The following is a 56,873-nucleotide window of genomic DNA, read 5'->3' as shown; positions in this document are numbered from 1 at the left end:
TCAAGCAGCTGGGGGTCGATGCCGTCTGGCTCTCCCCCTTCTATCCCTCAGCCCTGGCCGACGGCGGCTACGATGTCGATGACTTCCGCGATGTTGACCCGAAAATTGGTACCTTGGCTGACTTCGATGAGATGGCCAGCGCCCTGCACGCAGCGGGCCTGAAGCTCATCGTTGATGTGGTGCCCAACCATACCTCCAACCTGCATATCTGGTTCCAGGAGGCCCTGGCGTCCGCACCGGGGTCGGCGGCCCGTGACCGCTATATCTTCCGTGATGGCTTGGGCGAGAAGGGCGAGCTGCCCCCGGCTGATTGGACCTCTATCTTCGGTGGCCCTGCCTGGGAGCCGGTGGGCGACGGCCAGTGGTACCTGCACAACTTCGCGGTAGAGCAGCCCGACCTCAACTGGGATAATCCCGAGGTCCATGAAGACTTCAAAGAAACTTTCCGTTTCTGGGCTGACCGCGGTGTCGATGGCTTCCGCATTGACGTGGCCCACGGTATCGCCAAGGACCTACCCGAGGTACTGCCCAGCCAGGCAGAACTCGACGCCCTTCCCAAGGACGGCACCCACCCCATGTGGGACCGCGACGACGTACACGAGATTTATAAGGAATGGCGGGCCGTTTTCAATGAATACACCCCGCCCCGTACCGCCGTGGCAGAAGCCTGGGTGGAGCGCGACCGCCGCCCGGCCTACGCGTCCGCCCAGGGCCTGGGCCAGGCCTTCAACTTTGACCTGCTCACCGCCCGTTTCGAGGCGGGTGAGTTCCGCAAGATTGTGGCTGAGAACCTGGAACTCTCAGCCGAATCCGGCTCGTCGAGCACCTGGGTGCTGTCCAACCACGACGTGGTGCGCCACCCCACCCGCTACGGCCTGCCCTTCGTGGAGGGTAAGACCAACGAGAAGGTAGGCCATGAGTGGTTGCTCGCAGGTGGACCGGCCGAGGAACTTGACCGGGAATTGGGTTCAGCCCGTGCCCGCGCCGCTACCCTCTTCGAGCTAGCCCTGCCCGGTTCGGCCTACCTCTACCAGGGTGAAGAGCTGGGCCTGCACGAGGTCGCCGAGATTCCCGACGAAGACCGCCAGGACCCCACCTTCTTCAACTCCCCCGGCGTCAACGTCGGGCGCGACGGCTGCCGGGTGCCCCTGCCCTGGGAGGCGGACGGCCCCTCCTTCGGTTTTGGCCCGGCAGCACCGCATCTGCCCCAGCCGGCCTGGTTCGCCGACTACGCTGTAGCCGTTGAGGACCAGCAGGAAGACTCTACCCTCAACCTCTACCGGTCAGCCCTGGCAGCCCGCCGTCAGCTCCAGGGGGCCGAGGAACTGACCTGGCTCACCACTGATTCGGCTAACCTGCTGGCCTTTGAGCGCCCCGGCGGCTGGGTCAACCTGACCAACTTCAGCACCGAGCCCGCACCCCTGCCAGCTGACCTGGCTGACGCCGAGTTCATGCTGGGCTCTACCCCCGGTGCCGCGGACGCCTTCGCCACAGGTTCCGTACCCGGGTCAGCTACGCTCTGGCTCAAGAAGTAGCCCAAGAACTAGGGGTAGGGCAGGTACATCGCCCGGCGGCTGGCGCGGGGCTGGCGTGAATCATAGCGAGCGCCCCGGCGCGAGCTATGAGAGGGTCGCCGCCGGGGATGTATCTGCCCTGCCCCATAACCCGGCTACCTAGCCAACTCACGAATCCGCTCGACCGTCTCGCGGGGCGTGGTGTTTTCACCCAGACGGTTGGGTTTTCCGGTGCCGTGGTAGTCCGATGATCCGGTGACTAGAAGGTCGTGCCGGGCTGCGGTTTCCAGCAGCCAGGTGCGGCCTTCTTCCGGATTGTCGCGGTGGTAGACCTCAAAGCCGGCCAGGCCTACCTCAATCATGGCGTAGATGGTGTCGTCGCTTGCGAGTTTTCCGCGGGCGGACGCCTTGGGGTGGGCCATGACCGGAACACCCCCTGCCGCACGTACCAGTTCAACAGCCTTCACAGGGTCCACGGCGTAGTGGGGCACATAGTATTTTGAGCGGGTGGTCAGAATGGTTTCGAAGGCTTCTGACCTGTTGGCAACAGCGCCAAGGGCTACCAGGGCATCGGCGATGTGGGGGCGGCCTACGGTAGCGCCCTCGTGCACCTGGTCCTGGACGGTCTCCCAGGTAATCGGGTAGTCTTCGGCGAGTCTTTCGACCATACGCTGGGCGCGGCCTACGCGGGAGTCTCGGGCTCTGCTGATTTCGGTCAGAAGGGCAGGGTCTGCCGGGTCGTGCAGGTAGGAGAGCAGATGGATGCTCACGCCCTGAGCCGAGCAGGAGATTTCCATGCCGGGCAGGAAGTCTAGCCCCAGGCGTCCGGCTGTCTGTTCAGCTTCTGCCCAGCCAGCGGTAGTGTCGTGGTCGGTCAGGGCGAATCCGGTAAGCCCGGCGGCGGCTACGTCGGCAACCAGCTCGGCTACCGGCTGGGTGCCATCAGAAATACGGGAGTGGGTGTGCAGGTCGTACATAGCACCAGACTACCCGCGTCAGCTCGCCTGTAACAGGCAGCAACCGTTAGCCTCCCTTAAGTATCAAGGGCACTATCTTCAGCTAGACGCGCCGTTACCCGGCTCACTAGACTGGTAGGCATGACTACTAGCGAAAATACCTCAACTCCCGGTGACGATCAGCCCATCGAAGAGCGCGTCACCAACCGCTCTGCTGCCCCCAAATCCAGTGCTTTTACTGACTTTATGGCAGCCAACTGGGCACCGGCGTCCGACGAGCTCCCGGCCCGCGCCCGTGTAGCCGACTTTGCAGCTGAGCGCCGCGCCAAGATTTCTGCGCTCTTCCCCGGCGAGCGCCTGGTTCTGCCTGCTGGCCCTCTGAAGGTGCGTTCAAACGACACCGACTACCGTTTCCGCCCCCATTCAGCCTTTGCCCACCAGACCGGCCTGGGTCTAGATCATGAGCCCGATGCTGTGCTGGTCTTTGAGCCCGTTGAAGAGGGCCAGGGAGATAACGGCTCCAACCACGAGGTCACCCTCTACTTCCGCCCCCTGGCAGGGCGCGATACCGAGATGTTCTACCGCGACCCCCGTTACGGTGAATTCTGGATTGGCCCCCGACCCACCCTCGAATCGCTGGGTGCCGAGTACGGTCTGCGCACCAAGGACTTAGGTGAGCTTGAAGTAGCTATCACCAAGAACGCCGGGCCTGAAGCTCTGGGCGGTGTGCGTATCCGCCTGGTCCGCAACGTCGATTTGAACGTCGATGCTCTGGTCGATACCTCCCGCTACAACACCTCAGTTGACCTGGAAGAATCTGATAAGCTCGACGCTGCCCTGACCGAGGCCCTCTCTGAGGCCCGCCTGGTCAAGGACGCCATCGAGGTGGAGAACCTGCGCCGCTCAGTGGACCTGACCATCGACGGTTTTGCTGAGGTCGTCAAGGCCCTGCCCGCTGCTGTTGCCCACCGCCGCGGTGAACGCGTGGTCGAAACCGCCTTCTTCGCCAAGGCCCGTGTTGAAGGTAATGACCTGGGCTATGACACCATTGCCGCCTGCGGGAACAACGCCACGATTCTGCACTGGATCCGTAATAACGGCACCGTCGATGAGGGTAAGCTGCTGCTGCTCGATGCCGGTGTTGAGGACGACACCCTCTACACCGCGGACGTCACCCGCACCTTCCCTGTCAACGGCAAGTTCTCCGAGGTTCAGGCTAAGGCCTACAACATTGTGCTCGAAGCTGCCGATGCTGCCTTTAAGGTTGCGGTGCCGGGTAAGAAGTTCCACGAGGTTCACGACGCTGCCATGCAGGTTCTGGCGACCCGCCTTCACGAGTGGGGCCTGCTGCCTGTCTCCGCTGAGGTTTCCCTGTCGGCTGAGGGCGGCCAGCACCGCCGCTGGATGCCCCACGGCACCAGCCACCACCTGGGTCTGGACGTGCACGACTGCGCCCAGGCCAAGAACGAGCTCTACATGGAGGGCATCATCGAGCCCGGCATGGTCTTCACTATTGAGCCCGGTCTTTACTTCAAGGAAGAAGATCTCGCTATCCCTGAGGAGCTGCGCGGCATCGGTATCCGTATCGAGGACGACGTGCTGGTCACCGAGGACGGCAACGAGAACCTTTCTGCCGCCCTGCCCCGCACCGTTGAGGGTATCGAAGCATGGATGGCGGAGAACTCCCGCTAAGTAAGGTGCTATGGGGCTTGTTCATAGGAGTCGGTGAAGCAGGCTCGCAGCGAAGCTGCTGGCTCGGGGCTGGCGTGAATCGCTTGTGAGCGTTAGCGAACCAGCGAGAGGGTCGGCAGCGAGCGCGAGCCTGCGTAACCCCTGATGAACTAGCCTCTCAACTGCATAAGGAAACCCCGCCTGCTCTCTTCCAGAGCGGGCGGGGTTTTCGTTAAGTTTTGTCGTTTAGAGGCGGGTGATTTTCAAAGACTTGATGAACCAGTCTGAGAAGGTCCAGATGAAGGTAGCATCGAAGCGGTGGGGGCCGGTGACGTCCTGTTCGTAGGCAGTTCCTACCAGCTGTACCTGGGCGGTAGCTGAGCCGGTTTCTTCTGCGGAGGTGGTGGCGATATCTTCAAGGGTTGCCTCGTCGAGGTCGAAGAGGTCTTCGTCGAGATCGTCAATCCACTCCTGGGCAGTTTTTACCGCACCGTTGGGTAGGGTGAGCTGAAAGTCGCCGGTGAGGAATTCGATAATGAGGTGCTGGTTGTTCTCGCCGATGTAGCCAATGAGTTCTTCAAAGCGGGTGGCGAGTTTCTGGTCGGGTGTCATTGGCCGTCCTTCTGCGGTGTCTGCTCGGCTTCTGCGGTTTCGGGGGCCTTGCGGATGGTTGCCTCAAATTCTTCGGGGGACTCCACGCGCAGGCCGTAGCGCTGCTCCCCCTTTTCTGCGCGAATCGCTTCGATACGCTCGTTGGTGGCGGGGGGCTCGGGGGCCTTGCGGATCATCTGCTCGAATTCTTCGGGGGACTCCACGCGCAGACCGAACTTACCGGCGGCCTTCGAGCCGTCGCGGTTGGTTTCAGCGGGAGGGGTGAAGACGGGGGCGGACGGACGCTGCTCGGCTGCCGGTGCCTGGTCCTGCTTCTGATCCGCCGGGTTAAATCCAGGCAGGAAGGGTTCGGGGGCCTGCTCTTGCTTGGGAGAGGGGGCTGAGGGGTCAAACCATTGGGGGGCCTGCTGGTTACTCTGCGCCTGCTGACCGTTCTGTACCTGCTGGCCGCTCGGGGCGCCCTGGGGCTGCTGGGCCGCATAGCCCTGGGGGTTAGCCTGGCTCATACCGGGGTGAACGTAAGGGCTGGAAGTCTGCCCGTTCTGAGCGAAGGGGTGAGCGCCGGAACCGTGCACACCGCTGTGGGCACCGCCGTTAGGCTGCACGGTGACGCGTAGCAGGTGGCGGGCAGCCTGGGCGGTGGCCGGAATGGCCATCAGGTCAAAGCGCTGGGGTAGCATCTGGGTGCGGGTTCGGATTCCGCGTCCCTTGGTGCGAGAAGCAACGATGATTGCATAAATCATGCAGAAGGCTATTGCCAGGGGCACGATGCTGAGGAAGTTAGCCAGAATAGGGGTCTGGGTAATCACGGCGTTGAAGAGGGCGACAAGGGCACCGAGGCTTAGACCCTGGAAGACACCTGCTAGGGCAGCTCGTGGGTAGGTGGCCTGACCGGTCACATAATCAACCTGCTGCACATCGTGCCCTACCACGTACAGGGAGTGTACGGGGAACTTCTGGCTGGCCAGAAACTCGATAGCCTTATTGACCTCTTTACGGTCGGTGAAGGTGGCTACCAGCTCACCGGGAGGTAGGTGGGTGCCATCTGCCATGGCCAGGGCGGGAGGTGCTTTGAGTTGATCCATGCTCCCATTTTTTCGCAAAGTTCACTGAGTTTGCGGGGAGCACGCCGGGGTATCGCCATAGGTGAACTAAGTAGGGTTATTCTCACTCTGCTGGCAACCGGTGGCAGCTGCGGGCTGGGGCGAGTACCCTTGATAACTGTGAGTAGCGTACCGAACAAGATTTTTATCGCCCGCCTGCTGGGCCTTGACGTTTTTGACCCCCACGGTGACCGCCTGGGCCGTCTACGCGATGTGGTGGTGCTCAAAAGCGGTTTTACCCAGTTCAGTGCAGTGGGGTCTTTGGCTAAGCTCAAGGAACCGGTTGTGGTGGGTATCGTCATCGAAATCCTGGGCAAGAAGCGTATTTTTGTTCCCATGACTCGTGTGACCAGTATCGACTCCACACAGGTGATTCTGACCGGTCTGGTGAATCTGCGCCGCTTTGAGCAGCGCGGCTCTGAGGCCCTGGTAGTGGGCGAGCTCTTTGACCGTAAGGTACAGTTACGCGACGGGTCGGGCCGCGCCCAGATTGAGGACGTTGCCATGGAGCAGCGCCGCAACGGCGACTGGTTTATTTCTGAACTCTTTATCTCCCGCGGCCACGCTAGCCTGATGCGTCGCCGTAAGGAAACCCTGATTGTGGACTGGGATGAGGTTATACTCTCCACCGATTTTGAGCCCCAGGCAGCAACAGCTTTCGTAGCCAGCCACGAAGACTCCAACCCCGCTGACCTGGCAGACGCTATTCACGAGATGCCCGATAAGCGCATGGTGGAAGTGGCCCAGGAGCTCCAGGACGAGCGCCTAGCAGACGTGCTCCAGGAACTGCCCGAAGAAGACCAGGTGCAGATTCTCTCCCACCTTGAGGTAGAGCGAGCCGTTAACGTTCTGGAAGAGATGGAGCCGGACGACGCCGCCGACCTTCTGGGTGAGCTGTCAGATACCCAGCGTGAAGAGCTACTCACCCTCATGGACCCCGAAGATTCGGACGACGTCCGCCGCCTACTCGAATACGAGGAAGGAACTGCCGGTTCACTCATGAACCCGGTGCCCATCATCCTTTCCCCCGAAGCGACCGTAGCTGAGGCCCTGGCCCATATCCGCCAGGAAGAAATCTCCCCGGCCATGGCAGCGGCGGTCATGGTCACGCGTCCGCCCCTTGAAACCCCCACCGGCAAGTACCTGGGCATTGTGCACATGCAGCGCCTGCTCCGGCACTCCCCCAGCGAGCAGGTAGGCAACATCATCGACACCTCCATTGAGCCGGTCACCGACGCTGCCAGCATTGAAGAGGTCACCCGCGTGCTAGCAACCTACGACCTCACCATCATCCCGGTGGTCAACGACCACGACCGCCTGGTTGGAGCGGTCACGGTGGATGACGTGCTCGATGAAATGCTGCCCGATGACTGGCGCACCTATGACGATGGAACCCCAATTCGAAAGGTAGGCCGCCGCTTTGAGTGATGCACGTGAGCGCAACGATTCAGCGCAGACTCTCGGGACCCCGCAGCAGAAGAAGCGGCGGCCGCTCTTTCAGCTGAGCCCTAACCCCGATGCTTTCGGTCAAATGACCGAAAAAATTGCGCGTTTTATGGGTACCCCGCAGTTTTTGCTGTGGATGACGATTTTCTGTGCCCTCTGGCTGGGCTGGAATACGCTGGCGCCTGAGGAGCTTCAGTTTGACCCCCGTGCACTGAACTTTACCCTGCTCACCCTCATGCTGTCTTTGCAGGCCTCTTATGCTGCGCCCCTGCTGCTGCTGGCGCAGAACCGCCAGGACGACCGTGACCGTGTGGTTGCCCGACAGGACAGGCAGCGCGACCAGCGCAACCTGGAGGAGACCGAGTATCTGACCCGCGAGATTGCCTCCCTACGTATTACCCTGCGAGAGGTTGCCACCCGTGACTTCGTGCGCGGCGAGATGCGCGACATCATGGACGAGCTCGCTGAGGTGCAGCGGCGCCAGGAGGAACTGTTTGCCCGCGCGGAAGCCCTAGCAGCTAAGGCGAATGAGCGTGAAGAGCCCGAGACTACGAAGCCCTTCGACCCCAATGCTGCACAGCCTGTGACCAGCGCCTTTGACGTGCTGAGCGACGACCACCCCAAGATGCGCAAGAAAAAGAAAGTTAAGGATATCGACCGCTCCTTTGAGTAGGCGATGCAACCCATGCAGACATCACACCTGAATGAAGAGCTCTTAGCGGCTCTTGCGACCGTTATTGACCCTGAACTTCGCCAGCCCATCACCGAGCTGGGCATGGTAGACCGGGCGGAATTGACCGGCTCAGTTGCCAGTATCAGGGTGCTGCTCACCATCGAAGGTTGCCCCCTACGCTCGACGATTGAGGCGGACGTCCGCGCTACGGTCTCTGCCCTGGAGCAGGTGAGCGAGGTTGAGCTCGAGGTCAGCTATATGAGCCCCGACCAGCGCGCTGCCCTACGTCAGAAGTTGGGGCACACCAAGCAGAACCCCTTTACTGCCCCCGGCTCCCTGACCCGTATCTTTGCGGTAGCTTCGGGTAAGGGCGGAGTGGGCAAGTCCTCTGCGACCGCTAACCTGGCAGCGGCCTGTGCCTCCATGGGTTTGAGCGTTGGCATTATTGACGCCGATGTGCACGGGTTCTCGATTCCCGGGCTGCTGGGCATTACCGCTGGCCCTACCCGCATGGACGACATGATTATTCCACCGGTGGTTGAGGCCCCTTCAGGTGGTGGTGTCATCAAGGTCATCTCTATCGGTATGTTCGTGAAGCCCGACCAGCCGGTCGCCTGGCGCGGCCCTATGCTGCACCGGGCCCTGGAGCAGTTCCTCACCGACGTACACTTCGGCCACCTGGATGTGCTCTTCCTCGATCTGCCCCCGGGCACCGGCGATATTGCGATTTCAATGGCCCAGCTGCTGCCCCACGCCGAGATTCTTCTGGTCTCAACCCCGCAGCTGGCCGCCGTGGACGTGGCCCAGCGGGCCGGTACCCTCAGCCTACAGACCGAACAGAGGGTGATTGGGGTGCTAGAAAATATGGCCGCCATGCAGCTGCCGGACGGCACCACCCTGCCCCTCTTCGGAGAAGGGGGTGGGGCCGTCCTCACCGAGTCCCTGGGCAGGGCCCTGGGCTACGAGGTGCCCCTACTGGGGTCGGTACCGCTCGAGGTTGCCCTGCGCGAGGGCGGGGACGCCGGCACCCCGGTGGTCTGGGGTGCGCCCGAGACCGCCGCGGCGCAGGAACTGGTCAAAACCGCCCAGGCCCTGACCCACCGTCCGCGCGGGCTAGCGGGAGCCCCCCTGCCCTTCACCGTCTAGCCCGGCCCAAGGGGACCGCAAAACTTCAAAAGGACCGCATAATATGCGGTCCTTTTTTGAAAATCAGGTCCCCTTGGCGGGAGAAAGAGTTTAGGTGGCCTCAGTATCGAAGGGGGCCCAGGCGCCGCGGGGCAGGCGCACACTCACAGAGGGAGCCGGTGCAGCTGCCGCCTTTTCTTCAAGTTCCTTGCGGCGCTCTTCGTCGTCCTCAGCAAAAGCCTCGCGCACAATGACGCGGGGATCGTACTGGCGGGGGTCGTACTGGCGCCAGTTAATATCGCCCAGGTCGGGGCCGAGAGTTTCTTTGAGGTCGTCCTTAGCGTCAAAGGCCATACGGCGAACCCACTTGATAAAGTCTTTGAGCTGCTGGGCATATTCGGGCATGCGTTCTGGCCCGATGACAACAAACACCAGGATCGCTAGAACGATAAATTCGAGGCCGCTAATTCCAAACACACAAAGAGATTACCAGCTCAGCCCGAGTGTTCGCCCATAAAACGAGCGGGGTTGATTAAGATGTTTCCAGAATCATTCCCGCGCGCACTCATGTGAAGGTGAAGTACTAGGTGAATACTCAGGAACAGGCTCGAAGCTGGGTTTATGCTGAAGAGTTCCCGTTGGAGGCTCCGGCGGTGGCTTCTGCCCGGGCTGGGGCCGAGCGGTTGGACGCCGCCCCCGTCGCCCCGTCGGTAGCTTCCCTGCTTACGGTGCTCGCGGCAGCTACCAAGGCCCAACACGCTGTAGAAATCGGTTGCGGTGCCGGAGTTGCTACGGCTGCCCTGCTCACGGGTCTGGCCCCCGGTGCGGCGCTCACCGCCATCGATATCGATGCCACCCGCTGCCAGGCAACTCGCACGCTGCTGGCAGCTGCCGGTCTTGATAAGAGCCACCGGGTGCGCGTCATCACCGGCGATGCTGCCGAGGTACTCCCCCGCCTCTCAGCGGCCTCCTACGATCTGGCCTTTATAGACGCCGGTAGCCAGCTAGCTGAACAGCTGGTCTACGATACGCTGGCCCTCCTAGAACCTGGCGGGCTCCTGATTCTGCACGACCCGCTGGTGGGCGGGGCTGTTGCTAATCCCACGGCCCGTGATGCCGTAACCGTTTCGGTACGCTCTGTCTTACACGAGGTAGCGGCCTGTACCGCCGATGTTTTTGTCTCCCTTGTACACGCGGGCGAGGGTCTCTACCTGGTCTACAAACGCTAAAGCCCCCGCCCCAAACCGGTGGGGTTCGGAGCAGGGGCCGGGCTTAGAGCCGAAGCCTAGACGTTTTCAACGCACTTGCGGATCGCTTCAACTTCTTCTTCGGTGATATCAAGAACCAGGCGGCCGCCACCTTCAACGGGAATGCGCATGACGATGCTGCGCCCTTCGCGCACGATTTCGAGGGGGCCGTCGCCGGTGCGTGGTTTCTGAGCTGCCATCTTGGTTCTCCTTCAACGAGGGTTGGTCTGCGGTTTCTTGGCTTCTGTTGCCGGTCTCACCTTCTTTTAATCATAGTGCTTAGTGGCTCACTTCTGGCGTTTTTGGGTGGAAACTTACAGGTTTAGGGCGGGTAGTCTCCGCCGCCGGGTAGCTGCTTCCAGTGCCAGAGCCAGCCGACCCAGCCAAATTGCAGGGTTGCTCCGCTAAGAATCAGCAGCCAGCGGTAGGCCCGCGAAGCGGATAGGGCCACGAGGGGCAGAAGGAGCGGGAAGAGGGGCAGCAGTAGGCGGAAGGTGGAGGACTGCGGGTTGAAGAAGGCCAGCATATACACCGCGTAGGCAGCACACCAGGTGATGAGCGCCGGGTGGAGTACCCGCCGGGTCACGGGAGCCAGCAGGGCCAGCAGGTAGGCGCCCAGTAGCAGGATAAGGACGAGGGGGCCTCTCCCCTGCCCCAGGTAGAGCTGGCTCTGGGTGTACCAGGGCATAAAGGGCAGCACGTGCTCCCCGCCAGCTCTCCATGCGGCCTCGGTAGCGGTGTAGGCGTCGATTCGCCCGGTGGACGCCCATGCGATGGCCGGGTGGATAAAGGCGAAAGCACACACGGTGAGGGCAGAGGCAAGTTGCGGGGCGGTTGTTTTGAAGGCGCTCAGCAGGTTCTCAGCACGGGCCTGCTGAACCCAGCACACAAACCACCAGATGCCAACCACGGCTCCCAGGGGCACACCCACAGGGCGGGACAGGGCCGCCCCAAGGGCCGGAAGAAGCAGAAGCACATAGCGTTGCTGTACCAGCCAGTAGAGGGCCCAGGCCAGGAAGAAGAGGCCGGTTGCCTCGGCATAGCCGGTTTGCAGAATCGGCGCAACGGCGCAGAAGCTAACGGCGGCGGTTGCCCACAGGGCGGTTGTCTCTAGCTCAGTGCCCCGGTGGGCAGGAGCGCCCCCGGCAGCAGCCCCGCGTGCCTGTAGGCTGGCTTCAAAAAGCCGGTAGATAAACCAGGCTGCCCCAAAGCCGAACAGCAGGGAGACAGTAGGGGCAACCGTCTGATAGCTCAGCCCGGTCGCGCTCGTCATAGCTCCGCTGATCAGGGGGTAGAGGGGGTAAAAAGCCCACTCGTTTTGGGCAACATGACCGTTGGCGTCCACGGGGAGAACTTCGGGGTAGCCGCCAGCGGCTATCTTGGCGTACCAGTCGGCGTCCCAAATAGTAACAAACTCCAGGTAGCCCATTGAGGTATTTTTCCAGGGGCTAAAGGTCTGGTGCAGGCCCACGGTTGAGAAAATAAACCAGCCCCAGAGCCGGCTTGCGGCATAGACCAGGGCCACTCGCAGGCCGATGGGCAGGCTCGTGAAGAACAGCAGGCCCCAACTGGCGCTCACGCTCAGGGTCGCAGCAGTGCGGTCAAGCACCCCGCTGCGCTGTGGTGCGGACGGACGCCCCACTTCCCTACCCCTCCCCGCGAAGGTCGGTAGCAGCGTCCTGACCCCGAGCACCGCGCAGGGCCTCAAGCTCTGCGCGCAGGCGACTGTTCTCGGCTACCACCTTAGCGAGCACCCCATCAACCTCATCGCGGTTATAGCCCAGGGCCGAGGTAGCAAAACGAACCTGCTCCAGCTCGTCCGTGCCCGGGCGGTCCGAAAGAATCAGGGGCGGCTCAGCGGCAGGAACCAGCGCTAGGCCGTCCTTGCTTGCCGCATCGATAACCTTCCGCCCCGGAATCAAGCGGTCCGTGCCCAACACCGCGCACCCGGCCATCACCGCCGCCAGCACCACAAAGGTCACCGCAACCAGTAGATAATTCATACCGTCCTCCCGCAGGAGCCAAGCCCTCTCGCCCAGCACCACTCAACAAAACCCAACAAATATGACTGCAAAAACACGACACCCCGTGTAACAAGTTGTTTACCTTACAGGGGGTAAGGTAAGGCACATACACCATTTGGTTTGTGCCACAGCACCTCAATGCTACCGGCGCACGCACTGAATCCACCACAAGAGAGGAAGCCCAGTGACTACTGACGCACTGGTTCAGCTCACCCACGTCAACAAGCACTACGGTGAGAACCACGTCCTCAAGGACATCAACCTTTCCATCGGCAAGGGCGAGGTTGTCGTCCTCCTCGGCCCTTCGGGCTCCGGCAAGTCAACCCTCTGCCGCACCATCAACCGTCTTGAAACCATCACCGACGGCACCATCACCATCGACGGAAAAAAACTGCCCGAAGAAGGTAAGGAACTCGCCAACCTGCGCGCAGAAGTCGGCATGGTCTTCCAGTCCTTCAACCTCTTCGCCCACAAGACCATCCTCGAAAACGTCACTCTAGGCCCCCGCAAGGTACGCGGTATGGGCAAGGCCGAATCTGACGAGCTGGCCATGAGCCTGCTCAAGAAGGTTGGCGTCGATAACCAGGCCTCCAAGATGCCCGCCCAGCTCTCCGGCGGCCAGCAGCAGCGCGTCGCTATCGCCCGTGCCCTCGCCATGAAGCCCAAGGTCATGCTCTTCGACGAGCCCACCAGCGCCCTTGACCCCGAAATGGTCAACGAAGTACTCGACACCATGGTCTCCCTCGCCCGCGAAGGCATGACTATAATCGTGGTAACCCACGAAATGGGCTTCGCCCGCAAGGCAGCAGACCGTATCGTCTTCCTGGCCGACGGCGAAATCGTCGAAGAAGCCACCCCCGACCAGTTCTTCACCAACCCCCAGTCAGACCGCGCCAAGGACTTCCTGGGTAAGATCCTGGGTCACTAAGGACGGCCAGCCATGAATCTCTCCCGCGCCAAAGCAAAGGCCGCAGCCTGCGCCGCCCTGCTCGCCACCGGCGTCCTCGCACTCTCCGGTTGCTCCGCCACCGGTAGCGAAGACACCATCCGCATCGGCATCAAGTACGATCAGCCCGGCCTGGGCTACCAGGACGGACGCAACTACACCGGATTCGACACCGACGTAGCCCGCTACGTTGCAGCTGAACTCGGCTACTCCGAAGAGCAGATCGAATGGGTCGAAGCCCCCAGCGCCAACCGCGAAAACATGCTCACCAACAACCAGGTAGACATGATTTTTGCGACCTATTCCATCACCGAAAAGCGACTCAAGACCGTCGACTTCGCAGGCCCCTACTTCGTCGCTGGCCAGGACCTGCTGGTCCAGGCAGAGAACACCGACATCACCGGCCCCGAATCTCTTGCCGGGAAGAACCTGTGCTCCGTCACCGGCTCAACCAGTGCAAAGAAAATCCAGGACAAGTACTCATCAGAGGTCCAGCTGGTTCAGCAGAACTCCTACTCTGACTGCGTTGTCGCCCTCAACGCCGGCATGGTCGATGCTGTGACCACCGACGACATCATCCTGGCGGGTCTCGCCTCTACCAAGGCCAACCAGGGCGAGCTCAAGCTCGTTGGCAATACCTTCTCCACCGAAAACTACGGTGTCGGCCTGCCCAAGGGCTCCGACAAGTGCGCCGCCATCAACGCAGCCATCAACAAGATGGTCGAAACCGGCGCCTGGGAAGAAGCCATCAAAAAGAACGTAGGTGCCGCTAACTACACCTACAACGCCGAGCTGAACCCGCCCGTCCTCACCGACGCCTGTGCCACCGTTGACGCCAAATAAGGCGGCAACGCCCAGCACACCTTCACCACACCACAATCTTTCAACCATCGGAGGCTTTCATGTCGTTCTCTGAACAGCTCTCCACGCTCTTTGCCACCTACGACGTCATCGGCGCCTTCTGGACCAACATCCAGCTGACCTTCTGGGCAGCCATCGGATCTTTCGTCCTCGGCTCCCTGCTAGCACTAATGCGTATCTCGCCCGTGCCCTCCCTGCGCTGGGCGGGCACCGCCTACGTGCACCTAGTCCGCAACACTCCGCTGACCATTCTGATGACCCTGGCAATCTTGGGCGTGTGGACCCAATTCCAACTCTCACTGGCAACCAGCTTTGAGTGGAACTTCTTTATCTACGCCGTCATCGTCCTTGCCATCTACCACGCGGCCTTCGTCTGTGAGGCCATCCGCTCCGGCGTCAATACTGTGCCCGTCGGCCAGGCTGAAGCGGCCCGCGCCATTGGCCTGGGCTTCCTGCCCACCGCCCGCTACGTCATCTTCCCGCAGGCCCTGCGTGGCTCCATCACCCCGCTGGGCAACACCCTGATTGCACTAGCCAAGAACACCACCGTAGCCACCGTAGCCTCGGTCGCTGAGGCCTCGGGCATGATGAAGTCCATGATTGAGTTCAACTCAGACCTGATCTTCATGATCTTCTTCGTCTTTGCCATGGGCTTTGTGATTATTGTTGTCCCCATCGGCCTGCTAACCACCTGGGTCTCTCGTAAACTGGCGGTGAAGCGATGAGCAAGCGTATGACCTCAACCTCGGTACTCTTTGACGTACCCGGCCCCAAAGCCCGTGCCCGAACCCGCATCTTCAACATCGTGGCTCTTGTGCTCCTGGCAGCAGGCTTTGCCTACGTCATGATGGTGATGAACCGCCAGGGCCAGCTGGAAGCCGATAAGTGGACTTCCCTCTTCTCGGGTAACCTCTGGGCCAACTACATCCTGCCTGCCCTCTGGAAGACCCTCTCAGCCGCACTGATTTCTGTGGTCACTTCGGTGGCTTTCGGTCTCTTCTTCGGCCTGGCCCGCCTGTCACCCAATAAGGCCGTGCGAGCCTTCGGCACCGTGGTCGTGGAGTTCTTCCGCGCCGTTCCCGTGCTGATCATGATGATCTTCTTCTGGCTCTTTTTGGGCAAACTCAACCTCTTTGCCCCCTCACAGCTACCCTTTATAGCCGTGGTTCTGGGCCTGACCCTCTACAACGGCTCAGTCATCGCTGAGCTTCTGCGCTCCGGTGTTCAGCAGCTGCCCAAGGGCCAGGGTGAAGCCGGTCTGGCTATCGGCCTGACCCCCTGGAAGGTACTGACTCTGATTCTGGTACCCCAGGCTCTGACCGCCATGATGCCCTCGCTGCTCTCGCAGTTCGTGGTCATTCTCAAGGACACCGCCCTGGGCTACATCATCTCCTACCCCGAGCTGCTGGCTGCTGCCCGCCGCTTCGGCTCTGGCGAGGGCAATATCCTGCAGATGCTCCTGCTGGCAGCCCTCATCTTCGTGGTCATCAACTTCGCCCTGACCCTCTTCGCCGAGTGGCTCGCTAAGTACATGAGTTCCCGCTCCGACGTAGAGATCAAGCACGCCGACGGTGTGCCCGGCGAGGTGGACGAAGCCCGCCCCAAGACCGAGCTGATGTTCAAGATCCCCAAGCACTAGCGTCCGCGTTTGACGCTCCGGTTACAGACCAAGGGCCCCATCGCACGATGGGGCCCTTGGCGTTTTTCTCGATGGGGCTGTGCAGGGTTCTTAGGCTGTGAGCAGGTTTTTCTCTGCACACAGCCCAAGAAGTCTGCACATGCTGGCTGGGTTTAGGACGCCGTCAGCCAGCTTTCCAGCGCCGTATAGCAGGTACGCACCTCGGAGGCTTTAACGTGCTCGTTATCGGTATGGGCCAGCAGGGCGTCACCGGGCCCAAAATTCACGGCGGGAATACCGATCTCGCTGAAGCGAGCGACGTCCGTCCACCCGTACTTGGGCTTGGGGGCTTGGCCCACCGACTCAATCAGCGAGCGCGACATGGGCGCGTCCAGGCCCGGGCGGGCAGCTGATGAGAGGTCAACGAAGTCTAGCTCGTAGCCCTCAAAAACCTCATGCAGGTGCGCGACGGCTTCGTCCAGGGTCTTGTTGGGAGCAAAGCGGTAGTTGATGTGCACGCCGGATTCATCGGGAATCACGTTCCCGGCCACCCCGCCTGAAATTTGCACGGCATTGAGCCCCTCACGGTAGGCCAGGCCCTCAACCTCATAGGTGGCAGGCTGGTAGGCAGCAAGACGCCCCAGAACGTCCGCCATCTTGTGGATAGCGTTGACACCCTTCCAGGCGCGACCCGAATGGGCGGCGATGCCCGAGGTGCGAATCCAGAAGCGGATGGTGCCGTTGCAGCCGCCCTCAATGGTGCCGTCGGTGGGTTCCAGGAGCACGGCAAAGGCCGCGTCGGTCAGCTTCTCCCGGTGGTTGCGCATCAGGCGGGCAAGCCCTGAGAGCTCTGATGCAACCTCTTCGTTGTCATAAAAGACGTAGGTGATATCGTAGCGGGGCTCCTTCAAGCGGGCAGCTAGGGCTAGCTGCACGGCAACCCCGCCCTTCATATCCACGGACCCGCGGCCGTAGAGAACCCGTTCCCCCGCTTCCTCAGACCAAGAAGCAGGTACGGTACCTCGTGAGCCTTCGGTACGGGGCAGGGGCACCGTATCCAGGTGGCCTGCCAGCACAATGCGGGTATCCCGGCCCAGGTTAGTGCGGGCGATAATGGCGTCGCCGTCGCGGGTTATCTCTAAGCCGCCGATACCCTCAAGGGACGCCTGCACGGCGTCCGCCAGACGCACCTCGGCGCCAGAAACAGAATAAATATTGAGCAGGTCAGCAGTGAGATCTTCAACGGGCTGGGTTAGGTTCAGGACGCCGGGGCCAAGGTGCGCGAACTCGGCGGCCTGGGTGAGGGTAGGGTTCTTGGTCATGGTTCCACCATACAAGCAGATAGGGCAGCAGACCGGTTTGATTCCGTAGACTGGTAGGCATGACTGAAAATAACTCTCGTGTAGCATCTGGCCTGGGCCTGGCCACCGTCGTCGCCTCCGGCGAGAACGAAGGCACCGTACTCGATGTCTGGTACCCCGCCCCCGCCCTCACCGAAACCCCCGACGACTCCGTAGCAGCCGACCTCGAAGCCCTGGTCGAAGCAGACGAGGACCGTAACGTTGTGCGTGAGCTGGTCAACGTCACCATCAACCTCGATGAGGCCCCCGCCAACGCAGCGGACGCCTACCTGCGCCTGCACCTGCTCTCCCACACCCTGGTTGCCCCCAACACCATCAACCTCGACGGCCTCTTTGGTGCTCTCGCCAACGTCGCCTGGACCAATTTCGGCCCCGTCCTGGCCAGCGAATTCAACACCGTCTCACTGAAGCTGCGCCGCCGCGGCGCCCTGGTCGTCACCCACGTCGATAAGTTCCCCCGTATGATCGACTACGTCGTGCCCGCCGGTGTTCGTATCGGCGACGCCGACCGCGTCCGCCTGGGTGCCCACCTGGCAGCTGGCACCACCGTCATGCACGAAGGCTTCGTCAACTTCAACGCAGGCACCCTCGGCGAATCCATGGTCGAAGGCCGAATCTCCCAGGGCGTTGTCATTGGCAACGGCACCGACATCGGCGGCGGCGCCTCAACCATGGGCACCCTCTCCGGCGGCGGTACCCAGCGTGTCTCCATCGGTGAGCGCTCCCTGCTCGGCGCTGAAGCCGGCATCGGTATTGCCCTGGGCGATGACTGCGTGGTTGAAGCCGGCCTGTACGTCACCGCTGGCTCCCGCGTGACCGTCCTCAACCCCGGCGCTGAGCCCAAGATCGTCAAGGCCCTGGAACTCTCCGGCGTCAACAACCTGCTCTTCCGCCGCAACTCCGTGACCGGCGCTATCGAAGTTCTACCCCGCGCCAACAACACCGTAGAACTGAACTCAGAGCTGCACACTAACTAAAAAGTAGGTAATCATTTCGCGAGACGGGCTTATGCTCGCTGCCGATATTTACTGAAGATTAATATACTCAAGACCCGCCCTACCGGCTGACCGGTAGGGCGGGTCTTTACAATGGGAGAACACACTCACAACACATCAGAAAGCTATTTATGAAGCGTTCTCTTTCTCTGCTGGCAGGTCTTGGCCTGGTTTCTTCCAGCGTTCTCGTTCCTGCAGCTTTTGCAGCAGATGGTACTACTGACCTGGGCGATTTGACCGTGCTGGCCTCAACCGATGTTCACGGCCGCGCCCTCAACTACGATTACTTCACCGGCGCTCCGTATGGCGAAGGTGCTAAGGCTCTGGGTATGGAGCACCTGGCTACCGCCATCGCCCAGACCCGGGCAGCAAAGGGTGCAGAGTCCACCCTGGTGCTCGATAACGGTGACGCCAACCAGGGCAACCCCTTACAGACCTACTACCAGAACAACCGCACCGCAACCAGTGTTGACCCCATGGCATCGGTCTTTAACCTGTTGGGCTATGACGCCGGCGTAGTGGGCAACCACGAGTTCAACTACGGCCCCGACGCCGCTGCCCAGTACACCCAGAACCTGACCATGCCCCTGCTGGGCGCTAACGTCATCGACACCGCAACCGGCGCTCCCGCCTACGAGCCCTACACCATGATTGAAAAGACCGTGGGCGGCGAGAAGATCCAGGTAGCCGTGATCGGCGTGGTAACCCCCGGGGTTCGCGTGTGGGATAAGGCTACCGTTGAGGGCAAGCTGGAATTTAAGGACGCTGCCGCTACCGTCGCCGAATGGGCACCCAAGGTCAAGGCGGCAGGGGCCGATGTGGTCGTCGTCCTCGCCCACACCGGCCTTGACGCCGAGGGCTACACCTACGACCCGGCAGAGCTGACCGAAAACGTCGCTAAGTCTGTTGCCGAACAGTCCACCGACGTTGATGTGGTCGTGGGCGGTCACTCCCACGTCACCAACAAGGTTCAGGAATACTTCACCAACAAGAACGGTGAGCCGGTGCTCTACACCCAGCCCGGCTACTGGGCCCGTTTCCTCTCCGAGGTCACCCTGCCCCTGGTCAAGGAAGCTGACGGCGATATTGAGGTCAAGTGGACCGAGGATGAAAAACCTACCGCTCTTGCCCTCAACGCTGGTGACTACGCTGCCGACGCGTCCGTCCTCACCGCTATCGAGCCCTACCACTCAAAGACAACCGAGTGGGTGCAGACCGTCGTTGCTCAGGCAACCGCTGAAATGCCCGCCGCCACCAGCGCCTGGGAAGACACCGCTGTTCTGGACTTCATCAACATGGTACAGACCGAAGAAGTCACCCGGGCCCTAGCCGGAACCCAGTACGAGGGCCTGCCCGTCCTTGCTGAGGCCTCCCCCTTCTCCCGCACTGCTGTCTTCAAGCAGGGCGATGTGACCATTGCCGATATGGCCAGCCTCTACATCTACGACAACACTCTCTACGCCGTAGAACTCACCGGAGCCCAGCTCAAGGACTACCTGGAATGGTCAGCCCGCTACTACAAGCAGCAGGAACCCGGAGCTGAGATCACAGACTGGTCCACCGTCACTAACGCCCTCTACGAGGGTGCCACCCGCGGTATTCCCGACTACTCCTACGACGTGCTCTCGGGCGTCAACTACCACATCAATATTTCCAAGCCTGTCGGCGAGCGCATTGAGGGCCTCACTCTGCCCGACGGCACTGCTCTGGCAGATGACCAGAAGGTCATCCTGGCTCTGAACAACTACCGCTGGTCAGGTGGCTCAGGCTACCCGCACGTCACCGCAGCTCCTATCGTCTACGAAGAGCAGAAGGCCGTGCGCGACCTCATGATCGACTGGGCTATCACCAACAAGACCATCGACCCGACCACCTTCTTCGTGAAGAACTGGACGGTTGGCACCAGCTCTCTGCCCACCGAGCAGGCTCCTGAAGAGACCCCGACCCCGGCTCCCAGCGACAGCCCTACCGCTGCTCCTTCAGCTGAGCCCACGGTAGTCCCCACCGAAGAGCCGACTGCAAGCCCCAGCGCGGACGCCCCCGCCCCGGCTCCCAGCGATAGCCCGGCTTCATCGGCCTCCGCTAACACCAGCCAGAGCGCTGTGGCAGGGGCCCATGAAACTGGAAAGAGCGGCGCACTAGCCCACACCGGTGCTACTGCTCTGCCCCTCCTCGCAGGTGCTGCCCTCCTACTGGGTCTAGGCGCTACCGCCTTCTTCGCCGCCCGCCGCAAGAACAGCTAGGAGTAAGCGTCCGCGCCTTTTACCCTAGATGTGCTCAGCCCCGCCACCGCTTCTACCGGCTGGCGGGGCTGAGTGCAGGTAAGCTAGAGAAAACACCAATCGTCTACTAGGGGAAAACGTGAAGATTCTCGTTACCGGCGGCGCCGGCTACATCGGCTCCCACACCGTACTCGAACTGCTCAAGGCAGGCCACGAGGTAACCGTTATGGACAACCTCTCAAACTCCTCCATGGAGTCCCTGGCCCGCGTTGAAGAGCTGACCGGCAAGACTGTAGAGTTCCGCAAGGTTGACCTGCTGGACCTGCCCGAGATGAAGCAGCTTTTCAACCTGGTCAAGCCCGATGCCGTGATCCACTTTGCAGGTCTTAAGGCTGTGGGCGAGTCCGCCGAGAAGCCCCTGTGGTACTACCAGACCAATGTCACCGGCACCCTCAACCTGCTCTACGCCATGGAAGACGCAGGCTGCCACTCCATCGTCTTCTCATCGTCTGCAACCGTCTACGGCGAGCCCGAGTCTATGCCGCTGACCGAGAAGCTAAACATGGACGCCCAGTCCTGCTACGGCCGCACCAAGGAGCACATCGAAGATATGCTCATCGACCTAGCAGCCTCAGATTCTAAGTGGAACATTGCCCTGCTGCGCTACTTCAACCCGGTAGGTGCCCACGAGTCCGGCCGTATCGGTGAAGACCCGGCTGGCATCCCCAACAACCTGGTACCCTTCATTGCCCAGGTCGCTGTGGGCCGCCGCGAATACCTCAACGTATTCGGCAACGACTACCCCACCGTCGACGGCACCGGTGTGCGCGACTACATTCACGTCGTTGACCTGGCGGACGGCCACCTCAAGGCCCTTGACTACATCACCACCCACGGCGGCCTGCACACCTGGAACCTGGGTACCGGTAACGGCTACTCGGTGCTTGAGGTTCTGCACGCTTTCGAGAAGGCTGCGGGTAAGGAGCTACCCTACAAGATTGTGGACCGCCGCCCCGGCGATGTGGCTGTTTCCTACGCAGATCCCGCTGCTGCCCTGGCAGATCTGGGCTGGTCTGCTACTCGCGACATCGACACCATGGTGCGCGATCACTGGAACTGGCAGAAAAATAACCCCCAGGGCTACGAAGCATAACGGGTAGCCCCTAAAGCCAAGCCCCGGCGTCCTTATCTCCACAGAGGTAAGGACGCCGGGGCTTAGTGATGCGCTGCCTGGCAGCTTATCGTTCGGGGTAGTGGCGTTCAGCTTCGCCGATGTAGACCTGGCGGGGGCGACCGATCTTGCGGTCGGGGTCCTGGATACCTTCGGTCCACTGGGCAATCCAGCCGGGGAGGCGGCCCAGTGCGAAGAGGACGGTGAACATGTGCTCGGGGAAGCCCATGGCCTTGTAGATGAGACCGGTGTAGAAGTCTACGTTGGGGTAGAGCTTACGTTCGATGAAGTAGTCGTCGTTGAGGGCCTTCTCTTCGAGACGCTTGGCGATATCGAGCAGTTCGTTGTTGCCGCCAATGGATTCGAGGATTTCGTCTGCGGTCTTCTTGACGATACGAGCGCGGGGGTCGTAGTTCTTGTAGACGCGGTGGCCGAAGCCCATGAGGCGGACCCCGTCTTCTTTGTTCTTGACCTTCTCCATGAAGTCTTCGGGGCTAATGCCGTCCTTCTGAATCTGGTTGAGCATCTTGAGCACTGCCTCGTTAGCGCCGCCGTGCAGGGGGCCGTAGAGGGCGTTGATGCCGGCTGAGACGGAGGCGAACATGTTGGCGTTTGAGGAGCCGACCAGTCGCACGGTGGAGGTGGAGCAGTTCTGCTCGTGGTCTGCGTGCAGGAGCAGCAGCAGATCGAGAGCCTTGGCGTGCAGGGGGTTGACCTCGTATTCCTCGGTGGGGAAGCCGAAGCACATGCGCAGGAAGTTCTCGGTGTAGTTGAGCTCGTTCTTGGGGTAGATGGAGGGCTCGCCCTTGGACTTCTTGTAGGCGTAGGCTGCCAGGGTGGGCACCTTGGAGAGCAGGCGGTAGGTTGAGATTTCTACCTGACGGGGGTCGAAGGGGTCGAGGGAGTCAGAGTAGAAGGTCGACATGGCTGAGACGCTGGATGCGAGGACGGCCATGGGGTGGGCGTCGCGGGGGAAGCCGCGGAAAAAGAATTTGAAGTCTTCGTGCACCATGGTGTGGCGGCGAATCATCTGGTCGAAGTCTTCAAGCTGGGCGGGGGTGGGCAGTTCCCCGTAGATAAGCAGGTAGGCGGTTTCGATGAAGCTGGATTTTTCTGCCAGCTCTTCGATGGGGTAGCCGCGGTAGCGCAGGATGCCGGCGTCACCGTCGATGTAGGTGATAGCTGACTTGGCGTTTGCGGTGTTCATGAAGCCCGGGTCGTAGGCTACCTTACCGGTTTCTTTGAGCATGCCTGCAACTTCGAAGGCACCGTTACCTTCGGTTGCTTCTACTGCGGGCAGGGGCAGTTCTTTGCCGTCATAGCTCAGCAGCGCTTTGTTCTCAGTCATTGTGTTCCTCCTGTCATACGAGGCAACGTACGTGCTGTGTGATGAAGTGGGATTCTAAAAAAGGACGGTGCGGCTTTCGCGGGGTGGTGGAAGGCCGCACCGTGCACGTACGCACGTCATCTATGGTCTACATTACAGCAGAATAATGCGCGGGGTCACATTGGTGTGCGTTCAGAAGCTACATTACGTTCTTTAGCTGAGCTTATTTGACATTAACAGTTTTGCTTTACTCTGACAGTCGGGCAGCGGCACGGGAAATGTCGTCATCTGAGCCGGTCAGGGCGATGCGCACATAGCCCTCACCTGCGGTTCCGTAGAAAACGCCGGGGCCAATCACGATACCCTTGTCTGCAAAGCGCTGGACGGTAGCCCAGGTATCCTCCCCCGCTGTAGCCCACAGGTAGAGCCCGGCCTCGGAGTGCTCGACGGTCAGGCCAAAGCGTTCCAGGGCGGGCAGTAGGGTTTCGCGGCGGGCCCGGTAGAGGTCTTTCTGGGCCTCAACGTGAGCGTCATCTGAGAGCGCTGCGGTCATGGCGACCTGTACGGGAGCGGGCACAATCATGCCCGCGTGCTTACGGGAGTTGACCAGGTTGGCCATAATCGCGGCGTCTCCCGCGATAAAAGCGCCGCGGTAGCCAGCGAAGTTGGACTGCTTAGAAAGAGAGTAAGCTGCCAGCACCAGGTCCTGGCTTTCGCCACAGACACGGGGATCCAGGACGGAGGGCACAGACTTACCACCGCGAGCAGAGTCCCATTCTCCCCAGCCCAGTTCTGCGTAGCACTCGTCGGAGGCAACCACGGCACCCAGGGCACGGGCGTCCTCCACTATCTTTTTCAGCTCATCCACATCGCGCACGATGCCGGTGGGGTTGGCCGGCGAGTTAATCCATACCAGGCGGACGCGGGCACGGGTCGCCTCATCGAGCTCATCCAGGGAATCAGCTGCCACGGGGGTCGCGCCGGCGAGCTGGGCACCGATGTCGTAGGTGGGGTAGGCAACGGTGGGGCGGACGACCACGTCCCCCTCCCCCAGGCCCAGCAGGAAGGGAAGCCAGGCGACAAGCTCCTTCGAGCCGATAGTGGGCATGACCTGGTCGGTAGACAGCCCGGGCACGCCGCGGCGGCGGTCGAACCAGTCAACGATAGCCTGACGCAGGGTGAGGGTACCGTGGGTCGTGGGGTAGCCGTGGGCGTCGGTCGCACCAGCTAGAGCATCTCTGATCACAGCAGGAGTCGGGTCAACGGGAGTTCCAATGGAGAGGTTGATCAGCCCATCAGGGTGGGCTTCAGCGGTAGCCCGGTAGGGGGCCATGGTGTCCCAGGGGTAGTCGGGCAGGTCGAGGCCAAATTCGCGCATGGTCTGCTTTCTCTTGTGAATATGTTCAGGTGCGGTGGGGACGCGGCGCGCCGTAAGCCAGCTGGCTCGGGGCTGGCGTGAATCGCTCCGAGCGCCCCAGCGCTCGCGGCGAGAGGGTCGCTGGCCAAGGCGCGCCGCTGCCCCAACCCTAGGTAGTTGCATGAAGCACCACGTTTATTTCTAGTGTAGGTGCTCATAAAAAAGTCAGCACAAGCATCTCAAACTTGCTTGTGCTGACTGATGTTTGTTTAGTCCTGGTTCTGCGGGGGCAGGGCCGCAATCATGGGGGCGTCCTTAGCGATGACACCCAGGCGGGCTGCGCCACCGGGTGAGCCAAGATCGTCGAAAAAGTCGGCGTTAGCGGCGGTATAATCTTCCCATTCTTCGGGGACGTCGTCTTCGTAGTAGATAGCTTCTACGGGGCAAACCGGCTCACAAGCACCGCAGTCGACGCATTCGTCGGGGTGAATGTAGAGGGAGCGTTCGCCTTCGTAGATGCAGTCGACAGGGCATTCTTCGACGCAGGCGCGATCTTTTACGTCGACGCAGGGCTGGGCGATGATGTAGGTCATGGGTGCCTTTCTGGTGGTGACGCACCGGTGCGTGGTGTGTTGGGTAACTGTGCTCTAGTGTATCTGGTCACCGGTGTGGGGGCAGATTTTTGTGATGGATGAGATTGCCTGTTGAGCCGGGTTAAGTTTTATTGCGGCGGTATTTAGTGGCGCTCATAATTCCCAGGGTTGAGGCAACAAGGGATCCGAGAGCCCAGATAGTTCCAGCGGTGCCAATCGGGTTGATGGGGTTGATATAGACCAGCATTGAGGTACCTTTGGCGAATGCAAAGATGCCGATGAGGATAAAGGCCGTGGCACCGAGCAGGGCTGCTGCCCAGTTCTTTTCGGTGTGAATGGCAACCCAGGTTGAAGCGAAGTACACGGTCAGGATGCCCAGGGCAGCACCCCAGGGTACCCAGAGCGCACTAGTGGGGTACCAGATATGGGCGTGGTACATGGTGCCGGCAAAACCTGCAATCAGCCCGAGGGCGATTGCGGAAATGGCTGAGTTGATAGGGCCGGGCGCTTCAACGCTTTCTTCCGGAGACACGTCGGCGGGGGTTCCCGACTGGGCTGTGCCCCAGAGCAGGCGGTAGGTTTCGGTAGGGTTGATGGGCTGGGAGACCCCGTTTGAGTACTCGAAGGTGGTCTCGCTGGTGATAGTAATTTGGGTAGCGTGGGCCCGCATGGCCTCACGCTTATGATCGATACTGCCCATAATGACAGCCTGCTGCCGGGTATCTTGACGATTGGGGTCGCCTTCGATGCCCCATAGAGCGATGGGAGCCGAGGGGGTTCCCTCTAGGGAGCGGACGGCCGCCAAGGTAGCTTCGTAGGTTCGTTTGTGGTCGGGGTGCCCGTAGCCGCCGTCCGCGTCGTAGGTGACGACGACGTCCGGCCTAATTTCACGGATAGCGCTGGCGATGGCGTCTGCCTGGGACTTGAGGGGCAGACGCGTAAGGCAGTCATCGGCTGCGGCGGGGTTAGCGATAGCGCGTCCGTCCGACCCCCACGTCATACCCGAATCACGGTAGCTGGTGCGCTCGCCGGGCAGGTAACTCGCCCCCTCGCCCAGATAGAGGTGGTGGCGGATGCCGAGGGCTTTGAGGGAGGCTTTGAGTTCCCCGGTGCGGTACTCACCCAGGGCATGGCCTCTGTCAGTGTTAGCGGGGTGGGTTGCTTCGAGATGACGCAGGGCAGGGTCGATGACTTCACCCATTTCGCCACGGGTCATGGTGAGCAGGTGTACGGTAACGCCGGCATCGGTAAGAGCGCCGATGGTGGCACCGGTCGATGAGGCTTCGTCGTCGGGGTGGGCGTGGACGAAGAGGACGGTGGCGTCTTTGGGTTTGAGGCCGTCGGGTATCAGGCTGAAGGTGGCGCTGTCGGTGATGACTTCACCGGCGACCGGGTAGTGGGGCTGGGCGTCGAGTTCCATGGTGGCGGTTTTCTGCTGGGTGCTGTTTGGTTCCTAGCAATTTTAGCTTTAGTTACTGGGCTCTAGCTGGGTTTGCTGTTTTAACGATGTGCTTTGGTCATCTCGCTCTTATCCCTGTGGTTATCAGTAGGGCCGTGGCCCGCTCCCCTGTTCAGGAGAACGGGCCACGGCCCTGAGAGCGTCTATCCCTTTGTAACCTTAGGCGCGGGCGCGGCGGCGTGCTTCGCGCACACGCTCGTTGGAGTCAAGGATAACCTTGCGAATGCGGATCGCTTCGGGGGTGACTTCCACGCACTCGTCCTCGCGAGCCCATTCCAGGGACTCTTCGAGGGTGAGCTTCTTGGGGGGAGTCATGTTTTCGAAGTTATCTGCTGAAGCTGAGCGCATGTTGGTCAGCTTCTTTTCGCGGGTGATGTTAACTTCCATGTCGTCAGCGCGTGAGTTCTCGCCGATGATCATGCCCTCGTAGACCTCTGAGGTGGGTTCGACGAAGATGGTGCCACGTTCCTGCAGGCCGATGATGGCGTAGGGGGTGACGACGCCGGCGCGGTCAGAAATCATGGAGCCGTTGGAGCGGTAGTCGATGTCGCCTGCCCAGGGCTCGTAGCCGGTGGAGTAGGACGATGAGATACCGGCACCGCGGGTCTCGGTGAGGAACTTGGTACGGAAGCCAATCAGACCGCGGGCGGGCACAGCGAATTCCATGCGGACCCAACCGGTGCCGTTGTTGGCCATGTTTTCCATGCGGCCCTTACGAGCTGCCATGAGCTGGGTAACGGCACCCAGGAATTCTTCGGGCACGTCGATAATCATGTGCTCCATGGGCTCATGGACCTTGCCGTCGATGGTCTTAGTAACAACCTGGGGCTTGCCCACGGTCAGTTCGAAGCCTTCGCGGCGCATCTGCTCAACCAGAATTGCCAGGGCAAGTTCGCCACGGCCCTGAACCTCCCAGGCGTCGGGACGCTCGGTGGGCAGAACCTTGAGGGAGACGTTACCGATCAGTTCCTTGTCGAGGCGATCCTTGACCTGGCGGGCGGTGACCTTGGCGCCCTTGACCTTACCGGCCAGCGGTGAGGTGTTGATACCGATGGTGACGGAGATTGCGGGGTCGTCGACCTTAATCAGGGGCAGAGGCTTGGGGTTTTCGGGGTCGGTGAGGGTTTCACCGATGGTGATGTCTTCGATACCTGCAACCGCGACGATTTCGCCGGGGCCAGCAGACTCAGCGGGAACACGCTCCAGGGCCTTGGTGGCCAGCAGTTCGGAGATACGGACGTTCTTGGTTTCGCCATCCTGACGTACCCAGGCAACGGTCTGGCCCTTCTTGAGGGTGCCGTTGAAGATACGCAGTAGGGCCAGACGGCCCAGGAAGGGGGATGAGTCCAGGTTGGTGACGTGGGCCTGGAGCACCTCGTTGGGGTCGTAGGTGGGGGCCGGAACGTGCTCGAGAATAGTCTCGAAGAGGGGTTCAAGGTCGTCGTTATCGGGCAGAGCGCCGTCAGCGGGCTGGTTCAGTGAGGCAGCGCCGGCCTTACCGGATGCGTAAACAACGGGAACATTCAGCAGAGCATCAACGTCCAGGTCGGGTACCTCATCAGCCAGGTCGCTGGCCAGGCCCAGGAGCAGATCCATAGATTCGCCGACAACTTCGTCGATACGGGCGTCGGGGCGATCGACCTTGTTAACAACCAGGATAACGGGAAGCTTAGCGGCCAGGGCCTTACGCAGCACGAAGCGGGTCTGGGGCAGGGGGCCTTCTGAGGCGTCCACCAGCAGCACAACGCCGTCAACCATGGACAGGCCGCGCTCAACCTCGCCACCAAAGTCGGCGTGGCCGGGGGTGTCGATGACGTTAATGGTGATTTCTTCGCCCTTGGCTGCGGGGCCAGAGTAGAACACGGTGGTGTTCTTAGCCAAAATGGTGATGCCCTTTTCCTTTTCAAGGTCACCGGAGTCCATGACGCGGTCTTCCACGTCGGCGTGGGAGGAAAAGGCGTTGGTCTGCTTGAGCATCGCATCAACGATGGTGGTCTTGCCGTGGTCAACGTGAGCCACGATTGCCACGTTGCGAAGGTCGCTCCGTGAAGCGGTGTTCTGAGTTTCAGACATGCGGAAAGTATCTCGCTTACATGTTGGGGATAAGGACGCCGGTGCGCGGCTTACCTGCCGAATTTTCGGCACCAGCGCAGAGGGCTTTCGGTTTGATTATACCGGCGGCACCTAAACTAGCCGCTATCTTCTGGAACACATTAGAAAATAAGGGGCTTATTCAAAAGGGCGGTGTAGCAGGCTCGCAGCGAAGCTGCTGGCTCGGCGGCTGGCGTGAATCGCGTTGTGAGCGAAGCGAACCATGCGAGAGGGTCGGCAGCGAGCGCGAGCCTGCGAAACCGTTCTGAATAAGCCCCTATCTATTTCCTATTTATTCCAAGGTGTCTGCTTTACATCCTGGGGTTTGACTACCGGAATAGATCCGGTCACCGCACGAATCTGTTCGATTGCGGCGGTATTTGCGTCGACCTGGAGAGCTACCTCGTCAACAGCCTTTTCTACAGCCTCTTCGACCTTAGCTTCAACCGCCTTGTCCACGGCTTCTTCCAGGGCGGCTTCAAGCTGGCCGTCCAGGTGTTCGTCAAGGTGCTCCCCCACAGCTGCGGTGACGCGCTCTTCGACGCCTTCGGCAACCAGCTCGTTGACGCGGTCGTCGATCTGCTCAGCCAGGGAGGCCTCAATCTCATGGCGAGCATTGCGACGCTGGGCGCGGACGAAAAGACGGTGCTCAACGCTCAGGGCCTTGTAGAGGGAGATACACATCAGCACGATCACTACCGAGAAAGGCAGGGCCGTCAGAATTGCGACGGTTTGAATCGCTGACAGCGATTCGCTACCACCGATGACAACCAGGGAGATCGCGGTTGCACCTGCAACCAGTACCCAGAAAACGCGGATCCAGGTTTTGGGTTCAGGTGACCCGTTAGTGGAGAGCATACCGAGCACCAGGGCGCCGGAGTCTGCCGAGGTCACGAAGAAGACGGTAATCAGCAGTACCGCACCGGCAGTCAGAATGACGCCACCGGGCAGATTGTGGAACATCTGGAAGAGGGCATTCTCTGCAGAGACGCTACCGTCTTCGCCCACCAAGCTGGTGCCGGTTCCGAAAAGTTCCTGGTGCAGGGCGGTGCCGCCGAGTACAGAGAACCAGAAGAAGGAGGTCAGAGCGGGTACCAGCAGCACACCGATGACGAACTCGCGCACGGAACGGCCCTTAGAGACGCGGGCGATGAACATGCCGACGAAGGGCGACCAGGAGATCCACCAGCCCCAGTAGAAGGTGGTCCAGGCAGCCTGGAACTGTTCACCGTCAACGCCGTAGAGGGCCAGGGTCTCGAAGGTCATGGCAACGACGTTTTGCAGGTAGTTGCCGATGGACCCGATGAAGTTACGGAAGAGGAAGAGAGTGGGGCCTACCACCAGCACAAAAAGGCAGACGATAGCAGCCAGAACGAGGTTGCCGTTGGAGAGCCACTTCATGCCCTTTTCCAGGCCGGTGACCACGGAGAAGAGGGTGATACCCATGAGCACCACGATGATGCCCACCAGCCAGCCGTTGCCCTGGGCCGGAATGTTCATGTAGCCCAGGCCCGCAGCAATCTGCATAACACCGAGGCCAAGAGAGGTCGCTACGCCGAAGAGGGTGCCAACCAGGGCGACAACGTCGATGACGTCGCCTGCTCCACCTTTTACGCGGTCGCCCAGCAAGGGTTTGAGGGAGTAGCGGATGGAGAGGGGCAGCTTGAGGCGGTGGGTTGCATAGGCAATAGCAAGGCCCACGATGACGTAGATAGCCCAGGGGTGCAGGCCCCAGTGCAGGAAGGCCTGGCTCATCGCTGCCTGGGCAATCTCTTCCTTGGTGCCGTCACCCACGCCGGGGCGGGGGTCAACGTAGTGCATAAGGGGTTCGGTTGCCCCGTAGAAGACCAGGCCGATGCCCATACCGGCAGCGAAGAGGAAGGCGAACCAGGTGGTGAAGGGGTAGGCGGGCTCGTCATCGTCGTCGCCTAGTTTGACGTCACCCATGCGGGAGAAGCCCAGGTAGAGGGCAAAGATAACGAAGAAAGCAACGATGGCGACGTAGTACCAGCCGAAGTAGTTAATGACGTCGGCCTGCAGGGCATCGAAGATTTCTTTGGTGCGGTGGGGGAAGGCCAGGGTAATGCCGATGAAGGCGGCCATGATGACGGCTGCGGGAATAAAGACCTTGGGGGCCAGGGAACCTTCACGCATGTTTTCCTTGGCGGCCGCGTCGATATCCCCCTTCCGCAGGTCGGGGCCCGTGCCGGGCGGAGTTTGCTGGGTAGTAGCCATGAAAGTGTCCTTTATATCTTCTTACGTTTCGACCTAGTTGACATGCAAAAGCACCTCACGAGCTGCCGTCCGCGTCCACGCTCAGTCAAGGGGCGCGGGGCCGCGCAGCGTGGTTCGGGAAGGGGCTAGAGATGCCTGTTCCACCCTAATAATAACACCACTGATAATAAGTAGGCATTCTCTTGGGAGGGCTAATGCCGACAAAACCACAAAAAACCACACCTGCCAGCGGGGTCAAAAACTACCAAACCAACATAAAATAGAGGCAAGAACACCCAAATCGACAGGAAGGTAGAGCACACATGTCTCTCCCCGCCATCACCGACCCCGTCCAGACCAAGGCCTGGGCAGCCCTGACCGAGCACCAGCAGAAGACCACCGCCGACCTGCGCGCCTGGTTCGAAGCAGACCCCGCCCGCGCCGAAAAGCTGAGCTTCACCGCCGCCGACCTCTACGTTGACCTCTCCAAGAACCTCATCACCGAAGAGACCCTGGCCCTGCTGACCCAGCTGGCCGAAGAGATCAACCTCGAAGAGCGCCGCGACGCCATGTTCGCCGGTGAGCGCATCAACGTCACCGAAGACCGCGCCGTCCTGCACACCGCCCTGCGCCGCCCCAAGGGCGCAACCCCCGCTCTCGTGGTTGATGGCCAGGACGTCGATACCGACGTCCACGAGGTCCTCGCCAAGATTTACGACTTTGCCGACCGCGTCCGCTCCGGCGAGTGGGTAGGCATTACCGGCAAGCGCATCGAAACCGTTGTCAACATCGGCATCGGCGGCTCAGACCTGGGCCCCGTCATGGTCTACGAGGCCCTGAAGCCCTACGCCCAGCCCGGCCTGACCGCCCGATTCATCTCCAACATCGACCCCACCGACGCCGCCGAAACTGTCAAGGACCTAGACCCCGAGACCACCCTCTTCATCGTCGCCTCCAAGACCTTCGGCACCCTCGAAACCCTCACCAACGCCCGCGTCTGCCGCGAGTGGCTGCTCACCTCCCTGCGCGAGGCCGGCGCCCTGGATGGCAAGGACGAAAAGGACGCCGTCGCCGCCCACTTCGTCGCCGTCTCCACCGCCCTGGATAAGGTCGAGGCCTTCGGCATTGACCCCGAGAACGCTTTCGGATTCTGGAACTGGGTAGGCGGACGCTACTCCGTCGACTCTGCCATCGGCACCCCCCTGGCTATTGTGCTCGGCCCCGAGGTCTTCGAGCAGTTCCTGGCCGGCTTCCACGCCATGGACGAGCACTTCCGCACCGCGCCCCTGGCCGAAAACGTTCCCGCTCTCATGGGCCTGCTGAACATCTGGAACGTCAACTTCCTGGGCGCCGAAACCCACGCCGTCCTCCCCTACGACCAGTACCTGCACCGCTTCCCCGCCTACCTGCAGCAGCTGACCATGGAATCCAACGGCAAGTCCGTGCGCGCCGACGGCAAGCCCGTCACCACCGCCACCGGTGAAGTCTTCTGGGGTGAGCCCGGCACCAACGGCCAGCACGCCTTCTACCAGCTCATCCACCAGGGCACCCGCCTAATTCCCGCCGACTTCATCGCCTTCGCCAACCCGGTTCACGCAACCCGCGACGGCGAGCAGGATGTCCACGAGCTCTTCCTGGCTAACTTATTCGCCCAGACCAAGGCCCTGGCCTTCGGCAAGACCGCCGACGAGGTTCGCGCTGAAGGCACCGCCGAAGAAATCGTTCCTGCCCGCGTCTTCTCAGGCAACCGCCCCACCACCTCCATCATGGCCTCCCAGCTGACCCCCTCCGTCCTGGGCCAGCTCATTTCCCTCTACGAACACATCACCTTTGTTCAGGGCATTGTCTGGGGCATCGACTCCTTTGACCAGTGGGGTGTCGAACTCGGCAAGCAGCTCGCCCTACAGCTGGCTCCCGCTGTGGGCGGTGACCGCGAGGTTCTTGCTCAGCAGGATTCCTCAACCCAGGGCCTGATTGGCTACTACCTGAATCAGCGTAAGTAAGCCTGAACTGATGCATAGGGCTCTGTGGGCATATCACCTGCCCGCGACCCTCTCACATCTCGCCCCAGGGGGCTCGCTGCGATTCACGCCAGCCGCCGAGCCAGCGGGCAGGTGATATGCCCACTTTCGCCCCGGTACGCAGAACCCCGGTAACTTCGTGAGTTACCGGGGTTCTGCGTTAAAGCTGGGTGAGCGTGGTGAGTACGGCCTGCTCTATGATTCCGATGACCTGGGCCTCAGGCAGGGTAGGTAGGTTTCCACCTTCCACTCCCCCGGCGTCCGCGCTTGCTGTGACAGGCGGACGCTCGGGCGCGGCGTCCGCTCCTCCACCAGCTTCTACATGTGTGAGGGGAATGTGAATGAAGCCCGCCGGTATTGCCCCTTTGGTTGCATGCATGAGCTCGTAAAAAACGTGGTTGCACACAAAGGTTCCGGCGGTGTACGACAGTTCCACGGGCAGCTGCTGAGAGCTAAGCTCTTCAAAAATTGCTCGGGTAGGCAGGGTAGAGAAGTAGGCATCGGGGCCGTCACCGCGGATGGGTTGGTCGATAAGCTGAGCACCTGCATTATCTGGAATACGAGCAGAGTCGAGGTTGATGGCAACTCGTTCCAGGCTGACCTTATCGCGGCCAGCCGCAACACCAAGACTTATAGCTAGCTCAGGTTTGATGCGTTCTAAGAGCTCACCCAGCGCCCGGCTTGATTCGGCGAACTCCACCGGCAGTTCGTGAACCTCAACAGTGAGATGCGGAGCCGAGATCGCCAGGGCTTCCTGTGCCCCAAATGCTACCGCCTGGCTAGGGTTGAGGGGTACCCCTTCGAAGGGGCCGAAATAGGTCAGCAGAAGGGTAGTCATCGTCGACTCCTGCGGTTTAGGTATTCTTGAGGGTATGTCTGAGCACAAGCCTACCCGCTATACCCACAACGAAGAACCCCTGGAAGATACCCCCGAAGCCCTCAACCTCGATGGGTTCGACGATGAAGAGCACCCGGACGAGCTTCGCGCCCCGGCCGTAGCCCAGCAGGTGGGATTTGCAGGGGCAGTGCGCCTTTTTTACCGTCACTACTGGAATAGCAAGGGCCAGGCATCAGCCAGTGAATTCTGGTGGGCATTGGCCTATCTATTGATGGGCACTGTTATCTATTTTGGGGTTACCATTTGGCTTAATTACCTCACCCTGAGCGAAAATGCCTCATCTCTTTTGCGCACTTTATTTATGTTGCTTGTTATAACAAACCCTCTATGGGTTGTTGTCAATATCGGCCCAACTTTATCCCTCATAAAACGCAGGCACCACGCACTTTAACCGGTTTAAAATCGATTCAGCTCCTTGCGCGCCTACTACACCGCAGCACAACAACTAACCCATTTTGTCAAAGACAAAACCACATTTGCCTATATTCAGCTTCAAAAATGAAATTTTTATGAAATCTTTAGTCATAGTCCCTAGTCAGAAGATCTTGCCCCCATATCAGTGAAGACACACACCTCAATTAAGTTAGAGTTATACAGGGTTTATCAGCAGTTTGCCGGTCGACCCCAAGAGGAATCCCCCTATACTTCCTCATAATACTGGCCCGTAGTGCCGGACATCCACACACCTAGAAAGGTTTAACACTATGACTTCCTTCCATAAGCCCTCAAAGAAGGTCACTGGTACCGCCGCCGTACTTTCACTCGGTATGGCTTCTTTCGTGGGATCACCTGCTTTTGCTGCCGAGACCTCCGAGTGGGTTGATCTCCCCACCGTCACCAATGAAGGTTCTGCCTGGGTCTCCCCCGTCACCGGCGACGCGAATGGCTCAGCTTGGGTCGATGAGAATCTCAACCCCCTGGTCACCGCCAAGGGTGAAGGCGTCACCCACGAACTCCCCGAGGGTCACATCGGTATCAACGGCCCCGGTGTCACCCACGAACTGCCCGAAGGCCACATCGGCATCAACGGCGAGGGTGTAACCCACGAACTCCCTGAGGGTCACATCGGTATCAACGGCCCCGGTGTCACCCACGAGGTTCCTTTCCTCCCCGTTGATGGCTCCACCTGGGTTGACGAAAACCTCGATCCCCTGGTTACCGCCAAGGGTGAAGGCGTCACCCACGAACTCCCTGAGGGTCACATCGGTATCAACGGCCCCGGTGTCACCCACGAACTGCCTTTCCTCCCCGTTGATGGCTCCACCTGGGTTGACGAAAACCTCGACCCCCTGGTCACCGCCAAGGGTGAAGGCGTCACCCACGAACTCCCTGAGGGCCACATTGGCATCAATGGTGACGGCGTCACCCACGAACTGCCCGAGGGCCACATTGGCATCAACGGCCCCGGTGTAACCCATGAACTGCCCGAGCTGCTCATCACTGCTAAGGGCGAGGGCGTGACCCATGAGGTTCCCGAGGGCCACATTGGCATCAACGGTGAGGGCGTCACCCATGAGCTGCCTGAGCTCATCATCACTGCTAAGGGCGAGGGTGTCACCCACGAACTGCCCGAGCTGCTCATCACTGCTAAGGGCGAGGGCGTGACCCATGAGGTTCCCGAGGGCCACATTGGCATCAATGGTGATGGCGTTACCCACGAACTGCCCGAGGGCCATATCGGCATCAATGGTGATGGCGTCACCCACGAACTGCCTGAGCTCATCATCGCCAAGGGCGAGGGCGTCACTCACGAGCTCCCCGAAGGTGTGCTAACCGCTAAGGGTGAAAGCGTCAAGGCTGAAGAGAAGCCGACTCTTGACCCCGCAACCGTAGTCACCACCTCAACCGAGACCAAGGCCGACGCCAAGACCGAGGCAGCCAAGTCTGAAACCAAGACTGAGGCTGCAAAGACCGAGGCAGCCAAGAAGCCTGAGCTGGCCAAGACCGGTGCAGCCGATGCAGCAGTCTTGGCTCTGGGTGGTCTGGGTATTCTGGGTCTGGGTGCCGGTGCTGTTCGTGCAGCCCGCCGCGCCTAAGCTAGACCAGATTTGGCTCTAGCTCAAGATTCACCGTCAGGTTAGAGCTAAAACTATGAGCTAAAGGGCGCCTACCCCCTTATGGGGTAGGCGCCCTTTCACTATTCAGCCACCGGGGCAGGCAGAGAGTTTATCCCAGGATCTCAGGGGTCTTAAACTCTTGGCCCAGGAGGTGCTGGTCGAGCCAGGCTGTAAAGACCTGGTACCAGAGGCGGGAGTTGCCGGGCTTCAGGATCCAGTGCCCTTCATCGGGGAAGTAGAGGTACTTGTGGCCCAGCTCCGGGGAGTGGCGCTGTAGGTCAGCCCAGAGGTGGTGGGCCTGGCCGATGGGCACACGGTAGTCCTTATCGCCGTGAATCACCAGCATAGGAGCCGCGATATCGGCGGCACGATGACGCGGCGAGATGCTATCACCCTCTCCCCCGAACTCGACCTTCCATTCGTGCCAGGACCCGTTATCTGAGAGGTAGTACATAGTGTTGTAATCCCAGATAGAGGCATGGGTGACGTAGCACTTGAAGCGGGTGCCTGCGCGTCCTGCCACCCAGTTAGTCATGAAGCCGCCGTAGGAGCCACCGGAGAAGGCCACGTTGTCGCCCTGAATATCGTCACGAGCCGATACTTCTTCGACCACCTGCATAATGTCGGTGTAGGGGGTGCCGCCCAGGTCGTCGCCGCCGCGGTCGAGCATGTGCTGGCCGTAGCCGGTAGAAATTGCGGGGTCGGGCATGAGCACAGCGTAGCCGGCTTCGGTGAAGGCCCAGGGGTTCCAGCGGTAGGTCCAGGAGTTCCATGATCCCCAGGGGCCGCCGTGTGCAAAAACTAGCAGGGGCAGGGGGCCGTCCGTATCCTTTTCGGGCAGGGCGAGGAAGGAGGTGAACTCGGTGCCGTCGGCCGCGGTGGAGCTCAGACGCTCGAAGCGGCCCGGGGCGCGCAGCTCTTCGACTGGCGAAGCCAGGCGGGTGACGTCGCCGGTTTCGATATCGATGCGGACGGGGTAGGCCGAGTGCTGGTGGGCATCGCGCAGGGCGATGAGGGCCCCTTCGTTGTAGGCCAGGGCTGAGAAGTGGCTGGCGCCGTCCTCGACCAGTACGCGGGTAGCACCGTCGATGCTGCCGGTGAAGATGGCGGTAGCTCCCAGGTGGTCGGTGACGAAGGCGTAGCGGGTGCTATCAATCCATACGATGTCGCCAGCCCAGCGGTCGATGTCGCGGGAGAGCTCGGTCAGCTGGCCGGTCTCAAAACTGTAGTGGCTGGCGTTAACCTTGATGGACTGGCCGGGCAGCCAACGGCGTACCTCGGTGATAGCCAGGCCGCTGCCGTCCGGGGTGAAGGCACCTGCTGAGTAGTCGTGGGTTTCGGTTGCTTCGGCCAGCAGCTGGGGTTCTTTCTCGCCGTTGAGGTCAAGCAGCCAGGTGCTGTAGCGCTGGTGGATGCCGCGGGCCTTGGTATGCAGGGTGATAGCGGCGCGGTCGCCGGTGGGGCAGACTTCGAAGCCGGCGAGTTCTGCGCGGTCGCCGGGTAGGGCGATGCGGCGGGGTTCGCCGTCCCCGTCCTTGACGTAGAGGGCGCGGACGCCGGTGCCCAGGTCGTGGTCCCAGAAGCGGGTGGGGAATTCGGTGTAGAGCACGCCGGAGGTGGCGGTTTTCTCGCGTTCGTCGAGGGTCTTGGCTTGCTCTTCGAGGCTGCCCCGGTGGGCTTTGGCGCTGTAGATGTAGCGGGTGGTTTCACCGCGCTGGCGTACTGCGAGGGCGTCTACGCCGCCGGGGTGGGTGAAGATGAGTTCGGGTTCACCGTGCTCAGGTAGGCGGTAGACGCCTTTGAGGCTCTTGGAGTCGGCTTCGTCGACGTCCTTGCCCAGGGTCAGGTAGATGTGCCCCTCATCGGTGATGGTAAGGACGGAGGCGCCCGACTCGGGTGCCGTCAGCGGGTAGGGTTTGCCCTCCTGCCCTGTGGGAAGGGCCCAGAGGCGGGGGCGCCACTTTGCGCCGTCCTTATTGAGGGTGTTGACGGTGAGCACGGGCGCGCCGGTGCGACCCGCAGCCAGCCCGACCATGCGGGGGTGTTCGATGAGCTGCTTGAGGTAGGCAGCGTTTTTCTGCTGGTTGTTTTCGCTAGTTGTGGTGTCAGTCATAGACTCTACGGTATCACCAGCACCTGTTGAGGTGATAGCGCATTACCCTCCCCTTCTTAACATTGCTCCTAGCTGACAGGCAAACGAGCAAAAGTTCCGTCGTCCATACCTGCACCAAGGTAGGCATCTAGAATCTGCTCTGCGTGGTGCGGGGCAAGAACCCGAATAATGGCCAGAAGGTCTTCCCTTGTATTCAGGGGTTGCTCTACTGCCGCCGTCAAAATAGGGGCTTCTGCCGCGGCTGCCGCCCCAAAAATAATGTGCGGTGCGCCGTGGATACGGTCACGGCAAATACCCAAAGCGGTGTTAAGTGCAAAGAGGTTGCGGCCTTTGATCGCGGCACGAGCGCAGACCGCCTGATAGCTAAAGCGGCTCTGAAATTCCACCTGCATGTACAGGGTATCTACCAGGTTTTGAAGTTCAGCGACTTTTGCCTCTAGGTCTCGATACTGGGCCACGCTAACCGGGGCGTCCGCGTCCTCAAAATCATCGCCGGTGAGCAGCGGGAAAATATGCTGAGTATTCAGCGGAGCCTGGTTGCTGTGGTCATCGCGCGCAGGGTCGGGGTGAACCCACCGGATTTCCTCAATCTCAGCGCTGGGCGCAGCCTGGTCCAAATCAGCGACGCCCCCAGCGGTTACCAAAAGATAAACATGGGCGCGGACGGTTCGCCCCGCCTCGTTGAGGGCAGCCGCCTGGTAGGTGCCCAGGTTCATCAAGGAATAGCTGTCGAGCACAAGGCCCAGTTCTTCGGTAGCTTCACGGCGGGCGGTTTCTTCGGCGGTTTCACCCGGCTCAGGCTTACCACCGGGAAGCATAAACCCTGTGGTGCCGCGTTTGCGAACGGTGAGAACCTCACCCAAGGAATTACGAATGACAAGTGCAGAAACAACAATCGGGGCTGAAGTAGCGGTACTCATATCAGTAACCCTATCTCAGTAGTCGAGTCATCTTGTCACACAGGCTCTCTTATTTAGTGAGCGCAGGCACATCGTTGTATTCTTGGAAATGAAACTGCCCACAAGCGACAAGGGAGACGCCCTTCATGGCAAAGATTATCTACACCCATACCGATGAGGCTCCGCTGCTGGCGACCTACTCCTTCCTGCCCATTCTTGAGGCTTACGCTTCAACCGCCGGTGTTGAGGTAGAAACCCGCGATATTTCACTTTCGGGCCGTATTCTGGCTCAGTTCAGCGATATTCTCCCTGCAGAGCAGCAGGTAGCGGACGCCCTGACCGAGCTGGGCGAGCTGGCTAAGACCCCCGAAGCTAACATCATCAAGCTGCCTAACATCTCGGCGTCCGTACCCCAGCTCAAGGCCGCTATTGCTGAGCTGCAGGAAAAGGGCTTCGCTATCCCCGATTACCCCGATGAGGTTGTGACCGAGCAGGATAAGGACGTCCGCGCCCGCTACGACCGTGTCAAGGGCTCAGCCGTGAACCCGGTTCTGCGCGAGGGCAACTCAGACCGCCGCGCTCCCCTGTCTGTTAAGAACTACGCCCGCAAGAACCCCCACTCCATGGGTTCCTGGTCAGCAGATTCCAAGACCAATGTTGCAACCATGGGTCACGACGACTTCTTCTCCAATGAGAAGTCCGTGATTATTGAGGCTGACGATACCCTGAAGATCCAGCACGTCGGTACCGACGGCACCGTGACCGTCCTGAAGGAATCTGTGCCCGTGCTGGCTGGCGAAATCGTCGACGGCACCTACATGAACGTGGCTGAACTCGATAAGTTCCTGGCTGAGCAGGTTGCCCGCGCCAAGGCTGAGGGTGTGCTCTTCTCCGTGCATCTGAAGGCCACCATGATGAAGGTTTCTGACCCCATCCTCTTCGGCCGCGTCGTGCGCGCCTACTTCTCCGAGCTTTTTGAGACCTACGGTGAGCAGCTGGATGCTGCCGGCCTGAACGGTAACAACGGCCTAGCCGCTATCATTTCCGGTATTGATACCCTGCCCGAGGATATCCGTGAGGACGTCCGCGAGCTCATCCACAAGGGTCTGCAGGAAGGCCCCGAGTTGGCCTACGTCAACTCTGACAAGGGCATCACCAACCTGCACGTTCCTTCGGACGTCATTGTGGACGCTTCCATGCCCGCTATGATCCGCACCTCCGGTCAGATGTGGGGCGAGTCAGGCCAGCAGGCTGACACCCTGGCCGTCCTCCCCGATTCCTCCTACGCTGGCGTCTACCAGACCGTCATCGAGGACTGCCGTGCCAACGGCGCCTACGACCCCACCACCATGGGTACCGTGCCTAACGTGGGTCTGATGGCGCAGAAGGCTGAGGAGTACGGTTCACACGACAAGACCTTCCAGCTTAAGGCAGACGGCAAGGTTCAGGTAGTGAACTCTGCAGGGGATGTGCTCATTGAACACGAGGTTTCTGCCGGTGACATCTGGCGCGCTTGCCAGACCAAGGACATCCCTGTTCAGGACTGGATCAAGCTGGCCGTCACCCGCGCCCGCGACTCCCAGACTCCCGCTGTCTTCTGGCTCGATAAGAACCGTGCCCACGACGCAAACCTGATTGCCAAGGTCGAGAAGTACCTGCCCGAGCACGATACTGAGGGCCTTGATATCCGTATTCTGGCTCCTGCCGAGGCAACCCAGTTCTCCATCGACCGTATCCGCAAGGGTGAGGACACCATCTCCGTGACCGGCAACGTGCTGCGTGACTACCTGACCGATCTCTTCCCCATCCTGGAACTGGGCACCTCAGCCAAGATGCTGTCCATTGTTCCGCTGATTAACGGTGGTGGTCTCTTTGAGACCGGTGCCGGCGGTTCCGCCCCCAAGCACGTTCAGCAGGTTCTGGAAGAGAACCACCTGCGCTGGGACTCCCTGGGTGAGTTCCTGGCCCTGGCTGCCTCCTTTGAGCACCTGGCCAAGACCACCGGTAATGCTTCTGCCCAGGTTCTGGCTGACACCCTGGATAAGGCAACCGGTACTTTCTTGAACGAGAACAAGTCACCTTCCCGCCGTGTGGGCGAGATTGATAACCGCGGTTCTCACTTCTACCTGGCTAAGTTCTGGGCTGAGGAGCTGGCTGCTCAGGGTGAGGACGCCGATTTGGCGGCTAAGTTTGCCCCGGTGGCTAAGGCTCTGGCTACGAACGAGGAGAAGATTGTGGTTGAGCTGCTAGAGACCCAGGGCTCCCCCGCCGACCTCGGCGGCTACTACAAGCCCGAGGACGCCAAGGCATCAGCGGTGATGCGCCCCAGCACCACCCTGAATGACGTGGTGGATGGGTTGAAAAAATAAATAAGTTTCTAATTTGATGTTGCCCAGCGCTTAGAACATTGGGCAACATCTTTTTCTGCCAAGGAACGGTCTTATTAAACGATGGAAGAACTAATAGAAAAATATGAAAAAAGATCATACTCAACATATAAATCACGCCTCGAAGCCTACGAAAGACTTAAACGACAAAATATTTGCTGGAATATAGCTCTAATATCCTCGTCATTTACAACAATCGCCGTTTCCATAGCCATTCTCAATAAATCAAACATAAATCAAATCAGTACACTACTAATAATAATATCTATACTCAATCTTGTTTGCAGCTTAATAGTTCCAACCATGAAGTTCCCCAAAAGAATAGAAGATATGAGAAATTCATATCTAGAAGCACAAATTTCTTCTCAGAATTTTGAATACCTCAGACTGTTGCAGCAAGAGCCTAATTTAACAAATAAAAAGCTGTGTGAAGAAATAGAAAAATATCAAAGAAATCTTCTAAATGCAGAAAACCATGCAAAACGTGATTATAAAAATAGCAAAGAATCTAAAATACCAATTTTCATAAGGAGTATTTTCTGCTGGCTCCTAGACTCCTACCCCATTACTTTGTTCATCATCACTATTGCGGCTTCAATAGCGCTACTGGTATGATATTAAACGGCACCTAGTTGGTGTTGCGAGACCAGCTATATGCGAGTTAACTATTGCTACAAACTTGCAATAAGTAGCAATCGCCACAGCTTGATTTAGTTGTAGCTCATTTTTTTTGACACTTGCGTGAGCTGGGATCACGGGAGGTGGGCGCCTGATCAGCTCACCCACCTCCCACCTTTCATATTTGACCTGAAAGTTTGACAATGCCTGAATCGCTTGAGGAATCCTTAGATAGATATATTTCCAAAGTTGCTCAGAGAAGAGCAACGAGGCAAGAATCTAGGAGAATAAAATTTGAATATAATAAAAACAAAATTTCTCAGATGACGTACCAGGACCCTCTTTCCTTAGATTTTCACCAACCAGCTTATTGGGAAAGTAATATATATAACCCATCGATTGCCCTGAAAAACAAAAAATTCCTTGCACAAAAAATATCAGAAAATATTACAAACAACTCATACAAGCCACACCCCCCTGAAAAAATACCCATAAAAAAGAGCGGCGGCTCGAGAGAGATTTCAATTTTTGGAATTGTAGATGAGGCAGTATCGCTCCTTTTTTTTTAAAAACCTTTTGAGAAAGAACCTCCCCTACTTCAGCAATAGATCGTATGCTTATCGAAACGATAGATCCACATACGATGCTATAAAATATATCACAGAGGAGTTTTCTACAAAAAGTAGAATTTATATCGCAGAGTACGATTTCTCAAAATATTTTGATTCCATCGACCATGAATACATTTTAAACATACTATACAGCGGAAAATACCATGTTACAGAGACAGAAATAAATTTGATAAAATCATTTCTGTCTATAATGCCAAGTGACAAGGGAATTCCTCAAGGCACTGCGATAAGCCTGTTTCTTGCAAATATTGCACTATCTGAGCTAGATAGAGAGTTTGAAAGAATTGGAATATCTTTCGTAAGATTCTCTGATGATGTATTGATTTGGACTGAATCGTACTCTGATCTTAATTCTGCGATTCAAAATATTTTTATGTGGTCTGTAAACAGTCGCGTGAATCTAAATCCAAATAAAAGTTTTGGTGTCAGGATATTAACAAAAATCAGTGATTTAAAATCAGAATTTACCTCAACTGATCACATTGAGTTTCTTAGTCACCAAATTTCGCTCGGAGATACCCGCATTTCAAAAAAATCTGTTCAAAATATCAAAAATAAAATATTAAGGATAATAAATTTCCATCTACTTGACCAAATAAGCACCCCAACCAAATTACAACAATATAAATTCAACAATAGAGTAGATTTATCACCAAGTGAACCAAAAGATAAAGATTATATTTCGCTGATTTGGGCGTTACGTAAGATGTTCTACGGGTCTGTTCCACCAGCAAAAGTTCGAAGATTTGATAAGACAGGTAAAGTCTATGAAAGCAACCTTACAGGATTTATTGCCTACTATGCCGCCTGTACGGATAGTACACAAGTTCGTGAGCTAGATGAATGGGTACGACTGTCAATTTTAATTGCCCTTAAAAAAAGAAGTAAAATTTTAATGAATTACTATAATCTACCTAAAGATAAAGTTCCTAAGATTTGGAACGTAAAGGGAGTTAGTGAATTAAATAAAACAATGATAATCCACTCAAATAAGAGCAGTCAGCCAGTGGACATCACAATCCCCAGTATGGAAACATATTTCAACCTTACAAGGAAGTCAGTTACAAACTTTGGAAGCTCCGTTCTCTGTCTAGAAAATGAGTTAAGAATAACTATTAATAAATACTGAACAGTGAAAATCGTACTCTTAAGGTGTTTAGGAGTAGTCACCATTTTGATAGGCACCTATTCATCTATTTTAATTGAGATAAATAAAATTTTGAAATTTGTGAATTAAATTGAAATTTAATCATTATTTCTTAAATGCATCTGACAGAAAATTATTTTTATCAAATTCTATTTTGAGAAACAGATAAAGGTTTCATACAAAAATGAAGCTTTTGGCAAAGGCTTCTGCTGTACTCATCCAGGTAACAGGGGGGCAGAACGACTCATGAACCACATGCACGCCATTAATAGCTATCTGGTCCTCATGTAAACACAAACCGGCCATCAGCGGCTGTTAAAAAGGGTCTTTCGGCCACACCAGCAAATGGTCTTAAGCTATTCCAGGGTATAGGTAATCCCCAACAGTCGGGCAGAGCCAGGGAAAGCCCACGTCCTAAAGCCCATACGAATGCCGTAGCATATTACCGGACGTTCTTCTTTTCCACCCCAGCGCTCTTCAAGTAATACAGATAAAGCTTGGGCAATTGCGACCAAAAGATTATATCCGCAATATAGACTAATAAAATACGAATGTAACGACTAGTGAAATTGTATTAAATAAGGACTAATCTGCAATATCCAAAACTAAATCAGCAATATCACGAAGGCGGTTTCCCTGAATAAGAATATTCAGCATGCTCTCTGCCTCATCATTACCAGCGGACACCACTGCTTTCTGTAACTCAGGTAAAGCAAAATGATACACGATATCGATATCACCTGTGCCCAACGCTAGAGAAGCTAGCCGAGAAGGAGTCGGTTCTCCAGTTACCACCACAATATGCGGAGTGCGGCCCTTACGATTACGGATTATATTAAGGGCCTCAGAACGGGCATTCTGGGCCCGGTCACTACGCAAAGTCCACTTACAACTAATAATTGCCTCAACAAATCTTGCTTCATTATTGATAAGACGGCGAGGCGTCAGTCTCGCAACTGAACCATCAACGCGAGAAGCGTTACCATTGAAGTACGCATCAGGCTGGGGTGCCCGAGTCATAATCACATCAGGGCTAATATCATATGAATTCCCCAAAACCGTAGACAAGGTGGGGTCTGATTCCACAGCACCCGCAAGCTGCTTCAAATGCAAGTAAGGCACAAACTCTGCCAGATAAAAGCCATGCCCACGCTTCACCACATGCTCAATGGCTGTGCCCGGTGGTACCAAATGGTTAAACTCAGCCAATGCTTTACTCAGAAACCGAGTTGTTGCAGCTTCAAAGGCATGCCCAGCTGTTTGACCGGCTAGCTTTTCGCCACCAGGAGTCACTCCAAGTTGTTCAGCAATAGACAAAGCAATAGCTTTGCTCGTCTTCTGTGAGCTGTCAGCATTCGAAGCCACCCCACTCGCAGTTACAGCCAAGACACCTAGGTCAATGAGCTCTTGATGGTACTCCTGTCGAAGTTTATGCAGCGACGCTACCATTCTTCACCTCAATATTCTGGTTCAAGAGATTTGCGATTTCAGAGCCAATCGCGTATGAAACCGGAGGAGGAAAAGCATTCCCCACCTGGCGGTATGCAGCGGTCTTCCGACCAGTAATCTGCCACTCATCAGGGAACCCTTGAATACGCGCGGCCATACGCACAGTCAATCTGGGCATATCAGCGAATCCTGGCTCCGGGGCGTCCTCAGCAATCGATTTCCCGTTCACTCCCATATCAGCCCAAGCCTGCTTCGCACGTGTCGGCCCCAAATCGGGCCCACCGTGTTTCTTGGATCCCCCCACCAGAGTAGGCGCAATCTTCTGCGCTCCCTGAGCCCAGGCGTCCGCGCCCTCCCAGCCCTTAGAAGCCATCAAGTCCACAAGGGTATCCCCTACCGTGGGGGCATCATCAGGGCGTTGCTCAGGCCAGACAAAACAACCATCTAAATCTTTATGAGTAGCAACCAAAATGCTGCGGGGACGTAGCTGGGGTACACCGTAATCAGAAGAGTTAATCAGCCGCCAATCGACGATATAGCCGAGTTCGCCCATAGCCTTGATAATTTCATTTCGATAATCAGCAAAACGCTTTGACAGCAGGCCCTTAACGTTCTCAAGCATGACAGCTTTAGGCTCAAGAGTCTCAATAATTTCAAGGGCTCGGGGAAAAAGGTCACGCTCGTCGTCAGCACCCAGCTGTTTTCCAGCCACGCTAAAAGGAGGACACGGGACACCACCTGCAAAGAGATCAACGCCTTTATAGGGGGAAGGATCCCAGTCATTGAGATCAGCCTCAACTACATTCCACTCTGGGCGGTTAGCTCGAAGAGTATTGCAGGCGTCTGGGTCAATCTCAACGGCTGCTAGATGCTCAAACCCAGCCATTTCAAGGCCAAGCGCCTGGCCACCAGCACCGGCGCAAATCTCAACTGAAGTCAGCATGCGTGCGTCTCCCCATCAACTCATCACAATTTTCGAATATATATTCGAATTTATTAACTACTATACATGTGCTCACGAGAGCTGGGAACCCTCTCTGCCAACTCTATTAGTCTATGACGTTCACGAGCTAAATCAGCCATAATACTCATGAGCTTTGTACCTCAGGCTGAAAGTATTCACTGCACAACAGTTAGAAGCGTAAACATACCTGCCAGCAACTTCTTTAGAATTATTTACTGCGCAGTTCCTCCATCTGCTCTTTCGTTAGAAAAGCTCCGAAGGCGGGGCTGTCCGGCTCAAAAAGGTGGGCTGCACTTTCAGGCATAAGAACCACGTCAAACCCCAAAGAGCTAACCAGCTCACAAGCGGTCTCCAGTGCCTTATCCCCCTGCCCCGCGTCAATCACTGCAACAGCACGCGGTAGAGCATGAGGGTTCAAAACCCGGCTGTCAGAAGTCAAATCATCATAGGCAATATGGTTAAGCGTTCGGACAACAGGCACCTGCACCCCGGGCAGCTCAAATTCAGTTCCAGCCGTCCCAGCAGATTCCCATGGATTGGTCGCGTCCACTACAAGCCCATGAGCAGCAGAAAAATCAAAATTGGGAAGAGCAGTTCGGGGCAGAGCCACAATGACGATGTCAGCTTTCAGTGCGCTCTCAAAATCCACTAGCTGGGCTTCTGGCACAAGAGAACTCAAAATAATATCTAGCAGTGGCTTTGGCCTGGCATAAATCAGCGTCTCATGGCCAGCAGCAACAGAGAGACGGGCAAGAGCTGTGCCGAGCTTACCGGCGCCAAGAATAGAAACCTTCATACCTACCACAATATTTTCTAAAGAAAATTTATTCCTTGGGTTTACCAGTCTAACGATGGATTTTATCTGAGGCTTGAATAAAAAGATCGGCTACAGATCTAGTCTGTAGCCGACCCCTTATCTATAGTCTCGGTTAGCGATTTTCAGCGGTAACGCAAACAGTCAAGGGTTCCGGTGAAAGATGGCTTAAAGAAAAGATCTTGCCCTCTCGCAGCCCGAGTAGCTTGTGCTCCTCATTCCATAGAAGAACAGGGGCACCCGCGTCCTTTCTCTCCCCCGATGCGCTACGCACCTGGCCGTCCGTCGCGCTAAGAAACTCAAAAAGACGAGTCGAATCATGGTTCCAGAAATACCGGCTTTGCCCGTCGATTTTCAGTTGCACGCGCGTACCCCGCACGGCAATAATCGTAGCTTCCTGCCAGGTCATGTTCGACGCATTGATACCAATTGCCGGGACAATTCCGTGCCCAGCTGAATGTAGGGTGCACCGCTGGCTAAGCGGCACGTTCTTCCGCTGATCGGTGTGAGCAGAGCCTGAAGTAGCTTTTGCTGAAGCTGAAGACTTTGAAAAAGGAAAAAATGAAACCACAGTGGGCCTCCTAAATAATCGCGCTTTCACCGGGCCTTTTGGCGGGTGACCGATTTTCCTTTGAGGGCACCGTCTGCGTCAGGCGGTTGCCAGCCAACAAGTCAAAGGGCTTTGCGTTGGGCTTCTGAATCGTGATGATTACTTTAGCAGGAAAAAATCCACACGTGCAAGAGGGCTGCTATTGGTAGAGCTTGCCGCCCGATTCCTCCAGGTAGCAGGTGGGGCAGAGGGACTCGTAGCCCACATGCACACCGTCAATGGCCACCTGGTCACCGGCAAAAACAAACTTTCCATCAACAGTACGGCCGTTAAAGAGCGCCTTCCGTCCGCACCGACAAATAGTCTTGAGCTCTTCCAGCGTGTGGGCAATCTCCAGCAGGCGGGCAGAGCCGGGGAAGGCCCGCGTTCTAAAGTCTGTACGAATGCCGTAGCACATCACCGGCACGTTCTCTTCCACCGCAATCCGCATGAGATCATCCACCTGCTCAGCGGTCAAAAACTGGGCCTCATCCACCAGCAGGCAGGAGACGGGCAGATGCCAGTGCATACGGTCGTCATCAGCATTAGGCTCAGCAGCAGCGTGGAAGAGATCGCGTACCGAATCCTCAGCACCCACCAAAAAATCAGCCTGACGGGTCACCCCCAGGCGGGACACGATCTCAGTATCGCCCTTGGTGTCCACCTGCGGCTTGGCCAGCAGCACCCGCTGGCCACGCTCCTCATAGTTATGGGCAGCCTGCAACAGCGCAGTCGACTTACCCGAATTCATGGCGCCAAAACGGAAATAGAGCTTAGCCACGCGGCCACACCTTTCAACCCAGAACACTTACGCAGAAAACAAAACCAAACCACACCATTCTAGCCCGGCCCACTCCCCCGCTCACAGGCGTCCTACCCTATGAAAAAGGGAGGGCTCCGGAAAACCCGGTGCCCTCCCCTTTCTCTCACAGGAACTTACTTGCCTGAGACCTCAAGGCCTGAGACGTCCACGTCCTTGAGCGGAATAGTCTTTGAGCCGGTTACCAGCTTGTGCACCAGCCAGACACCAATAATGATGGGCAGGCCGATGTAGGCCGAGACAACCTCAAACCAGTGGCCAGCAAAAATAGCGTTGTAGTTCTGGCCGGCAATCACCAGCAGGCACATCAGCAGCGCCACGATGGGGCCAATCGGGAAGAGAGGAGCCTTGTAGGGCAGGTCGTTCACATCATTACCCTGGGCGACGTAAGCGCGGCGGAAGCGGTAGTGGCAGATCGCCACACCCACCCAGGTGATGAAGCCCGACAGGCCAGAGATGTTAATCAGCCAGGTGTAGGCAGAGCCCTCGCCCACTACGGCAGAGACGAAGCCGAAGAGGCCGATAGCGGCGGTCATGAGCAGGGCGGGCATGGGAATGCCGCGGGAGTTCACGCGGGCAAAAATCTTGGGAGCACGCCCCTCCAGCGCCAGGGCGTAGAGCATACGGGACGAAACGTAGAGGCCCGAGTTACCGGCAGAGAGAATCGCGGTCAGAATGACGGCGTTCATCACCGAAGCAGCAAAAGCAACTCCCAGGTTCTCAAAGACCATGGTGAAAGGTGAGTAGGCGATGTCGGTGGCGTCCGCCCGCAGCAGGTTGGGGCTGGTGTAGGGAATCAGGGTACCGATGATAGCGATAGCACCGATGTAGAAGAGCATAATGCGCCAGAAAACGCTCTTGAGGGCGCGGGGAACGTCGCGGCGGGGGTTCTCAGATTCACCAGCGGCAACACCGATCATTTCGGTGCCCTGGAAGGAGAAACCGGCGACCATGAAGATAGCCAGGATAGAGAGGAAGCCACCCTTGAAGGGTGCTTCGCCGTCGGTCCAGTTAGCGAAACCGTTGTCGTGGTTGCCCAGGATGCCGAAAATCATGGCGACGCCGGCAATCAGGAAGACGATAACGGTGACCACCTTGATGGTAGCCAGCCAGAACTCTGATTCGCCGTAGGAGCGGGCCGAAAGCACATTGATACCCAGGATGATGGCCAGGAAGGTTCCTGCCCAGATCCAGCCGGGGACGTCGGGGAGCCAGTAGGACATAATGACGCCGGCGGCCACCAGCTCAGCAGCCACGGTAATGGCCCAGTTGAACCAGTAGTTCCAGCCCATGGCGAAGCCGAAGGAGTCTGAGACGTAGCGGGAGGCGAAGGTCTGGAAGGAGCCTGCGACGGGCAGGTTTGCTGCCATTTCGCCCAGGGACTGCATGAGGAGCAACACCATGATGCCAATCAGGGCGTAGGCCAGCAGGGCGCCGCCGGGGCCGGCTTCAGCGATGGTGGAGCCAGAGGCAACAAAGAGGCCGGTGCCGATGGCGCCGCCGATGGCGATCATGGAGAGGTGGCGGCTGGCTAGGCCGCGCTTGAGCTCTTCTTTGGTCTGCCCGGTGGGTGCAGACTGCGCTTCAGTAGACATAGTGTGCTGCTACTTTCGGTGGTAATGAGCCCCCAACAGTTTTGCTTAGGGGGCATAAGACAAACTTTAGATTACCACCGCGAGCGCCCTGCACCCCCGGGCGGGCAGCGTGATTTAGCTCTGCTTATCTTCGTTGATGAAGGTGACGGACGCGCCGTGTTCGACGGTGCGGGAGACGGTGCAGTCTTTTTCGGCGGAGAGTTTGATCAGGCGGTCGACCATGGAGCGGGCTTTTTCGCCTTCTTCGGTAGCGGGGAAGCGCACGTTGAAGCTGACTTCGATATCGTCGAGGCTCACGGCCTTGTTCTCGTCGACCTTGCGCAGGCCAGATGAGTGCACGGTGAAGGTTTCGGGTTCTGATTTGCGGCCGGTGACCACATCGACGTCGATGGCGGAGCAGCCTGCGATTGCGGCTAGGAGCAGTTCAACCGGGGTGAGCAGGCCTTCACCCTGGCCGAAGTCGAGGGTGTCGCCCTTGGCGTTGGTGGCGCGGTAGTGGCGGGAGGCGACGCGCTCAACGGTGACGGCGCGGTAGTTAGGATCTTCGGTGCGGGTGGTCTTGTCGGTCATGGTTCTTCCTTACTATGGGATGGGGGCGGACGCCGGTACCCGGGTAACGGCGCCAGCACGGGTTTTATTTCTGAGGAGGCAAACAGTTACATGCTGATCAGAAAATTGGAGTTCCTCTAGTTTTATCTAAACTTATGGCTATGCACCACACCAGCCCAGATACAGGTCAGCTCTCAGCGCCTTCTACCCCCGCCAACCTGCCGGGCCCCGCCAGCGGGGCGGCGGCGTCCGCCCCCGTTACGGGTGAGCATGTCCACCAGTTGCCCGGCGAAAGCGGCTTTAGGGAGGGCCTGCGTGTAGCGGGCGTGCTCTGCCTGGGTTTTGTTGTTATGGGCATGGGTCTGGGTGTGCTGGTTGCCTCGGTGGGGCTGCCCTGGTGGGTGGCCCCTGCCCTTTCTGCTATTGTCTTTGCCGGTTCGGTGGAGTTCTTGCTGGTGGGTCTTATTGCCTCTTCTGCCCCGCTTGCCCTGGTCGCCTCAACCACCCTTCTGATGAATGCCCGCCACCTGGTCTACGGCATCTCCTACCCCCTGCAGAACGTCAAAGGAAATCTGGCCAAGGCCCTGGCTGTGTATATGCTCTGCGACGAAGCCTACGCCCTCAACACCGCTCCCGGCTCGCAGAATTTTCGTAGCTCCCGCATCATGACGGTCTCGGTGGTGCTCTGGCTCTCCTGGTGGGGCGGCTCCACCCTGGGCGTCATTCTGGGCGCAACCTTTCTTTCTAACCTTGAAGGCGTGGATTTCGTCATGACGGGCATGTTCATCGTGCTCTCCATGGACGCCTACCGGGCGGTCAAAGACCGGGTAACTGCCTCACTCGCGGTTATCTCTTCGCTGACGGCCATCGTCCTTGCCCCGCATTCCATGCTGCTGGTTTCCCTGCTGACCCTGGTAGCCCTACTCATCATCCGCCACCTGACCACCCAGCGTCAGGGTGTTTCACGTCAGGAGGCCCCGCATGCCTAGCACCGGCTACATTCTCTCAGCTATCTTCCTGGCAGCCGGCATCACCTTTGCCCTGCGACTGATTCCCTTTGGGGTGAAGTCCGCGCTCAAGGGATCAGCCCTGGTCGCCAACCTTGCAGCCTGGCTGCCCATGGGAGCCATCATCTGCCTGGGCTTCTACGTGCTGGCAGAAATCGACTACTCTTCCCGCGAGACGGCCCTGCCCTACCTCGTTGGAGCGGTGGTAACGGTTGCTACCCACCTGTGGCGGAAGAACCTGGCACTCTCCCTCATCGTAGGTACAGCAACCTGCGTGGTGCTCGCTAACTGGGTGCTGTAGGGAAAGAGGTAAGGGCGGGCATATCCTCGCCGATCGACCCTCTCGCAGGCTCGCTGACTGGCTCGCAGGCTCACCAGATTCGCACCAAGATTATTTTTCCTCGCGCGCTCGGAATCTTGGCGCTCATCGCGTGCGATTCACGCCAGCCCCATCCAATCGGCTTATGATATGCCCGCCCCTACCCCCCCACCGGCACCCAACAAACACACAGCGGTGGGTATATCCCTGGAAGCCTGCTGGCTTGGGGCTGGCATGAATCCCAGCGAGCGCCCCAGCGCGAGCTGGGAGAGGGTCAGCAGGCGGAAGGGATATACCCACCGCGTAAGTGATATTGGTTTTAGAGTGCTGCGAGCGCGGCTTCGTAGTCGGGCTCGGTGGTGATTTCGTCGACCAGCTGGGTGTAGATGACCTCACCGGCGGCATTGATGACCACAACGGAGCGGGCCAGCAGGCCGGCCAGGGGGCCGTCGGTCATGGTGATGCCGTAGTCTTCGCCGAAGGAGTCGCGGAAGGCGGACGCTGATACAACGTTCTCAATTCCTTCGGCACCGCAAAAGCGGCTCAGGGCGAAGGGCAGGTCCTTGGAGACGCACACGACGGTGGTGTTCTCCAGCTTGGATGCTTCTTCATTGAATTTACGGACGGACGCGGCGCAGACGCCGGTGTCGACGGAGGGGAAGATGTTGAGGACCAGGTTCTTGCCCTCGAATGAGTCTGAGGTGACGGTGTCGAGGTCGGTGTTCACCAGGGTGAATGCGGGTGCTGTGGAACCTACGGCGGGCAGGTCGCCTACGGTCTGTACGTCGTTGCCTTCTAGATGTGTAGTAGCCATAGTTGTATTGTGGCGTAGGCAACCGGGGTGGTGCAAGGTGTTGCGCTGTGCGGGGAACCGCCGTTCTAGTCAGGGGTGCGCGGTTCGCTAGACTGATATGCAGCTATCCTTCGCACTTTAGGGAGATTTCGTGTCTGCAACCCATCCCGCTGATTCCCATCAGGCTATTCGTATTACCGGTGCCCGCAATAACAATCTCAAGAATGTGTCGGTTGAGATTCCTAAGCGTCGTCTGACGGTTTTTACCGGGGTGTCGGGGTCGGGTAAGTCGTCCTTGGCTTTCGGCGTGGTGGCAGCTGAATCGCAGCGTCTGATTAACGAAACCTACTCGGCTTTTGTGCAGGGCTTTATGCCGCATCAGGACCGGCCCGATGTCGATGCGATTGAGGGGCTGACCAGCGCTATTATCGTCGATCAGGAGCGTCTGGGGGCTAACCCCCGCTCGACGGTGGGTACCGCAACTGATGCCCTGCCCATGCTCCGTATGCTCTTTGCCCGTGTGGGCTCCCCGAATCTAGGCTCCCCCACCGCTTTTTCTTTCAATCAGGCAACCGTGCAGGGCACCGGGGCACGCAAGGTGGGCGATGGCAAGGCCGAACACGTTACTTTCTCCCGTACCGGCGGTATGTGCAACCGCTGTGAGGGTCTGGGCCGTACCAGCCAGATTGACCTGGCTGAGCTCTTTGATGAGAACCTGACTATGGAGGACGAGGGCTTCTTCAAGGTTCCCGGTTTCTCCACCAGTGGCTGGTCCGCCCGCCTCTACAAGGAGTCGGGTCTCTACCCCACCGATATTCCGGTCAAGGACTTTACCGACGAACAGCGTGCCGATTTCCTGTATAAAGAGCCCACCAAGATGAAAATTGCGGGCATCAACATGACCTATGAGGGTCTGGTGCCCCGCATTGAGAAGTCTATGCTCTCCAAGGATAAGGAGGGCATGCAGGCTCATATTCGCGCCTTTGTTGACCGGGCGGTCACTTTTGTCCCCTGCCCTGACTGCGGCGGCACCCGCCTCTCCCAGGCTGCCCTGGCCTCCAAGGTCAGCGGAGTAAACATTGCTGAGCTCTGCGACATGCAGGTTACCGACCTGCTCACCTGGGTGCGTGAGCAGGACATCCCCGAGGTCGCTCCCCTACTCGCTGCGCTGGAGCACTTGCTGGACTCTATGGTCACTATCGGCCTGGGCTACATTGCCCTTTCCCGCTCTGCCTCCTCGCTCTCAGGTGGTGAGGCCCAGCGCGCCAAGATGGTGCGTCACTTAGGGTCCCCGCTCACCGACGTCACCTACGTTTTCGATGAGCCCACCGCGGGTCTTCACCCCCACGATGTCACCAAGATGAACGAGCTGCTGCTGCGCCTGCGCGACCGCGGCAACACCGTATTGGTCGTTGAGCACAAGCCCGAAACCATCGCCATTGCCGACCACATCATCGATATGGGCCCGACTGCCGGTTCGGCTGGTGGCACCGTGGTCTACGCCGGAGCCTTCGAAGGGCTCAAGCAGGCTGATACCGTCACCTCCCGTCACTTCTACGACCGGCAGGGGCTTAAGGACGCCGTCCGCCCCGCTACCGGGGCCCTGCAGGTTACGGACGCAACCCGCAACAACCTCAAAAATGTTTCCGTCGCCGTGCCCACCGGCGTCCTGACCACCTTTACCGGTGTGGCAGGTTCCGGTAAGTCCTCCCTGATCACCGAGCTGCTGGAACAGCAGGTCGGCGGTGAAGAGCACATCATCTACATTGACCAGGCACCTATTAAGGGGTCACGCCGGTCTAACCCGGCCACCTACACCGGCCTGCTCGAACCTATCCGCAAGGCCTTCGCCAAGGCCAACGGAGTCAAGCCCGCCCTCTTCTCGGCAAACTCCGAGGGAGCCTGCCCCGAATGTAAGGGCACCGGCGTGCTGGAAACCCAGCTGGGATTTATGGAAAAGTCCACCGCTATCTGTGAAGCCTGCGAAGGTAAGCGTTTCTCCCCCGGCGTGCTCGAATATCGTCTGGGCGATAAGAACATCAGCGACGTTCTGGCCCTCTCCGCAGCCGATGCCCTCGCCCTCTTTAGCGCCAAGGAGACCAAGCTGGCCGCCGCAACGAAAATCTTGCAGCGCCTGGTCGATGTGGGCCTGGGCTACATCACCCTGGGGCAGCCCCTCTCTACCCTCTCAGGCGGTGAGCGCCAGCGTATCAAGCTCGCCACCCATATGGCAGAACCCGGTGGAATCTACATCTTCGACGAGCCCACCACGGGCCTGCACCTGGCCGATATACAGCAGTTCCTCGGCCTCCTGGATCAACTGGTCGATGCCGGTACAACGGTGCTCTGCATTGAGCACCATCAGGCCGTTATCGCCCACTCTGACCACATTATCGATGTAGGCCCAGCAGCAGGTCACGATGGCGGTACAATCGTCTTTGAGGGAACTCCCGCCCAGCTTGCTGCCGCAGGCACCCTCACCGGGGAGCACCTGGCTGCCTACCTGGCGTCCTAGCAGTCCCTCCCCCCTCCCTTCGCCATGTCATATTCTCGTTATCCTAACGAAATAAGACTGGGCCTAGCATCAGTAAACACACCACCATCTAAAGTTAAAACGTGCCTAAACTCATTAACCACGAAGAACGCAAACAAGAAATCGCCCAAGCTGTCTGGGCGGTACTGTCCCGCGAAGGCGTCCGCGGGGTCTCAGTGCGTACCGTAGCTGCCGAAGCCGGCATCTCCACAGGCTCCCTGCGCCATGTATTCCCCTCCAATGAAGAAATGATGCGGTTCTCTCTCGACTTCGTGGGTAAGCGCTTCATCCGTAGCCTTACCAGCCGCACCTTCAACTACGAACTGATTTACAGTCTCGAAGAGATTTTCACCGAGCTCTCCCCTGTCTCGGAGGACGGCAAGCTCTTCATCACCGTGGTTGCGGGCATGCTCGCCGATGCCTCAACGATTCCCGGCATTGCCAAGGTTTTGCAGTCCCACGAAAAGGACTTCCTCTATGCCTACGGCTTCCTGCTCAGCCAGCTACGGGCCCAGGGCTTTGTGCGGGACGATATCGATATCGACCTTGAGGTTGAAAAGCTGGTAGTCCTGCTGTGGGGTATCAACTGTCTCTACCTGCTGACCGATGGGGAAGCCAGCGACGAGGAGCTCATGGCCCCCATGCTCACCCATTTTGAGACGCTGCTGGGAATCTTCACCTACCCCGAAGAGCAGGATCTCGACTACTTCAGTCAGGAGTTCTTCAGTGCCTAAGCTCATTGACCACGCTGAACGTAAGAAAGTTATTTCGCAGGCTGTTTGGAAGCTCCTGAACGAACGAGGCGTCAGTGCCATCACTATTCGCAATGTGGCTGCTGAGGCTGGTATTTCCACCGGTTCGCTGCGGCACTCCTTTGATAGCCGCGTTGAGCTAGTGACCTACGCCCTAGAACTTATCGGCCTGGAAACCGAGGCCAGTATGCGAGCTGTGTCGGTGCAAGGCCAGGATGTGCTCAATTCTGTGAAGATACTTGAGCACTTCATTCCGCTCACTCCCCGCTCCCGTGCGGTCTCCCGCATTACACTGGGTATGGTTGCCGAGCTACGCTCTACCCCCGAAATCAAATCAATTTCGGTAACCAGCCTCGAACGCATCCGCACCCTCTTTTACGACATGCTGGTGCAGCTCGATCAAGCGGGGCAGATTAAGACTGGCACCGATCTCAAGGTGCAGGCTAATCAGCTAACCATGCTCAGCTATGGCCTAACAACCAAGGCCATCATCGGCGGCAAGGGCTCGGACCCGGTTAACCTGAGCTATATCTTCCGCTCCAGCATCAACGAGCTCTTGGTACACCCCGTGCCCTATGCGACCCAAGAAGATATTGACGAGTTCGTTGCTCTATCGGAGGGCGTTGGTGAGCTGCACACCCCCGCAGAAGTAGAAGAAGACACAACAGATACCCCATAAAGCTAGCAGCGTTAGCAAAAAGCGGGCAGGACTCTATGGTCTTGCCCGCTTCTCTTGTGGTTGATGCGCCGCACCTGTTTACCAGGCGAAGCCGATGGAATCCTCAATTTTCTTCAGAAAATCAGGGTTAGTGTCGTCAACCAAGATGGCCGCGTGCATGAGCTCGTGCCCGTTATCAAGGGTGAAGATGTAGCCTGGGTTATTGCCTGAGGCAAAACGCACCTCGGAGCGAATTACCCGCACGCCGTCCTCGCGGGTGTAGTTGATAGTCTCAACGGTCTCGTTGATAGACCAGGCCGGGGTAAGACGGGCAACGGTTTCCTTTTCCATCTCCTCGGCGCTCCGCCCCTGCTCATCGTTGTAGGGGGTGCCTACCATAAAGCGCCCCGCAGCGTCATCGGTGCTGCGGTAATGGGTGAACTGGTAGGTGAAAATCTCTGCCTGGGAGGGGGCGGCGTCCTGCACGTAGTCCTGGGGCACAAAGAAGGTCACGCCATTCTCAGCGAAGACAGTACCGGGGAAGGGGTCTTCGGGAGTCGGTTCTGGGGTCGGTTCTTCGGTCGTGGGCTCTACACTGGTCGGTTCAGGAGTAGGCTCAGGGCTAGGTGTAACGGAAGTGGCCTCGGGGGTAGGGCTGGGTGAGGCTGAGCTG

At 58.5% G+C, this 56,873-nt stretch carries 51 protein-coding genes and 1 riboswitch (2 of these 52 only partly in view); of the genes, 25 read left to right on the top strand and 26 right to left on the bottom strand.

Annotated elements, in window-relative coordinates; translation table 11 throughout:
• Positions 1-1,535: the 3' portion of a glycoside hydrolase family 13 protein gene (locus ACRCJM_RS01015; protein WP_431463451.1), read on the top strand. 151 nt of this gene lie to the left of the window's left edge; only the last 1,535 of its 1,686 coding nucleotides appear in the window; its start codon lies beyond the left edge, outside the window; it ends in the stop codon at positions 1,533-1,535.
• A 134-nt stretch (positions 1,536-1,669) separates the two neighbouring features.
• On the opposite strand, the gene ACRCJM_RS01010 is transcribed toward ACRCJM_RS01015, so the two are convergent.
• Positions 1,670-2,491 (bottom strand): PHP domain-containing protein, encoded by an 822-nt coding sequence (locus ACRCJM_RS01010; protein ID WP_431463450.1) that lies wholly within the window; start codon positions 2,489-2,491, stop codon positions 1,670-1,672.
• Positions 2,492-2,611: 120 nt separating this feature from the next.
• On the opposite strand from ACRCJM_RS01010, the gene ACRCJM_RS01005 reads away from it, so the two are divergent.
• A complete protein-coding gene (locus ACRCJM_RS01005; RefSeq protein WP_431463449.1) occupies positions 2,612-4,162 on the top strand; it encodes an aminopeptidase P family protein in 1,551 nt (516 codons plus the stop codon).
• A gap of 225 nt (positions 4,163-4,387) precedes the next feature.
• On the opposite strand, the gene ACRCJM_RS01000 is transcribed toward ACRCJM_RS01005, so the two are convergent.
• Positions 4,388-4,753, bottom strand: coding sequence for a hypothetical protein (locus tag ACRCJM_RS01000; protein ID WP_431463448.1), 366 nt, complete (start codon positions 4,751-4,753; stop codon positions 4,388-4,390).
• Positions 4,750-5,838: a general stress protein gene (locus tag ACRCJM_RS00995; protein ID WP_431463447.1), complete on the bottom strand. Its 1,089-nt coding sequence runs from the start codon at positions 5,836-5,838 to the stop codon at positions 4,750-4,752. Before ACRCJM_RS00995 ends, ACRCJM_RS01000 begins: the two co-directional genes overlap by 4 nt.
• A 138-nt stretch (positions 5,839-5,976) precedes the next feature.
• Between ACRCJM_RS00995 and ACRCJM_RS00990 the strand changes: the two genes are divergently transcribed.
• The 3 genes from ACRCJM_RS00990 to ACRCJM_RS00980 are packed head-to-tail and all read left to right on the top strand — an operon-like array spanning position 5,977 to position 9,121.
• A complete protein-coding gene (locus ACRCJM_RS00990) occupies positions 5,977-7,284 on the top strand; it encodes a magnesium transporter MgtE N-terminal domain-containing protein (protein ID WP_431463446.1) in 1,308 nt (435 codons plus the stop codon).
• Complete coding sequence (locus tag ACRCJM_RS00985; RefSeq protein ID WP_431463445.1) at positions 7,277-7,975, top strand: DUF1003 domain-containing protein; 699 nt, start codon at positions 7,277-7,279, stop codon at positions 7,973-7,975. The genes ACRCJM_RS00990 and ACRCJM_RS00985 overlap by 8 nt, the downstream gene beginning before the upstream one ends.
• A gap of 3 nt (positions 7,976-7,978) precedes the next feature.
• On the top strand, positions 7,979-9,121 hold the full coding sequence (locus tag ACRCJM_RS00980) for a P-loop NTPase (RefSeq protein WP_431463444.1): 1,143 nt from the start codon (positions 7,979-7,981) through the stop codon (positions 9,119-9,121).
• A 90-nt stretch (positions 9,122-9,211) separates the two neighbouring features.
• Here ACRCJM_RS00980 and ACRCJM_RS00975 read toward each other — a convergent pair whose 3' ends face one another.
• Positions 9,212-9,577 carry a Sec-independent protein translocase TatB gene (locus ACRCJM_RS00975; protein WP_135013724.1) on the bottom strand — a complete coding sequence of 122 codons (366 nt, stop codon included), beginning with the start codon at positions 9,575-9,577 and terminating at the stop codon, positions 9,212-9,214.
• 110 nt (positions 9,578-9,687) lie between these two features.
• Between ACRCJM_RS00975 and ACRCJM_RS00970 the strand changes: the two genes are divergently transcribed.
• The gene (locus ACRCJM_RS00970; protein ID WP_237185782.1) at positions 9,688-10,329 is read left to right on the top strand and encodes an O-methyltransferase; all 642 of its coding nucleotides are present in this window, start codon (positions 9,688-9,690) and stop codon (positions 10,327-10,329) included.
• Positions 10,330-10,385: 56 nt separating this feature from the next.
• Here ACRCJM_RS00970 and ACRCJM_RS00965 read toward each other — a convergent pair whose 3' ends face one another.
• From ACRCJM_RS00965 to ACRCJM_RS00955, 3 genes are all read right to left on the bottom strand, one after another.
• Complete coding sequence (locus tag ACRCJM_RS00965; protein ID WP_135013726.1) at positions 10,386-10,547, bottom strand: DUF3117 domain-containing protein; 162 nt, start codon at positions 10,545-10,547, stop codon at positions 10,386-10,388.
• A gap of 122 nt (positions 10,548-10,669) precedes the next feature.
• Positions 10,670-11,989, bottom strand: coding sequence for a hypothetical protein (locus ACRCJM_RS00960; RefSeq protein WP_431463443.1), 1,320 nt, complete (start codon positions 11,987-11,989; stop codon positions 10,670-10,672).
• Between the two features lie 4 nt (positions 11,990-11,993).
• Positions 11,994-12,350: a DivIVA domain-containing protein gene (locus tag ACRCJM_RS00955; protein WP_431463442.1), complete on the bottom strand. Its 357-nt coding sequence runs from the start codon at positions 12,348-12,350 to the stop codon at positions 11,994-11,996.
• A gap of 205 nt (positions 12,351-12,555) precedes the next feature.
• Between ACRCJM_RS00955 and ACRCJM_RS00950 the strand changes: the two genes are divergently transcribed.
• The 4 genes from ACRCJM_RS00950 to ACRCJM_RS00935 are packed head-to-tail and all read left to right on the top strand — an operon-like array spanning position 12,556 to position 15,817.
• Positions 12,556-13,299, top strand: a complete 744-nt coding sequence (locus ACRCJM_RS00950) for an amino acid ABC transporter ATP-binding protein (protein WP_431463441.1) — start codon at positions 12,556-12,558, stop codon at positions 13,297-13,299.
• A gap of 12 nt (positions 13,300-13,311) precedes the next feature.
• Complete coding sequence (locus ACRCJM_RS00945; protein WP_431463440.1) at positions 13,312-14,160, top strand: glutamate ABC transporter substrate-binding protein; 849 nt, start codon at positions 13,312-13,314, stop codon at positions 14,158-14,160.
• A gap of 59 nt (positions 14,161-14,219) precedes the next feature.
• Positions 14,220-14,903: an amino acid ABC transporter permease gene (locus tag ACRCJM_RS00940; RefSeq protein WP_431463439.1), complete on the top strand. Its 684-nt coding sequence runs from the start codon at positions 14,220-14,222 to the stop codon at positions 14,901-14,903.
• Positions 14,900-15,817, top strand: a complete 918-nt coding sequence (locus ACRCJM_RS00935) for an amino acid ABC transporter permease (RefSeq protein WP_237237165.1) — start codon at positions 14,900-14,902, stop codon at positions 15,815-15,817. The genes ACRCJM_RS00940 and ACRCJM_RS00935 overlap by 4 nt, the downstream gene beginning before the upstream one ends.
• Positions 15,818-15,969: 152 nt before the next feature.
• Here ACRCJM_RS00935 and dapE read toward each other — a convergent pair whose 3' ends face one another.
• A complete protein-coding gene (gene dapE / locus ACRCJM_RS00930; protein ID WP_431463438.1) occupies positions 15,970-17,118 on the bottom strand; it encodes a succinyl-diaminopimelate desuccinylase in 1,149 nt (382 codons plus the stop codon).
• A 50-nt stretch (positions 17,119-17,168) separates the two neighbouring features.
• Here dapE and dapD point away from each other — a divergent pair, with 50 nt between their 5' ends.
• From dapD to galE, 3 genes are all read left to right on the top strand, one after another.
• Positions 17,169-18,134 carry a 2,3,4,5-tetrahydropyridine-2,6-dicarboxylate N-succinyltransferase gene (dapD, locus tag ACRCJM_RS00925; protein WP_431463505.1) on the top strand — a complete coding sequence of 322 codons (966 nt, stop codon included), beginning with the start codon at positions 17,169-17,171 and terminating at the stop codon, positions 18,132-18,134.
• 149 nt (positions 18,135-18,283) lie between these two features.
• Positions 18,284-20,395, top strand: a complete 2,112-nt coding sequence (locus ACRCJM_RS00920; RefSeq protein ID WP_431463437.1) for a 5'-nucleotidase C-terminal domain-containing protein — start codon at positions 18,284-18,286, stop codon at positions 20,393-20,395.
• 118 nt (positions 20,396-20,513) lie between these two features.
• A complete protein-coding gene (gene galE / locus ACRCJM_RS00915) occupies positions 20,514-21,527 on the top strand; it encodes a UDP-glucose 4-epimerase GalE (protein WP_237204605.1) in 1,014 nt (337 codons plus the stop codon).
• 85 nt (positions 21,528-21,612) lie between these two features.
• On the opposite strand, the gene ACRCJM_RS00910 is transcribed toward galE, so the two are convergent.
• The 6 genes from ACRCJM_RS00910 to ACRCJM_RS00885 form a co-directional block, all read right to left on the bottom strand.
• Positions 21,613-22,893: a citrate synthase gene (locus ACRCJM_RS00910; protein ID WP_237223411.1), complete on the bottom strand. Its 1,281-nt coding sequence runs from the start codon at positions 22,891-22,893 to the stop codon at positions 21,613-21,615.
• Positions 22,894-23,119: 226 nt separating this feature from the next.
• Positions 23,120-24,250, bottom strand: a complete 1,131-nt coding sequence (dapC, locus tag ACRCJM_RS00905) for a succinyldiaminopimelate transaminase (protein WP_431463436.1) — start codon at positions 24,248-24,250, stop codon at positions 23,120-23,122.
• Positions 24,251-24,498: 248 nt separating this feature from the next.
• The gene (gene fdxA, locus ACRCJM_RS00900; protein WP_135013646.1) at positions 24,499-24,822 is read right to left on the bottom strand and encodes a ferredoxin; all 324 of its coding nucleotides are present in this window, start codon (positions 24,820-24,822) and stop codon (positions 24,499-24,501) included.
• A gap of 121 nt (positions 24,823-24,943) precedes the next feature.
• Positions 24,944-26,242, bottom strand: a complete 1,299-nt coding sequence (locus ACRCJM_RS00895) for a PIG-L family deacetylase (protein WP_431463435.1) — start codon at positions 26,240-26,242, stop codon at positions 24,944-24,946.
• Between the two features lie 198 nt (positions 26,243-26,440).
• Positions 26,441-28,354, bottom strand: coding sequence for a translational GTPase TypA (gene typA / locus ACRCJM_RS00890; protein ID WP_237187463.1), 1,914 nt, complete (start codon positions 28,352-28,354; stop codon positions 26,441-26,443).
• A 306-nt stretch (positions 28,355-28,660) separates the two neighbouring features.
• Positions 28,661-30,607 (bottom strand): BCCT family transporter, encoded by a 1,947-nt coding sequence (locus tag ACRCJM_RS00885; protein ID WP_431463434.1) that lies wholly within the window; start codon positions 30,605-30,607, stop codon positions 28,661-28,663.
• 302 nt (positions 30,608-30,909) lie between these two features.
• On the opposite strand from ACRCJM_RS00885, the gene pgi reads away from it, so the two are divergent.
• Positions 30,910-32,589, top strand: a complete 1,680-nt coding sequence (gene pgi, locus ACRCJM_RS00880; RefSeq protein ID WP_431463433.1) for a glucose-6-phosphate isomerase — start codon at positions 30,910-30,912, stop codon at positions 32,587-32,589.
• Between the two features lie 178 nt (positions 32,590-32,767).
• On the opposite strand, the gene ACRCJM_RS00875 is transcribed toward pgi, so the two are convergent.
• On the bottom strand, positions 32,768-33,445 hold the full coding sequence (locus ACRCJM_RS00875; RefSeq protein WP_431463432.1) for a pyroglutamyl-peptidase I: 678 nt from the start codon (positions 33,443-33,445) through the stop codon (positions 32,768-32,770).
• A gap of 34 nt (positions 33,446-33,479) precedes the next feature.
• Between ACRCJM_RS00875 and ACRCJM_RS00870 the strand changes: the two genes are divergently transcribed.
• Both ACRCJM_RS00870 and ACRCJM_RS00865 read left to right on the top strand, forming a co-directional pair.
• Positions 33,480-33,896, top strand: a complete 417-nt coding sequence (locus tag ACRCJM_RS00870) for a DUF805 domain-containing protein (RefSeq protein WP_431463431.1) — start codon at positions 33,480-33,482, stop codon at positions 33,894-33,896.
• 313 nt (positions 33,897-34,209) lie between these two features.
• Positions 34,210-35,541 (top strand): hypothetical protein, encoded by a 1,332-nt coding sequence (locus ACRCJM_RS00865; RefSeq protein WP_431463430.1) that lies wholly within the window; start codon positions 34,210-34,212, stop codon positions 35,539-35,541.
• 130 nt (positions 35,542-35,671) lie between these two features.
• On the opposite strand, the gene ACRCJM_RS00860 is transcribed toward ACRCJM_RS00865, so the two are convergent.
• Both ACRCJM_RS00860 and ACRCJM_RS00855 read right to left on the bottom strand, forming a co-directional pair.
• The gene (locus ACRCJM_RS00860) at positions 35,672-37,675 is read right to left on the bottom strand and encodes a prolyl oligopeptidase family serine peptidase (RefSeq protein ID WP_431463429.1); all 2,004 of its coding nucleotides are present in this window, start codon (positions 37,673-37,675) and stop codon (positions 35,672-35,674) included.
• A gap of 68 nt (positions 37,676-37,743) precedes the next feature.
• On the bottom strand, positions 37,744-38,595 hold the full coding sequence (locus ACRCJM_RS00855) for an NUDIX hydrolase (protein WP_431463428.1): 852 nt from the start codon (positions 38,593-38,595) through the stop codon (positions 37,744-37,746).
• A gap of 125 nt (positions 38,596-38,720) precedes the next feature.
• On the opposite strand from ACRCJM_RS00855, the gene ACRCJM_RS00850 reads away from it, so the two are divergent.
• The 4 genes from ACRCJM_RS00850 (at position 38,721) to ACRCJM_RS00835 (ending at position 43,340) form a co-directional block, all read left to right on the top strand.
• Entirely contained in the window at positions 38,721-40,943 is a 2,223-nt protein-coding gene (locus tag ACRCJM_RS00850; RefSeq protein ID WP_431463427.1) for an NADP-dependent isocitrate dehydrogenase, read from the top strand.
• Between the two features lie 81 nt (positions 40,944-41,024).
• The gene (locus ACRCJM_RS00845) at positions 41,025-41,576 is read left to right on the top strand and encodes an SLATT domain-containing protein (RefSeq protein ID WP_431463426.1); all 552 of its coding nucleotides are present in this window, start codon (positions 41,025-41,027) and stop codon (positions 41,574-41,576) included.
• A gap of 206 nt (positions 41,577-41,782) precedes the next feature.
• The gene (locus ACRCJM_RS00840; protein ID WP_431463425.1) at positions 41,783-42,148 is read left to right on the top strand and encodes a hypothetical protein; all 366 of its coding nucleotides are present in this window, start codon (positions 41,783-41,785) and stop codon (positions 42,146-42,148) included.
• Positions 42,120-43,340, top strand: coding sequence for a reverse transcriptase domain-containing protein (locus tag ACRCJM_RS00835; protein WP_431463424.1), 1,221 nt, complete (start codon positions 42,120-42,122; stop codon positions 43,338-43,340). Before ACRCJM_RS00840 ends, ACRCJM_RS00835 begins: the two co-directional genes overlap by 29 nt.
• Before the next feature lie 603 nt (positions 43,341-43,943).
• On the opposite strand, the gene ACRCJM_RS00830 is transcribed toward ACRCJM_RS00835, so the two are convergent.
• The 7 genes from ACRCJM_RS00830 to ACRCJM_RS00800 all read right to left on the bottom strand — a co-directional run bounded on the left by ACRCJM_RS00830 (position 43,944) and on the right by ACRCJM_RS00800 (position 50,159).
• On the bottom strand, positions 43,944-44,807 hold the full coding sequence (locus ACRCJM_RS00830) for an NgoMIV family type II restriction endonuclease (RefSeq protein ID WP_431463423.1): 864 nt from the start codon (positions 44,805-44,807) through the stop codon (positions 43,944-43,946).
• Positions 44,788-45,750 (bottom strand): DNA cytosine methyltransferase, encoded by a 963-nt coding sequence (locus ACRCJM_RS00825; protein ID WP_431463422.1) that lies wholly within the window; start codon positions 45,748-45,750, stop codon positions 44,788-44,790. The genes ACRCJM_RS00830 and ACRCJM_RS00825 overlap by 20 nt, the downstream gene beginning before the upstream one ends.
• Before the next feature lie 229 nt (positions 45,751-45,979).
• Positions 45,980-46,567: an NADPH-dependent F420 reductase gene (locus ACRCJM_RS00820; protein ID WP_431463421.1), complete on the bottom strand. Its 588-nt coding sequence runs from the start codon at positions 46,565-46,567 to the stop codon at positions 45,980-45,982.
• A 133-nt stretch (positions 46,568-46,700) separates the two neighbouring features.
• Positions 46,701-47,156, bottom strand: coding sequence for a hypothetical protein (locus tag ACRCJM_RS00815; protein ID WP_431463420.1), 456 nt, complete (start codon positions 47,154-47,156; stop codon positions 46,701-46,703).
• 15 nt (positions 47,157-47,171) lie between these two features.
• Positions 47,172-47,287: riboswitch (SAM riboswitch) on the bottom strand.
• A gap of 47 nt (positions 47,288-47,334) precedes the next feature.
• Complete coding sequence (locus tag ACRCJM_RS00810; protein WP_421084868.1) at positions 47,335-47,955, bottom strand: thymidine kinase; 621 nt, start codon at positions 47,953-47,955, stop codon at positions 47,335-47,337.
• A 155-nt stretch (positions 47,956-48,110) separates the two neighbouring features.
• On the bottom strand, positions 48,111-49,589 hold the full coding sequence (locus tag ACRCJM_RS00805) for an amino acid permease (RefSeq protein WP_431463419.1): 1,479 nt from the start codon (positions 49,587-49,589) through the stop codon (positions 48,111-48,113).
• A 114-nt stretch (positions 49,590-49,703) separates the two neighbouring features.
• Entirely contained in the window at positions 49,704-50,159 is a 456-nt protein-coding gene (locus tag ACRCJM_RS00800) for an OsmC family protein (RefSeq protein WP_237237612.1), read from the bottom strand.
• A 134-nt stretch (positions 50,160-50,293) separates the two neighbouring features.
• Here ACRCJM_RS00800 and ACRCJM_RS00795 point away from each other — a divergent pair, with 134 nt between their 5' ends.
• The gene (locus ACRCJM_RS00795; RefSeq protein ID WP_431463418.1) at positions 50,294-51,127 is read left to right on the top strand and encodes an AzlC family ABC transporter permease; all 834 of its coding nucleotides are present in this window, start codon (positions 50,294-50,296) and stop codon (positions 51,125-51,127) included.
• Entirely contained in the window at positions 51,120-51,446 is a 327-nt protein-coding gene (locus tag ACRCJM_RS00790; RefSeq protein WP_431463417.1) for a branched-chain amino acid transporter permease, read from the top strand. Before ACRCJM_RS00795 ends, ACRCJM_RS00790 begins: the two co-directional genes overlap by 8 nt.
• Before the next feature lie 337 nt (positions 51,447-51,783).
• On the opposite strand, the gene tpx is transcribed toward ACRCJM_RS00790, so the two are convergent.
• Positions 51,784-52,278, bottom strand: coding sequence for a thiol peroxidase (gene tpx / locus ACRCJM_RS00785; protein ID WP_431463416.1), 495 nt, complete (start codon positions 52,276-52,278; stop codon positions 51,784-51,786).
• A gap of 130 nt (positions 52,279-52,408) precedes the next feature.
• On the opposite strand from tpx, the gene ACRCJM_RS00780 reads away from it, so the two are divergent.
• From ACRCJM_RS00780 to ACRCJM_RS00770, 3 genes are all read left to right on the top strand, one after another.
• Entirely contained in the window at positions 52,409-54,772 is a 2,364-nt protein-coding gene (locus ACRCJM_RS00780; RefSeq protein ID WP_431463415.1) for an ATP-binding cassette domain-containing protein, read from the top strand.
• A 101-nt stretch (positions 54,773-54,873) separates the two neighbouring features.
• Entirely contained in the window at positions 54,874-55,524 is a 651-nt protein-coding gene (locus tag ACRCJM_RS00775; protein ID WP_431463414.1) for a TetR/AcrR family transcriptional regulator, read from the top strand.
• The gene (locus tag ACRCJM_RS00770) at positions 55,517-56,221 is read left to right on the top strand and encodes a TetR/AcrR family transcriptional regulator (RefSeq protein ID WP_431463413.1); all 705 of its coding nucleotides are present in this window, start codon (positions 55,517-55,519) and stop codon (positions 56,219-56,221) included. Before ACRCJM_RS00775 ends, ACRCJM_RS00770 begins: the two co-directional genes overlap by 8 nt.
• A gap of 78 nt (positions 56,222-56,299) precedes the next feature.
• Here ACRCJM_RS00770 and ACRCJM_RS00765 read toward each other — a convergent pair whose 3' ends face one another.
• Positions 56,300-56,873, bottom strand: partial view of a hypothetical protein gene (locus ACRCJM_RS00765; RefSeq protein ID WP_431463412.1) — the 3' portion only. Its footprint extends 113 nt past the window's final position; the window shows 574 of its 687 coding nt (coding positions 114-687); its start codon lies beyond the right edge, outside the window — the gene reads right to left on this strand; it ends in the stop codon at positions 56,300-56,302.

Origin of the sequence: Rothia sp. L_38 (assembly GCF_050689125.1) — a bacterium.
Classification (GTDB): domain Bacteria; phylum Actinomycetota; class Actinomycetes; order Actinomycetales; family Micrococcaceae; genus Rothia.
The sequence above is the reverse complement of the archived record's forward strand: the minus strand, read 5'-3'. Positions and strand labels throughout refer to the sequence as shown.

Coding starts and splice junctions, on each gene's coding strand:
- ACRCJM_RS01010 (WP_431463450.1), bottom strand. CDS start 2,491: ATGTACGACCTGCACACCCACTCCCGTATTTCTGATGGCACCCAGCCG.
- ACRCJM_RS01005 (WP_431463449.1), top strand. CDS start 2,612: ATGACTACTAGCGAAAATACCTCAACTCCCGGTGACGATCAGCCCATC.
- ACRCJM_RS01000 (WP_431463448.1), bottom strand. CDS start 4,753: ATGACACCCGACCAGAAACTCGCCACCCGCTTTGAAGAACTCATTGGC.
- ACRCJM_RS00995 (WP_431463447.1), bottom strand. CDS start 5,838: ATGGATCAACTCAAAGCACCTCCCGCCCTGGCCATGGCAGATGGCACC.
- ACRCJM_RS00980 (WP_431463444.1), top strand. CDS start 7,979: ATGCAACCCATGCAGACATCACACCTGAATGAAGAGCTCTTAGCGGCT.
- ACRCJM_RS00965 (WP_135013726.1), bottom strand. CDS start 10,547: ATGGCAGCTCAGAAACCACGCACCGGCGACGGCCCCCTCGAAATCGTG.
- ACRCJM_RS00955 (WP_431463442.1), bottom strand. CDS start 12,350: ATGAATTATCTACTGGTTGCGGTGACCTTTGTGGTGCTGGCGGCGGTG.
- ACRCJM_RS00945 (WP_431463440.1), top strand. CDS start 13,312: ATGAATCTCTCCCGCGCCAAAGCAAAGGCCGCAGCCTGCGCCGCCCTG.
- ACRCJM_RS00940 (WP_431463439.1), top strand. CDS start 14,220: ATGTCGTTCTCTGAACAGCTCTCCACGCTCTTTGCCACCTACGACGTC.
- ACRCJM_RS00935 (WP_237237165.1), top strand. CDS start 14,900: ATGAGCAAGCGTATGACCTCAACCTCGGTACTCTTTGACGTACCCGGC.
- dapE (WP_431463438.1), bottom strand. CDS start 17,118: ATGACCAAGAACCCTACCCTCACCCAGGCCGCCGAGTTCGCGCACCTT.
- ACRCJM_RS00920 (WP_431463437.1), top strand. CDS start 18,284: ATGAAGCGTTCTCTTTCTCTGCTGGCAGGTCTTGGCCTGGTTTCTTCC.
- ACRCJM_RS00910 (WP_237223411.1), bottom strand. CDS start 22,893: ATGACTGAGAACAAAGCGCTGCTGAGCTATGACGGCAAAGAACTGCCC.
- dapC (WP_431463436.1), bottom strand. CDS start 24,250: ATGCGCGAATTTGGCCTCGACCTGCCCGACTACCCCTGGGACACCATG.
- fdxA (WP_135013646.1), bottom strand. CDS start 24,822: ATGACCTACATCATCGCCCAGCCCTGCGTCGACGTAAAAGATCGCGCC.
- ACRCJM_RS00895 (WP_431463435.1), bottom strand. CDS start 26,242: ATGGAACTCGACGCCCAGCCCCACTACCCGGTCGCCGGTGAAGTCATC.
- typA (WP_237187463.1), bottom strand. CDS start 28,354: ATGTCTGAAACTCAGAACACCGCTTCACGGAGCGACCTTCGCAACGTG.
- ACRCJM_RS00885 (WP_431463434.1), bottom strand. CDS start 30,607: ATGGCTACTACCCAGCAAACTCCGCCCGGCACGGGCCCCGACCTGCGG.
- pgi (WP_431463433.1), top strand. CDS start 30,910: ATGTCTCTCCCCGCCATCACCGACCCCGTCCAGACCAAGGCCTGGGCA.
- ACRCJM_RS00875 (WP_431463432.1), bottom strand. CDS start 33,445: ATGACTACCCTTCTGCTGACCTATTTCGGCCCCTTCGAAGGGGTACCC.
- ACRCJM_RS00870 (WP_431463431.1), top strand. CDS start 33,480: ATGTCTGAGCACAAGCCTACCCGCTATACCCACAACGAAGAACCCCTG.
- ACRCJM_RS00865 (WP_431463430.1), top strand. CDS start 34,210: ATGACTTCCTTCCATAAGCCCTCAAAGAAGGTCACTGGTACCGCCGCC.
- ACRCJM_RS00860 (WP_431463429.1), bottom strand. CDS start 37,675: ATGACTGACACCACAACTAGCGAAAACAACCAGCAGAAAAACGCTGCC.
- ACRCJM_RS00855 (WP_431463428.1), bottom strand. CDS start 38,595: ATGAGTACCGCTACTTCAGCCCCGATTGTTGTTTCTGCACTTGTCATT.
- ACRCJM_RS00850 (WP_431463427.1), top strand. CDS start 38,721: ATGGCAAAGATTATCTACACCCATACCGATGAGGCTCCGCTGCTGGCG.
- ACRCJM_RS00845 (WP_431463426.1), top strand. CDS start 41,025: ATGGAAGAACTAATAGAAAAATATGAAAAAAGATCATACTCAACATAT.
- ACRCJM_RS00840 (WP_431463425.1), top strand. CDS start 41,783: ATGCCTGAATCGCTTGAGGAATCCTTAGATAGATATATTTCCAAAGTT.
- ACRCJM_RS00835 (WP_431463424.1), top strand. CDS start 42,120: ATGAGGCAGTATCGCTCCTTTTTTTTTAAAAACCTTTTGAGAAAGAAC.
- ACRCJM_RS00830 (WP_431463423.1), bottom strand. CDS start 44,807: ATGGTAGCGTCGCTGCATAAACTTCGACAGGAGTACCATCAAGAGCTC.
- ACRCJM_RS00825 (WP_431463422.1), bottom strand. CDS start 45,750: ATGCTGACTTCAGTTGAGATTTGCGCCGGTGCTGGTGGCCAGGCGCTT.
- ACRCJM_RS00820 (WP_431463421.1), bottom strand. CDS start 46,567: ATGAAGGTTTCTATTCTTGGCGCCGGTAAGCTCGGCACAGCTCTTGCC.
- ACRCJM_RS00805 (WP_431463419.1), bottom strand. CDS start 49,589: ATGTCTACTGAAGCGCAGTCTGCACCCACCGGGCAGACCAAAGAAGAG.
- ACRCJM_RS00800 (WP_237237612.1), bottom strand. CDS start 50,159: ATGACCGACAAGACCACCCGCACCGAAGATCCTAACTACCGCGCCGTC.
- ACRCJM_RS00795 (WP_431463418.1), top strand. CDS start 50,294: ATGGCTATGCACCACACCAGCCCAGATACAGGTCAGCTCTCAGCGCCT.
- ACRCJM_RS00790 (WP_431463417.1), top strand. CDS start 51,120: ATGCCTAGCACCGGCTACATTCTCTCAGCTATCTTCCTGGCAGCCGGC.
- tpx (WP_431463416.1), bottom strand. CDS start 52,278: ATGGCTACTACACATCTAGAAGGCAACGACGTACAGACCGTAGGCGAC.